The organism is Stenotrophomonas sp. AN71 (genome assembly GCF_050435725.1).
GTDB lineage: Bacteria > Pseudomonadota > Gammaproteobacteria > Xanthomonadales > Xanthomonadaceae > Stenotrophomonas.
Window position 1 is genome coordinate 56622 of record NZ_JBNDKU010000014.1, and the last position, 56806, is coordinate 113427.

The following is a 56806-nucleotide window of genomic DNA, read 5'->3' on the forward strand; positions in this document are numbered from 1 at the left end:
CAATGCGGGGGATACCCTGCGCCAGCCGCCACAACTCGGCATTGCGCTGGTCGTACCAGGCCAGGCCGCCATGCAGGGCCAGCGCCTGCGCCGCGCCCTCGCCCACCTCGACCACCACGAAGTTTTCGGCCTGGTTGCTCAGGTCATCGAGTGTGCCCTTGTCGTACACATGTTCGATGAAGCCGGGCACGCCCGCGAACGCCTGCCGCCCCATCGCCGACGTTCGCACCGCCTTGCCGTCGGCAAAGAAGTCACCTGCGTGTGCGCCGAGCAGCACGCTGTCGGTCTCGTGCAGGGTGAGGAAGGTGCCGATGGACACCTCGCCCGCCGAGAATTCGGTGTCGAAGGCGATGTCGCCGTACAGCTCGCGTTGCGTGGCCAGCTGCGCGACCTGTCGGCCGACGCCACACTCGGCACGCACGGCACCGCTGTAGAACGCCTGCAGTGCATGGCTGTTGCCGGCGCTGGGCACAAAGCTGCGACCGAAACTGCGCGTGCGCTGCCAGCCTTGTGCCCGCGCGCCCTGCAGGCCGAAACCGATCCAGCCCAGCTGAGGGCCGGAAAAGCGGAACGTCGGGTTGCCCTGCAATGCGGTGGCGGCACGCTGGGTGGCTGCTCCCAGTTCAAAGGCAAACGCGCAGACCGTGGCCGGATCGTCCAGCAGCTGCTGCAACAGCACTTGCCGTGATCCATCGGGCAAGGCCGCTGGCCAGCGCACGCGCAGATCACCCGCTGTTTGCGCTTCGGCCAGCGATGCCCGCGTGCATACCGGGCCACCGTGCACCTGCGGGGCAGCAACGGCCGCCTGCTCAAAGCGCCAACCCAGCCGTTGCAGCAGGCCCTGTGTGCAATCCACCGAGGGCGCGGCCGTGACCAACGATGGCGCCACCAGCAGCAGGGCGATACTCCTCCACCTGCCGCGCACGTTCAGCCCTGGTGGTCCACGGCCGCCGGCGCGGGTTCGGGCACCACTGCCGGCGTTGGCGTTGGCGTTGGCGTTGGCGTTGGCACAGGCTTGCCGGTATCGGCCGGCAGATACTGCTGCAGGCGCTGGAAGAAGCGACGATAGAACTCGGCATCGGTGACTGTGCTGCTGGCCACTTTCACCAGTGAGTCGTCATTGCTGCCGAAGGGCAGCGACACCGAGCCCAGCGCACCCACGCCGACACTGGCCGAGGTCGGGCTCTTCTTCAGGGCATAGCGATCCTGCACCGCGCTGATGAACACCAGCGTCTGGCTGCCGCGTGGCGCGCAGGAAATGCGCAGCACCAGCTGCTCATGGTCGTCCTCGCGCGGCTGGAAGTTCTTGTTGCCCTCCACCTGCGCATCATCGGCGCGGGCGATGGCATAGCCCTGGCTGAGCAACGTACGGCGCGCCGCCTCACAGGCATCGCCCGGGCGGCCCTCAACGGTGCGCGAGAAGGTATCGCCGGAATCGAACGACTCGCGCAGCACGGTACTGTCGGCGGCACGGCCACCACAGGCCGACAGGATCAGGGCGCTGGTGAGGGCCACGGCAGCACTGGAAAGACGGGAGGCCCGCATGGGTACTCCTGCGAGGACGGTACCGCCAAGCGTAGTCCCGCCACTGTGTGCGGCAGGTCGACATGGCAGCCCACGTTGTTCCCGGTTCATGCGCCGGTAGCGCCGGGAATCAGGTCCTCAAACGAAAAGGGGCCGGCAATGCCGGCCCCTCGGGTGCACGCACGTCTTACCGGCTCAGTCAGCCCAGCGACCGGCGCCGGTCGACTGCGGCAGCACCTGTGCCGACAGCGGGCGGTCGTTGGCCAGCAGGTTCACCGCATCGGCCAGGATCGACGCCGACTCGCGCAGCAGCGGGTCCGGACGCTTTTCGGCGGCCTTCTCACGCGCGGCATCCTTGACGATGTCGCGCTCGTTGCCGGTCAGGCCGTCGTCGCTGCTGTCATCGGCCAGCGGATCCAGGGCCAGACCCAGTTCCTTGCGCTGCACCTGGCGCTCCTTGCGCTGGGTGTCCTGGCGCTCACGCTCGGCACGGCGGGTCGCCTCGTTCAACGAGATGTACTTCTTCGCGGCTTCAGTGCGGAACTGCTGCACGTCCTCGTTCCACCACTGGAATTCCTTGTCAGTGGCGATACGCGCATCGTGGCGGGTTTCCAGCTTCGGCAGCAGCGGCGCGAAGTTGCCGTACTGGGTGTGCGGGACGGCCGCGATGCGGGTCCACGGCAACGCGTTGTCGTAGGTGCTCTCGCCGAATTCGGTGGCATCGACGCTGGCCGGGAAGGCCAGGTCCGGCACCACACCCTTGTGCTGGGTGCTGCTGCCGCTGATGCGGAAGAACTGGGCGATGGTCAGCTTGACCTGGCCGAAGCGCTGGGTCTCGCCGCTCGGCCAACGGTCGAGGTCGACGATGTTCTGCACGGTGCCCTTGCCGAAGCTGGTTTCACCGATCACCAGGCCACGGCCGTAATCCTGGATGGCGCCAGCGAAAATTTCGGACGCCGAGGCCGAACCACGGTTGATCAGCACCGCCAGCGGGCCATCCCACGCCACGCCCTGGTTGCGGTCGCTGTTGACGGTGACGCGGCCACCAGATTCGCGCACCTGCACCACCGGGCCCTGCTCGATGAACAGGCCGGTCAGTTCAATTGCCTCATCCAGCGAACCGCCGCCGTTGTTGCGCAGGTCCAGCACTACGCCGTCCAGCTTGTCGTTCTTGAAGCCGGCCAGCAGCTTGGCCACGTCGCGGGTAGCCGAGGCGTAATCGGCAGCATTGCGGCGACGGCCTTCGAAGTCCTGGTAGAAGGTCGGCAGCTTGATCACACCGACCTTGCGTGCCGGTTCGCCGTTGGCGGCCGGAATGGTCAGGGTCTCGCCCTTGGCGGCCTGTTCGGCCAGGCGCACCTTCTGGCGGGTCAGCACCAGGGTATGGTGCTTGCCGTCGGCGCCCTCGGCCGCCGGGATGAATTCCAGCTTGACCTGGGTGTCCTTGGCGCCGCGGATCTTGGACACGACGTCATCGATACGCCAGCCGATCACATCCTCGACCAGCCCGGACTTGCCCTGGCCGACGCCGACGATGCGGTCCCCCGGCTTCAGCGTGCCGTCCACAGCCGCCGGACCGCCGGCGATGATCTCGCGGATCACCACCACGTCGTCCTGGCGCTGCAGCTGCGCACCGATACCTTCCAGCGACAGCGACATCGCCTGGTTGAAGTTCTCGGCCGTGCGCGGGGTGAAGTAATCGGTGTGCGGATCGACGGCGCTGGTGTAGGCGTTCATGAAGAACTGGAAGACGTCCTCGCCCTTCAGCTCATTGACCGACTTCTCCAGCGTCGCGTAGCGCTTGTCCAGCGTCTTGCGGATGTCATCCGGCTTCTTGCCGGCCAGCTTCAGGCGCAGCCAGTCATTCTTGACCGACTTGCGCCACAGCTCGTCCAGCTCGGCGCTGCTGGCCGCCCACGGCACCTTCTTGCGGTCGTACTCGAAGCGCTCGTCGGTGGTGAAGTCCGGCTCCTGCTTGAGCAGCTTGCGCGCGTACGCCACACGTTCGCCGACACGCTGCTTGTAGACGGCGAACACCTGGAACGCCGGCTCCAGCTCGCCGCCACGAATGGCCGAGGAGATGTTGGCTTCGAACGGTGCGAAGCGCGCCACGTCGGCCTGCGTGAAGTACTGCTTGCCGCCGTCCAGGGTATCCAGGTAACGCTTGAACACGTCCTTGGAGGTGGCCTCGTCCAGCGCGCGTGGGCGGTAGGCATAGCGGCTGTCGGACAACAGGCCGTAGACCAGCTTGGAGGTGGTCACCTGATCGGCGGTGGCCGCAGCGGGCAACGCCGGCGAGTCGGCCTTGGCCGCCAGCGCCAGCGGCGCGACCAGCGCCAGGGCCATCAGGAATGCGGGGGCTTTGAATTTCATTGACGTGCTCGAAGGCGCCTTGCCAAGGGGGAGACTGCAGGGTGTTCAGACACCACGACAGTGCCGAAAGTTGCCGGGTTTGTCACCCGCCCACATCCGGTGGAAAACCAGCCTAGCGGGGCCGGTGTAGCAAATTGTGAATGGCTGAAGAGCGGAACAGCCGGCGGTGCCGTCTGTCCGGTTGCGGAGGGTATCGGGTTGCAAGCCCCCTGAGTCAGGGGGCGGCCGCGAAGCGGCGGGGGTGTGGGTGGTGGTAAGCCGGGGCCCACGGTGTGCGCAGCGCATCGTGGGAAGCGGTAGCGCGCATCGCGCAACCGCTTACCGGACGCCGGCGCCCTTGGCCTGCACGTCGGCGTGGTACGACGAGCGCACCATCGGGCCGGAGGCCACGTGGCTGAAGCCCAGCTCGTAGCCATAGACTTCCAGCGCCTTGTAGTCCTCGGGTGTCCAGTACTTCAGCACCGGGTGGTGGTGCGCGGTCGGCTGCAGGTACTGCCCGATGGTGATCATGTCCACGTCATGCGCGCGCAGGTCGCGCATGGTGGCCTTGATCTGTTCGAACTCCTCGCCCAGGCCCAGCATGATGCCGCTCTTGGTCGGCACCTCCGGGTGCTGCGCCTTGAAGTTCTTCAGCAGGTTCAGCGACCACTGGTAGTCCGCACCCGGACGCACGTTGCGGTACAGGTCCGGCACGGTCTCGATGTTGTGGTTGAACACATCCGGCGGGTTCTGCGCCAGGATCTCCAGCGCGCGCTCCATGCGGCCCTTGCCACGGAAGTCCGGGGTCAGCACTTCGATGCGGGTACCCGGCGACTTCTCGCGGATGGCCGTGATGCAGTCGACAAAATGCTGGGCACCGCCGTCGCGCAGGTCATCGCGGTCGACGCTGGTCACCACCACGTACTTCAGGCCCATGTCGGCCACGGTCTGGCCAAGGCTGGCCGGCTCGTTGGCATCCGGCGGCTTCGGGCGGCCGTGGGCCACGTCGCAGAACGAGCAACGGCGGGTGCAGACCTCACCGAGGATCATGAAGGTCGCGGTGCCATGGCCGAAGCACTCGTGGATGTTCGGGCAGCTGGCTTCCTCGCACACGGTCACCAGGCGGTTCTCGCGCAGCTTGGCCTTCAGGTTCTGCACGGCATTGCCCGAAGGAATGCGCACGCGGATCCAGGACGGCTTGCGCAACACCGGCGCATCGGCGAACTGCACCGGCGAACGGTTGATCTTGTCACCGCCCAGCTGCTTGACCCCGGCCTGCAACGGCGCGGCGGACGGAGAGTCGCCCTGCACGATCTGCAGGGGAATGGAACGGGCGGTGGTTTCAGTCATGGCAGTTCCGGGGGGCGGTCAGGCGGCCGCAGAAAGATCGGGCAGTTCGGGCGTGTGCTGCAGCAGCAGGCCGAACTGGCGGGCCAGGTGGTCCAGCAGCACCGGCTTGACGGCATCCACCCCGGAGGGACCGCCCAAGTCTACCACCGAGGTCACCTGCAACCCCTGATAGCCACAGGGGTTGATGCGGTGGAAGGGTTCCAGGTCCATGGCCACGTTGAACGCCAGGCCATGGAAGGTGCATCCGCGGCGCACGCGGATGCCGAGGGCGGCAATCTTGGCACCACCGACGTAGACGCCCGGGGCGCCGTCGCGGCGTTCGGCACCGATGTTCCACTCGGCCAGGGTATCGATGAGGGCCTGCTCGATGCGGCACACATAGTCGCGCACACCGATACCCAGCCGCGGCAGGCGCAGCAGCGGGTAGACCACGATCTGGCCAGGGCCGTGATAGGTCACCTGGCCGCCGCGATCCACGTGCAGCACCGGGATCTCGCCCGGCGCCAGCACGTGCTCGTCCTTGCCCGCCTGGCCCAGGGTGAACACCGGATCGTGCTCGACCACCCACAGCTCGTCGGCATCGGCCTCGCTGCGCTGGTCGGTGAAGCGCTGCATGGCGCGCCAGACCGGCTCGTAGGGCTGGCGCCCCAGGTCGCGGACCACCGCCGGACGCGGCGCGCGGTTTTCCGGTGCGGCTTCGGCCGGGCAACTGTCGGCTACAGCGTCCACTTCACTTCCGGGTGGTCGCGCAGCGCCTGGTGGGCCAGGTCGTACTGTTCGCGGCTCTCGGCCTTGATCACCAGGCGCACAGACACGTACTTGCCATTGGACGAATGCTTCCAGCTGATGCGTTCATTCACCACATCGATGCCGGCAGCAATCAGCAGGTTGGGAAGCTCATGTTCCAAACCACGGTTGGCCGGGCCCATGGCGCTGAGCTCGAACTGGCCGGGGAACTGGAAGCCGTGTTCGGGGTTGTCGGACTTGATTTCCATGGCCCCATTATCGGGCCGCAGGGCAACAAACCCAAGAGTATTCATCAAAGTCAAAGGCGGCACCGGCGGGCTGCTGCGTTGCAGCCGGCGCGGCCACGGGCGCCGGAAAGCCAAACAGCAGCTGACTGGAATCCCGCGTTCGGGGCCGATCGCGTCAGCGCCTGGGCTGCCACCGGTGGCTACGCGCGACAGCACCGGCCGTGTACGCGAGTAACAAATTGTGCCCGCCGGACAATGTTGTTTTCGGAACAGACAAGTGACTGCGGTGTGGTCGTTCCCTCCGGCACCTTGGGCGTACCGTGTCGCGGCAGAAAACGACAGAACAGAAGAAGTCCGCCCCCATGAGTCTCTCCCCCAAGCGCAGTGTCGCCGCCCTCGGGCTGTCCGGCCTGCTGGCCGCCGCCCTCCCCCTTGCCGCGCAGGCGGCAGACCACTGTGGCCCGGACGCGATGCGCGACCACCCGCCGCAGATCAATTTCCGCGTCGACAACGACCTGTTCGGTGGCCGCCACCAGGACCAGGGGTACACCAATGGCGCGCAGCTGACCCTGGTCTCGCCGAACCTGGTCGACTACACCGACGACCCGTGCCTGCCGCGCATGGCACGCTGGGTGAACCAGTACCTGGAAGGCCTGCATCCCGGGCGGTTCGAACAGCAGAACATGATCTTCAGCATCGGCCAGGCCATCTTCACCCCCACCGACCCGACCCGCCGCGACCTGATCGAGGACGACCGCCCGTATGCCGGCGTACTGCTGGCCAGCTTCGGCTTCAACGCGCGCAGTGGTGACCGCCTGCAGACCACCCAGCTGGCGCTGGGCGTGGTCGGCCCCTGGGCGCAGGGCAAGCAGGTTCAGGACATGGTGCACAAGGTCCTCAGCGACAAGAAGTTCGAGGGCTGGGACAACCAGCTGCACAACGAGCCGGTGTTCATGCTGACCCACGAGCGCATGCGCCGCTGGCCGGCCGATGCCAGCATCAATGCCGGTGGCTGGGGCTGGGATGCGATCAGCCACTACGGTGGAGCGATCGGCAACCTGGAAACCAAGGCCAATGCCGGCGGCGAAGTGCGCTTCGGCTGGAAGCTGCCTGACGACTTCGGCAGCACGCCGCTGCGCCCGGCCGGCGAGAACACCGCGCCCACGCGCGGCGGCCGTCCCAGTGGCTGGTCATGGCACATGTTCGTCACCACCGACGCGGCGTGGGTGATCCGCGACATCACCCTGGACGGCAACACCTTCCGCAGCAGCCACAGCGTGGACAAGCGTCACGTGGTGGCCCAGGGCGGCTACGGCATCGCGGTGATGCGCGGGCGGTGGAAGTTCGCGGTGGCGCGCTACCACAGCACCCGCGAGTTCGACGGCCAGCGCCAGTCGCCGGTGTTCGGCAGCTTCACCATCAGCCGCTCGCTGTAGGTGCCGACCGTTGGTCGGCACACCGGTTTGCATCGATCGCAGCAAGCAAGCGGCCGGCACTACCCACATCCGGAACTGGCATTCCGAAACCGAAAAGGCCGGCATTCGCCGGCCTTTTCGTTCACCACGCCGGGGCGTGGATCATTCCGATTCCCACCACATCCAGAAGCTGTCCCACAGACGCTTGAAGAAGCCGGCCTGCTCGACGGCCGCCACGGCCACCAGGGGGGCTTCGGCGATGACCTTGCCATCCAGGGTGACCTTCACGGTACCGATCTGCTGACCGGCGGTGAACGGTGCCTCCAGCGTCTTGGGCACGTCGATGCTCGGCTTCAGGTCGTTGTAGCGGCCGCGCGGCACGCTGACCAGCATCGGCTGGGCCACGCCCAGCTGCACCTTGTCGGTGGTGCCCTTCCAGACCTTGTGCTCAGCCACGGCCTTGCCCGGCTCGTACAGCCGGTGGGTCTCGAAGAAGCGGAAGCCCCAGTTCAGCAGGGCCAGGCTGTCATCGGCGCGCTGCTTTTCCGACGAACCACCCAGCACCACGGCAATCAGGCGCTGGTCGCCACGCTGGGCCGAGCTCATCAGGCAGTAACCGGCCTCGGAGGTGTGGCCGGTCTTGATGCCATCGACGCTGCCATCGCGCCACAGCAGCAGGTTGCGGTTCGGCTGCTTGATGTTGCCGACCTGGAATTCCTTGATCTTGTTGTACGCGTAGGTTTCCGGGTAATCACGCACCATCGCGCGGCCCAGCAGCGCCAGGTCGTAGGCGGTGCTGTGGTGGCCTTCGGCGGTGAGGCCGTGGGCGTTGACGAAGTGCGAGTCCTTCATGCCGATCTTGGCAGCGTAGCTGTTCATCAGCGAAGCAAAGGCTTCTTCGCTGCCGGCCACGTGTTCGGCCAGGGCGATCGCGGCGTCATTGCCGGACTGGATCGCCATGCCCTTCTCCATGTCTTCCAGGCGTGCAGTCTGGTTGACCGGGAAGCCGCTGTAGCTGCCATCGGTGCCGGCGCCGCCTTCGCGCCAGGCGCGCTCGCTCATCATCACCTGGTCATCCGCACGGACCTTGCCGTTCTTGACCTCGGCGGCGATCACGTAGGACGTCATCACCTTGGTGATGCTGGCCGGCGCCAGCTGCTCGTGGACGTTCTCGCCGGCCAGCACCTGGCCGGTGGCGTAATCCATTAGGACCCAGGCCTTGGACACGCTCGGTGCAGGGGCCGGCGGGGTGGCGACGGTAGCCGGGGCGGCAGCGGCAGCGGCAGGCGCCGGCGCGGCCGGGGTCGGCAGCGGCGTCTGGGCGGAAGCCAGGCCCACCACCAGGGTGGCGGCCAGGGCGGTGGCGGCGGAACGGAAATTCATTGGACAGCAGGCTCCAGGGGACGGCCGGGAATGGAGGGTGGAACGTAGCGGCCATTGTAAGGCCGGGGGAGCACGGGCCGGCAGCACCGGCCCGGGTGGATCAATCCTTGACGATCTGCGGCGAACCCAGGCCCAGACCGGCGATGCGGCCGACAAGTTCCGCGGCACTGGCATGGTCGCTGGCGGGTACCCGCAGGCGGAACAGCGTGCGGCCACCGGCGGCGATATCGCTGATGGTCGCGCCGACGATGCCGGCGGCATTGAGCTGGCCCATCGCGCGGTTGGCGTTGTCGCGGTTGGAGAAGCTGGCGACCTGCACCATCACCGCACCCACCACCTGCTGGGACAGGCTGGGCGTGGCCGGTGCGGCCCGCACCGGTGCCGGTGCCACCGTGCGCGGGGCAGCGCTGGCCACGACGGCCGGCGCAGGCGCCGTGCTGCGCACCGGCGGCGCGCTCGGCGGCAGGCTGCTGACCGCCACGTCCGGCACGGTGCTGGCCACGCCCTGGGTGGTGGCCGGCTGGCCACGCGACGGAGCAGCGTCGGCCGGCAGGCGGTTGACCAGGCGATCGATATCGCTGTCGGCAGCGGCACGTGCGGCCGGCGTCGGGCGCGCGCTGGCCACGACGGTGGCGGCCGCCGCCTCAGCAGCACGGCGTTCACGCCGCGACGGCTTCTGCGCCAGCAGGTTGTTTTCGCCCGGCTGCAACGCGCGCACCTCGACATTGCCGGTACCGCGCTGGGTGATGCCCAGGCGCACGGCGGCGGCGTAGCTGAGATCGACCACGCGGCCATCATGGAACGGGCCACGATCATTGACCCGCACGATCACCGATTCGCCGTTGTCCAGGTTGGTCACGCGGGCAAAACTGGGCAGCGGCAGCGTCTTGTGCGCGGCGGTGAACTGGTACATGTCATAGACCTCGCGGTTGGAGGTCAGGCGCCCATGGAACTTGGCGCCGTAGTACGAGGCGGTACCGCGCTCGACGTAGTTGCGGGTGTCGTCAAGCACGTTGTACGACTTGCCCAGCACCACGTACGGCGTCTTGTTGCCGATCGCCGAGCGTTCCTGCGCGGTCACTTCCGGCTCGGGAATGCAGGCCACGTTGGGAATGTAGGTCGGCGTGCTGTCCTTCACCCCGGGCTTGTACAGGCCACCGGCGGTGTAGTTGCCGCGGGTACTCAGGTCTTCCTGCGCCGCCGCATAGGGCGAACCGTCCGGGCAATGCGCCGGACGCGAACCGCGGCCCTGCACCAGCGTACCGCTGGACTTGCCACCATGGCCGGCGGTGGCCGGCTTCTTCGGCGCGCTGCTGCAGGCCGCCAGCGCGAGGACGATCAAGCTCGGGACCAGCCATCTGATGTTCATGCCGGGGGCAGCTCCTGTCCGGCGATGGCCTGGGACAACTGGAACACGGCCATCGCGTACATCTTCGAGAGGTTGTAGCGGGTGATCGCGTAATAGTTCTGGAAGCCCAGCCAGTACTGCTTGCCGGCGCTGCCTTCCAGGGTGATCGGCGTGGCGGTAGCACCCGGCTGCACCGCGGCGCTGGGCTGGTAGCCACGCTGTGCCAGTTCGGCCAGCGACCAGGTCGGCATCCACTCGGTCGGGTTGAACTCCTCGCGCCCCGGGGCCAGCGTGGCCGGCACGGCGACCTGGCCGCCACGCACCCAGCCGCCCTTCTTCACGAAGTAGTTGGCGATGGACGAGAACACGTCGTCGTAGCTGTTGAACAGATCACGGCGACCATCGCCGTTTCCGTCGACAGCGTAATCGAGATAGCTGGAGGGCATGAACTGGCCCATGCCCATCGCACCGGCGTAGCTGCCCTTGAGCGTGGTGATGTCCAGTTTCTCTTCGCGGCCCAGCTCGAACAGCTTGGCCAGCTCGTCGCGGAAGAACAGCTCGCGGCGCACTTCGCGTTCCAGCTTGGCCGGATCGCCACTGCGCGGGTAATAGAAGGCCAGCGTGTACAGCGCGTCCAACACACGATGGCTGCCGGCATTCTTCCCGTAACTGGTTTCCACGCCGATGATCGCCACGATCACTTCGGCCGGCACGCCGGTGCGCTGCTGCACGCGATCCAGTTCGGCACGGTGTTCGGCCAGGAACGCGCGGCCGCCATCGATGCGCGCCTTGCTGATGAACATCGGCCGGTATTCGTTCCAGGGCTTGACCCGTTCGGCCGGGCGCGACATTGCGGCGATGATCGGCTGGCGCACCTGCGCCTGGTCAAGCACGCTGCTGATCTGCTCCGGCTTCAGGCCGTAGCGCTTGGCGGTATCGGCAATGAAGCGGGCCCGCGCGACCTCGAACGGCACCGGGGTGAGATCGACCGGCGGCGCCGTGGCCGCGGTGGCTTCGGGCGCGGCCTCGGCCGGGCCGTGGGCCTTGGCGGCGGGCTGGCGCGGCGTACTGCTGGCCTGGGGCGAAGACGGTGGGGACTTCGGCTGGGTCGCGCAGGCGACCAGGCCGAGGGTGAGCATGCAGGCCAGAGTGCGTCGAATCATCGTCGCAGGTTAGCAGGTCATGGATGAATTAAAACCCCTAACACCATGAATCACAACGATTTGCCTGCGACCAGCGGGAAATGTGAAGACGTCGTGATCACACTTCCCCATTCAGATAGAGGTTGCCGGTTGCGCCCCCATCCCCGCAGGCGCAACCGGCGACCGGATCCGGTCGGTACCTGCGCGGCTGCCGCTCCCCAGTGGCAGTACCCCGCGCTCCCTGTACCCGTTGGATCAGTACTGCTTCCCGCCCGACGCCCCCTCGCGCTGCAACGATTGACGGCGCGCCGTGCCGAACGGGCCGCCATTGTGCAGGCCGATTACGACAAGTCCATTGATCAAGATCAACGCACTGTAAAAGTGTGAACCAGCTAACAAATTTTCCGGACTTTGGTCAGCGGGCATGCCGCCGTGCGGTGTTGTGGGAACGCTTCCACAACAAGTGTTGCGCAGAGTCAGGAAGGTCCCAGCCAACGGCGCAGCCCCTCGTGGGTGGGGTTGTTGCTGAAAGCAAAAGCCGTGAGTGGGTCGGTCGGGTTGGGTTCACGGCGTCCCCGCACTACCCACCCACCTGGCCAACCCCCAGCAATCCAGCTTTCCGCGAACAACCCAACCCCACCCACGAGGGGCTGCGCCGTTGGCTGGAAACCTATCCCCCGTGCACGGGCCGATGTCCCCGCACCGCCATCACCAGGCCGATACCGGCCAGCAGCGACACCGCCGAGGTGCCGCCGTAGCTGATCAACGGCATCGGAATGCCCACCACAGGCAGTAGACCGGAAATCATGCCGCCGTTCACCAGTACATAGACGAAGAACGCCAGCCCCAGGCTGCCAGCCAGCAGCCGCGAGTGCGTGTCGCGTGCGTGCACAGCAATCCACAGGCAACGCCCGACCACGAACAGGTACAGCGCGAACACTGTGGCCACGCCGATCCAGCCGAACTCCTCGGCCAGTACCGAGAACGCGAAATCGGTGGTGTATTCGGGCAGGAAATCCAGCGTGGCCTGCGTGCCGTGCCCCCAGCCACGTCCGTCCCACCCGCCGGAACCGATCGCGATGCGCGACTGCAGGATGTTCCAGCCGGTGCCGAGCGGGTCTGCCGCCGGATCAAGGAAGGTCAGCACTCTATCCTTCTGATACTGCCGCAGCAGACCAAACCACGCCGCCGGCGCGGCCACCGCCAGTCCTGCCGCCCCCGTCGCCACCCAGCCCCAGTGCAGACCGGCCAACAGCAGCGCGAACACGCCGCTGGCGGTGACCAGCGTGGCGGTGCCGAGGTTGGGCTGCATCAGGATCAGCACGGCGGGTACGCCGATCAGCACGGCGGCGGTCAGCACCGTGCGTGGCGACGGTGGTAGCGGCTGCCGATGCAGGTACCAGGCCATCATCAGCGGCAGGCTGAGCTTGAGCAGCTCGGACGGCTGCAGGTAGAACACGCCCAGATTGAGCCAGCGTTGTCCGTACTTGCCGGTGCCGATCACATACACCGCCATCAGCGGCAGCATCGACAGCGCATAGATCGCTGGCGTCCACGCGCGAAGGCGCAGCAGCGGGACGCGGGAGAGCAGCCACATCGCGAGCAGACCACCGGCGAAGCGCGCCGCCTGCCCGGCCACCGGGCCGGACACGCTGTGCAGCACCGCCAGGCCCGCGCCCATCAGCATCAGCAGCGCAACCAGCAACGGCAGATCGATCGTGCGCACCACCTCACGGCAGCCGCCCAGCAGTCGTTTCCATTCCACGCGGGCACGGTAGCAACCGGCGCTTGCGTGAAGCTGTCATGGCGCCTATGCACTTGTGGAGCCGAGCCATGCTCGGCTCGGCTCGGGGCCCGCGTGCACTGTACGAAGGGCAGCCGAGCGTGGCTCGGCTCTACAAAACGCAGGAGCAGTCGCGCCGGCTCTACAGGCGAGCGCAGCCGGCGCTAGCCGTAGCCGCCATGCACCGGGTTATGGCTGCGCACCGCCATCACCAACCCGAAGCCGGCCAGAAGCGACACAGCCGAGGTACCGCCGTAGCTGATCAGCGGCATCGGCACACCCACCACCGGCAGCAGGCCGGAAATCATCCCGCCGTTCACCAGCACGTAGACGAAGAACGCCAGGCCGGTGGCGCCGGCCAGCAGGCGCGAGTAGGAATCGCGCGACTGGCTGGCGATCCACAGGCAGCGCCCGATCACCACCAGGTACAGCGCCAGCACGGTGGCCACGCCGATCCAGCCGAACTCCTCGCTCAGCACCGAGAACGCAAAGTCGGTGGTCTGCTCGGGAATGAAGTTCAGGTGCGACTGCGAGCCCTCGCCCCAGCCCTTGCCATCGAAACCGCCGGAACCGATCGCGATCTTCGACTGGATGATGTTCCAGCCGGCGCCCAGGGCATCCATCTCCGGGTCCAGGAACATCATGATGCGGTCCTTCTGGTACGGCCGCAGCAGCCAGAACCAGGCCACCGGCGCGACCGCCGCCACGCCGCCCACGCCCAGCCCGACCCACCACCACGGCAGGCCCGCCAGCAGCAGCACGAACACGCCGCTGGCAGCGATCAGCACGCCGGTGCCGAAGTCCGGCTGCAGCATCACCAGCCCGGTCGGCACGCCGATGATGACCAGCGCGGTCAGCACGGTGCTGAAGCGCGGCGGCAGCGGCATCTTGTGCAGGTACCAGGCCACCATCATCGGCAGGCTGACCTTCAGCAGTTCGGCCGGCTGCAGGTAGAAGAACTTCAGGTCCAGCCACTGCCGGCCGTACTTGCCGGTGCCGAGCACGAACACCGCCAGCAGCGGGATCATCGAGATCGCATAGATCATCGGGGTGGCCGAGCGGATGCGCAGGATCGGCACCCGCGAGATGCCCCACATCGCCGCCATGCCCACAGCAAAACGCACGCCCTGCGCCATCACCAGGCCGTCACCGCCGGCACTCTTCAAGGTGGCCAGGCCGATCACCATCAGGGTGCCCAAGGCCAGGCACAGCACCCAGTCCAGCGTGCTGAAAAAGCGGCGCAGCATGTCGCCGGCCCAGCGCAGGAAGACCTTCATCGTGCAGGCTCCGTGGCGGTCGGGCGCGAGGTGGCCGGCAGCGCTGCGGCGGCCGGTGTACCCGGCTGCGGTGCAGGCGCCGGAGTGGGCACGGGCACGCCCACCAGCACCGGGTGTTCGCCGACCTGCGCGGCAGCCAGATCACCGGCCTGGCGCGCGCCGGCATCTTCGTTGTCGAACGCGGTGGCGCCGATGGCGGTGGTGCCCCGCTCGCTGTCCAGCGGCTGCATGCCCTCGGGCATCTTGCCCAGCAGATAGGCGTCGAACACCTTGCGCGCAATCGGCGCGGCCGCCGAACCACCGTAGCCGCCGCCTTCCACGGCCACCGCGATCGCGATCACCGGGTTTTCGACCGGCGCAAAGCCGACGAACAGCGCGCGGTGGCGCAGGTGCATCGGCAAGCTCTTCGGGTTCACTGCGGCGGTGCCCTTGCGGCTGATGACCTGCGCGGTACCAGTCTTGCCGGCCATCACGTACGGCGCACCGACCGCCACGCGCCAGCCACTGCCGCCGGGCCGCATGGTCGCCATCATGCCCTCACGCACGGCCTGCAGGTTGTTGGGGTTGGGGCTGACCGGCTTGGTCTCGCCGGGCGACATCGCCGCCCAGTCGCTGTCGAAACCCTCGCGCTGCTGGATCACCAGGTGCGGGGTGCGCAGCTGGCCATCGGCCAATGCACTGACGCCGCGCGCCAGCTGCAGCGGGGTGACCTTCCAGTCGCCCTGGCCGATGCTGATGTTGACCGTATCGCCGGGGTACCAGGCTTCCTTGCGGCTCTTCCGCTTGTAGGCCGGCGACGGCAGGATGCCGCCGATCTCGCCGGTGAGGTCGATGCCGGTCGGCTGGCCGAACCCGTAGTACTCCATGTAATGATCGAAGCGCTCGATGCCCAGGTCCAGCGCCAGCTTGTAGTAGTAGGTGTTGACCGATTCGGCGATGGACTTGCGCAGGTCGGTCCAGCCGTGGCCGCCACGGTGGGCGTCACCCCAGCCACGGCTGGTGCCCGGCAGGTAGAACATGCCGGTGGACAATATCTTGTCTTCCGGACGGCGCACGCCCGAGTCCAGGCCGGCCAGGCCGATCAGCGGCTTCAGCGTGGAACCGGGGGCGACGCCACCGAGCACCAGGCGGTTGAACTGCGGCCGCGACGGGTTTTCGTTCAACGCCTTGAAGTCGGCATGGGAAATACCGTTGACGAACAGGTTCGGGTCGTAGGACGGCAGGCTGACCATCGCCAGCACTTCGCCGGTGCGCGGGTCCATCGCCACCGCCGAGCCTTCCTGGTCGCCGAAGGCGGCCACCATGGCGCGCTGCAGGTCGGCATCGATCGACAACCGCAGGTCAGCGCCGGACTGCGCGGCGACACGGCCGATGGTGCGGATCGCACGGCCCTGCACGTTGGTCTCGACCTGCTCGTAGCCGACCTTGCCGCGCAGCTGCTGCTCGTAATAGCGCTCCAGGCCGGACTTGCCGATGTGGGTCAGCGCGGCATTGCCTTCGCCGAGGATCTCCAGGTCCTTTTCATCGACACGGCCGACGTAGCCGATGATGTGCGCGAACAGGTCGCCGTACGGGTAGCGCCGGGTCAGGTAGGGCTCCAGCTCGACGCCGGGAAAGCGCCAGCGGTCGACGGCGAATCGCGCCATCTCCTCGTCGTTCATGCGCAGCTTCAGCGTGACCGGCAGGAACTTGCGGCGTGCCTTGCGCGACTTGTTGAACGCTTCCAGCTCTTCCGGACTGATGCTGATGATCTTCGCCAACCCTTCCAGGGTGGCGTCCATGTCCTTGACCTTGTCCGGGGTCACGTCCAGTCGGAACGCAGGCACGTTTTCGGCCAGCAGGCGGCCATTGCGGTCGTAGATCATGCCGCGCCCGGGCACCACCGGCCGCGGCTTGATGCGGTTGGCCTCCGAACGCGTGGCGTAGACGTCGTGGTCCAGCACCTGCAGCTTGAAATACCAGCCACCCAAGCCCAGCAGGCAGACCAGCACGCCCAGGAAACCCAGCGCCGCGCGGCGGCGGAACTGTTCGGCTTCGGCGTGCGGATTCTTGACCTGGCGGCGCGGGATCATGGCTCAGCGCCCGCGCTTGCCGAAGCGCACCGCGTCCAGCAGCACGAACACCAGCGGCCACAGGCCCATGCCCAGCAGCGGGGCCCACCAGTACGACCACGGCAGGGTCGGCTCACCCACCAGGATGTGGACCAGTGCACTGACGATGCGGTCATTGAACAGCAGGCCACCAATGGCCAGCATCTGCTGCGACATCGGGAAGAAGCGGATGCGGGCACGGAAGCGCTGCAGGATGAAGGCCAGCATCACCAGCCGCAGCGCCTGTTCGCCCAGGACCCCGCCGTACAGCAGGTCAGCGACCACGCCGCTGGCAAAGGCGATACCCAGGCCGACACGCTCGGGCGCTTCGATCACCCAGTAGGCCAGCACCAGCGCCAGCCAGTACGGGCGCAGCGGCTGCAGCAGCGCCGGCAACGGCAGCAGGCCCAGCAGCAGCGCCACCACCACGCTGGCCGGCAGCACCCACGGATTGTCGCGCAGGCGGCTCATCGCTGGGCCTCCGGAACCACCGGGTTCGGCTCGACCGGTTGCGGCGCGTGCGGCTCCGCCGACGGTTCCGGGGCCGGTGACGTTGCAGCCGGTGCGGGCGTCGTCTGCCGCCGAGGGGGCCCCCCTACCGGCGTTGCCGGTGCGGGTGCCGGAGTCGATGCCGCCGGTGCGGTGGCATTCTGCGCCGGCGCCGTCGTTCCACTGGCGGGACCACCCGGAGCCGAGGCTTCCAACTGCAGGCGCAACTCCGGCGGAATCCGGATCGCAGCGCCAGGGCGCAGCAACAGCACGTCGCGGCCACGGTCGAGCTGGGCGGCCGGCTTCAGTTCGCCGACCAGGAAGGCATGGGTATCGTCCGGACGCAGGCCGGTGATGGTGCCGACCGGGAAGCCGGCCGGGAAGCGACCACCGAGGCCGGAGGTCACGATCTCATCGCCCACTTCCACGCCGGCGCTGAGCGGGATGTCGCGCAGTTCCAGCGTGTCGCCGCGGCCATAGACGATCAGGCGCACGCCGTTGCGGGCCACGGTTACCGGCACCGCGTGGTCAGGGTCGGTCAGCAGCAGCACGGTGGAGGTGCCGCCAGTGACGCTGATCACCTGGCCCATCAGGCCACCGGCATCGATCACCGCCTGGCCGACATGCACGCCTTCGCGGCTGCCGGCGTCGAGCACCAGGCGCTGCTTCACCGGGTCCAGGTCGATGTCCAGGATCGGTGCCAGCTGCACGTCCAGGCCACTGCGCTCGGCCACGTTCAGCAGTTCGCGCAACTGGGCGTTGTCCAGCGCGGCGGTCTGCAGGCGGGTCAGGCGCGCGTTGGCCAGCAGCAGCTGGTTGCGCAACTCGCGGTTTTCGGTGACCAGCTGGCCATGGCTGGCGGCGGAATCTTTGACCTGGTTGCCAAGCTTGCCGGGCAGGCCGGCAAGCGCCCACACGGGCTGCACCAGGCTGTTGGCCTGCTCGCGCAGGCGCGCAAGCCAGCCCGCCTGGTCATCAAGGACGATCAGGGTGATGGCCAACGCAAGGTAGGCCAGCAACCGCAGGGGGCTGGCGGCATCACCGGATCGGGAGGCGACGGGAGGACCGGCGTAGGGCGGCACGGCAACGATTCAACTGGCAGAAGGCGGAAGGGAAACACGCAGGCGCCCCGCCGGTGCCGGCCCGCCATGGTGGCGGGCCGCACCCCGGAGGGGCGCAGCGGGCAGGAACGACCGGGACGGCTTATTCCGGCGCAAAGAACTCGTTGCCGTGCATGTCCACCAGCTCCAGCGCACGACCGCCACCGCGGGCCACGCAGGTCAGCGGATCGTCGGCCACCTGCACGTGCAGGCCGGTTTCCTCGGAGATCAGGCGATCCAGGTCACGCAGCAGGGCGCCACCACCGGTCAGCACGATGCCGCGCTCGGCGACGTCGGCGCACAGTTCCGGCGGGGTCTGTTCCAGCGCCAGCTTGACCGCGCTGACGATGCCCGACAGCGGTTCGTGCAGGGCTTCGAGCACTTCGTTGGAGCTGATCTTGATCATCTTCGGCACGCCCTCGGCGAGGTTGCGGCCGGAGATCTCCATCTCGATCACTTCCGCCTGCGGATAGGCGCAGCCCAGCTCGACCTTGATGCGCTCGGCGGTGGCTTCACCGATCAGCATGCCGTGGTTGCGGCGCACGTAGTTGGTGATCGACTCGTCGAAGCGGTCGCCACCAATGCGCACCGAAGCGGAATAAACGATGCCGTTGAGCGAGATCACCGCCACTTCGGTGGTGCCGCCGCCGATATCGATGACCATCGAACCGCGCGCCTCGGTGACCGGCATGCCGGCGCCGATCGCGGCCGCCATCGGCTCTTCGATCAGGAACACGTCGCGGGCACCGGCTTCCTCGGCCGACTCCTTGATGGCGCGGCGCTCGACCTGGGTCGAGCCGGCCGGCACGCAGACCAGCACGCGCGGGCTCGGGCGCAGCACGCGCGACTTGTGCACCTTCTTGATGAAGTGCTTGAGCATCGCCTCGGTGTAGGTGAAGTCGGCGATGACGCCGTCCTTCATCGGGCGGATGGTGGTGATGTGGCCCGGGGTACGGCCAAGCATCTGCTTGGCCTCGGCGCCAACGGCTGCCACCGAACGGGTGCCACCGATGGCACGGTCCTGACGCACGGCAACGACCGACGGCTCGTTCAGCACGATCCCCTGCCCGCGCACGTAGATGAGGGTGTTGGCCGTGCCCAGGTCGATGGACAGGTCGTTGGAGAACATGCCGCGGAGTTTCTTGAACATCTGAGGAAGGAGTCCTGAGGGGTGTCGCGCCCAACGCGGGATGGCGAAAAAATGGGCAGAAATCGAGGTCGACAAGCCTAGCAACCCGCCTGCCGCCGAGCAAGGAAAAAACTAGCTGAACCCGCGCCTTCACAGGCTTTCGGCCCGATCGGGTCTCACCCGGTTCTGGCCCTGAGCGGCACCAGCGGGTAACCTTTGCGCCGTCGGGCGCCCAAGGGCGCCGTTTGCTTGCCTGCTGAACCGGGCCGGCCCACCCCAAAATTCACCGCATAGGCTTACATCGATGTCCGCTCTGATCTGTGGTTCTCTTGCCTTCGACACCATCATGGTGTTTCCGGACCAGTTCAAGAATCACATCCTGCCGGACAAGGTGCACATCCTGAACGTGTCGTTCCTGGTCCCGCGCATGCGCCGCGAGTTCGGCGGCTGCGCCGGCAACATCGCCTACAACCTGCACCTGTTGGGCGGCCAGCCGATCCCGATGGGCACCGTGGGTTCGGACTTCGGCCCGTACCGCGAGTACTTCGAAGGCCTCGGCATCGACCTGGCGCGCGTGCGCGTGATCGATGAGCTGTTCACCCCGCAGGCGTTCATCACCACCGACCACGACAACAACCAGATCACCGCCTTCCACCCGGGCGCGATGATGCGCTCCTACGAGAACCACGTGCGTGGCGTGCCGGGCGTGACCCTGGGTCTGGTCGGCCCCGACGGCCGCGAAGGCATGATCCAGAATGCGCTGGAGTTCCATGAGGACGGCATCCCGTTCATCTTCGACCCGGGCCAGGCCATGCCGTTGTTCAACGGCCCGGAGCTGCGTGCCTTCATCGAGCAGGCCGACTACGTGGTGGTCAACGACTACGAGTCGAACCTACTGCAGGAACGCACCGGCTGGGACGAGAAAGAGATCGTCAGCCGGGTGAAGGCCTACATCACCACCCGCGGCCCGAAGGGCGCGGTGATCCACACCCCGGAAAAGAGCTACGACATCCCGCCGGCGCACGAGCGCCGCGTGGTCGACCCGACCGGCTGTGGCGACGCTTTCCGCGCCGGCCTGATCTACGGCATCCAGAAGGGCTACGACTGGCTGACCATCGGCCGCATGGGCAACCTGATGGGCGCGCTGAAGGTCGAGCACCCCGGTACCCAGAACCAGCGTTTCACCTTCGAAGAGTTCAACGAGCAGTTCAAGCAGCAGTTCGGTTACGCGCTTAGCGCGTAACCGAACTGCCCGCGCATTCCACCTTATCCCCGCGCCTTCGGCGCGCCCCCTTGAACAACAAGGGGGCTTTCCACCCGATGCGCTGCTGGGAATGCCGTTGGTAGGTGTCGACCTTGGTCGACACTGCCGGCCAACGGCCGGCACTACCCCTTCTGCTGCCACGCCGCCAGCAGCGCGCGGCAATCGGCGAAGTGCCAATCGGCACGGCCCGGCCACGGGTTCTCCGGCAGGTTGACCAGCACGGTGTGGGTGCCCGCCGCACGGCCGCATTCCAGGTCATAGGCGTGGTCGCCGACCATCACCGCCTCCCCGGCGGCGATGCCCCAGCGCCGCAGGTGCTGCTGCAGTCCATCCGGTGACGGCTTGGGCACCGCTTCATCGCGGCCGACGATGTCGGCATCGTCGAACAGCCCGCCCACGCCGATCGCCTCCAGCGTCAGCTTGGCCAGCGCATGATCGTTGCGGGTCAGGATGCCGAGCCGGCAACCATCGGCCGCCAATGCGTGCAGCAGCTTCACCGCACCCGGTGCTGGCAGTGCGTCCTCGGCCAGCGCCCGTTCGTGATCCAGCAGCCACGCGCGCTTGGCCTGCGCCGGCGCGTCCGGCAAGGCCGCGATGTGGCCGAGGATGTCTTCCTCGGCCGCGATCTGCAGCGCATGGCGGATCGCAGCGAAATCATGCACGGCCACGGTCAGCGTGCCATCCATGTCGAACACCCAATGGCGGACTGCGGACAGCGTCGGCGCCGCAGTCTCCGCCCCGTGCATCAATTCCACCACTGCGGCATGCGGCTGGCATCGACGCCGCCGGTTTCGAACACCGCGGTGCGGGTGCCGCCGGCCTTGACCGGGAACTCGATGCTGATCGACTTGCCCTTGCGCGCCAGCTTCCACAGCGCCTTCTGGTCGGTGATGAACATCGCAATGGCTTCATCGGTCTTCGGGCGCCAGGCGGCCATCGACACCGGCTTGCCATCGTCCACGGTCACCTTCACCGTGCACTGCGGGCAGCGGAAGTCACCGGCCTGCAGCACCAGGTAAGCGTGCCGTTTCCACTCTGGATGATCGCGGAACACCAGCTGCACCGGCTTGGTGCCGCTGCCATCCACGTCCACCCGTTCCTTGCTGTAGATCGACGCGGAGACCTGGTTGCCCTTGTTGCCGACCGGAATCTGGTTGTACTGCCACAGCCCCTGCATGCGGCGCAGATCACGCGCGGCATCGCCCTTGGCCTTGACCTCGTCGAAGCCGGCAGCGATGCGCTCGGCCGCGGCGGTGTCCTTGTACTGGTCCAGCAGCGAAGCGCCATGCAGGCGCGCGCGCTCCCAGTCCTGCGCGGCCACGGCCATGTCGTACTGCTTGGCGACATCCTCGGCCTTGGCTTCCTTCTGCGCCTGCGCGGCCGCCGTGGCGGCTTCCTGCGCCTTGCGCTCTTCCTCGGGGTTGCTGCAGGCAGCCAGGGCCAGAGTACAGGCGGTGAGCAGGATCAGTCGTTTCATGGCGGATGTCCTTCGTGTTTGCGCACATTTGTAGAGTCGAGCTTTCTCGGCTGGCTTTTCAACAGCAGTCGAGCACGCTCGACTCTACAAAAAAGCGCCGGGCAGTGCCCGGCGCTTTTTCTTACTTGGCTTCAGCCTTGGCCAGCATGTCCTGCACCGAGGCGGTGGTGATCGGGTGATAGCCCGGCTTGGCCTTCTCGAAGGCCTGCTTGGCCAGCTCCAGCCCCTTCGGGGTCTTCACCAGTTCGGCGTAGATCGGCAGGATCAGCTTGCGACGACCAACGCGCTCGATGAACGCCGCAGCGCCGTCATTGGCCTGCTCGTAGCCGCTGCGGATCGCCAGCGGATACCAGCGCATGGCGATCTCGCCATTCGGGGTGCCGGTGAAGTGGAACGCCTTGTCCAGCGTGGCCAGCTTGTCCAGCGGCTGGGTGGCACCCAGGCCGTCGATGAAGCGCACCCATTCCTGCGTGCTCCAATCGGCGATGACCTGGCCGCTCGGCACGGTACCGGCACTGGCAAAGGCGATGCGCGCGGTATCGACGCTGCTGAAGTTGCGGGACTGTGCCTTGGTGGCGAACGCCGGAATGCCCGGCTCGTCCAGCCAGGCCTTCAGTTCGGCCTCGGTCACCGCCGACGGGTTCTTCGGCAGCAGGTTCTTCTTCAAGTAGTCGACGAACTGGTCGGTGTTCGCGCTCTGGAAGGCATGGTCATCGAACCAGCCGCGCAGGAACGGATCGAAGGTCTCGCGACCGAAGCGCTGTTCCAGGAATTCCAGGAACCACGAACCCTTCACGTAGGCGACCTGGCTCAAGGCTTCGTCGGGGTCACGCTCGTTCAGCGGCGGCAGCGCCAGCGCCTGGTCGGCCGGGCTCATGTCCTTCACTTCGGCCAGCAGGTCGGTCTGGTCGATCTGCTTCTCCATCTCGGCCATCTCCTTGCCGTACAGGGCTTCGGTGATGCGGCCCTGGACGTAGGTGGTGAAGCCTTCATTGAGCCAGATGTCCTTCCAGCTGGCGTTGGTCACCAGGTTGCCCGACCAGCTGTGCGCCAGTTCGTGGGCGACCAGCGAGACCAGCGACTTGTCGCCGACGATCACGGTCGGGGTGGCGAAGGTCAGGCGCGGATTCTCCATGCCGCCGAACGGGAACGACGGCGGCAGCACCAGCATGTCGTAGCGGCCCCAGCGGTATTGGCCGTACAACTTCTCGGCGGCACCGATCATCTTCTCGGTGTCTTCGAATTCCTTGGCGGCCTTGTTGACCATGGTCGGCTCGGCCCACACGCCTGAGCGGCCGGAGATCGGCTCGAATACCAGGTCGCCGGCGGCGATGGCCAGCAGGTAGGACGGAATCGGCTGCGGCATCTTGAAGGTGTAGTCACCGTCACGCGCGGCCTTCGGATCGTTGTCGGCGCTCATCAGCACCATCACGTCCGGGCGCGAGACCACATGCGCGCTGTAGGTGAAGCGCACGCTCGGAGTGTCCTGCAGCGGCACCCACGAACGGGCGTGGATGGCCTGCGACTGGCTGAACATGAAGGGCAGCTTCTTGCCCTCGGTCATCGACGGCGCCAGCCACTGCAGGCCCGAGGCGGTCGGTGCGGTGTGGTAGGTCACTTCCACCTTGGCCGGCTGTTCCGGGGCATCGATGGTCAGCTTGCTGCCAAACACCTTGTCGACCGGGGCCAGCTCGAATTTCAGCGCGCTGCGCGCGCCGTCGGCGGCGACAGCCTCGACCTTGGACACGCTCAGCTCACGGGTGTCGAGCACCAGCTGCTTTGCGTCCTTCTGCTTCCACTCCAGGGTGTAAGTGGCGGTGCCGCCGATCTGCTTCTGGTCGAAGTCCAGCTTCAGATCCAGCGCGATGTCCTTGATGACGACCTTGTCCGGCTCGGCGTACGAGCTTTCGTCGTGGCTGCGGTTCTCGGCGTTCACGGGGGCGGCGGGGGCCTTTGCAGCAGTCGGGGCGGCGGCGGGCGCGGCCGCCTCCTGGGAGCAGCCAGCGGCCAGGGCCACGGCCAGCGGAAGGAGCATCAGCGGATTGCGCATGAATCGGGACCGTTACGGGGATCAAACCCCAATGGTACCTCCCTCCGGCCCCGCAGGCGTTGCGCGGTGCGGGGTAATGCGGCGGAAGCGAAGGCGCCGCGCCTTGGTGGGTGCCAACCTTGGTTGGCACGGATCCTTCATTGCTCGCGGCAGGCCGGTGCCGACCAAGGTCGGCACCCACCACGGCAAATACCGGTCAAGGTGGGCCAACCATAGTCGGCTTCTACCGGTAGGTGCCAACCTTGGTTGGCACGGATCTTTCATCGCTCGCGGCCTGCGCTGTGCCAACCAAGGTTGGCACCCACCAGGGCAGATACCGGGGTTTCCCCCGTCCAGCGCTTACAGCTTGTAACCGGAGTGGATCGAGACGATCCCGCCGGTCAGGTTCTTGTAGTGGCAGCGCTCGAACCCGGCCTGCCCCATCATCGCCTTCAGTTCTTCCTGCGGCGGGTGCTTCCGGATGCTCTCGGCCAGGTACTGGTAGCTGTCCGAATCGTTGGCGAACAACTTGCCCAGCTTGGGCAGGATCCTGAACGAGTGGAAGTCGTAGATCGGCTTGAACCAGTCCGCAGTGACTTCGGAGAACTCCAGCACGCGGGCCTGACCGCCCACCTTCAGCACGCGGTACATCTCGCGCAGGCCGGCGTCCTTGTCGGTCACGTTGCGCAGGCCGAAGGCGATCGTGACCAGGTCGAAGCTGTTGTCCGGGAACGGCAGGGCTTCGGCGTTGCACTGCACGTAGTCCAGGCCGAGCACCAGGCCGCGGTTGGTCAGGCGGTCACGGCCGACCGACAGCATGCCGGCGTTGATGTCGCCCAGCACCACCGAACCTTCGGCGCCGACGCGTTCCTTCAGCAGGGCGGCGATATCGCCGGTACCACCGGCCAGGTCGAGCACGCGGTCGCCCGGCTTCACCTGCGCGGTGGCCACGTAGTAGCGCTTCCATACCCGGTGCACGCCCATGCTCATCAGGTCGTTCATCAGGTCGTAGTTGCGCGCGACCGACGTGAACACCTGGCCGACCAGCTTCTGCTTGTCCTTGGTGTCAACGTCGCGGAACCCGAAATGGGTGGTACCGGATTTGTAGGGGGATTCGCTCATGGGCCCGATTATCGCACCGCCGGGGCCGCGGCGGGGGAACGGCGCATTATCATGGCGGCCCATGACTTACCGGAGCCCCGCATGATCACCACGCCCGACTACCAGGCCCTGCTGCAGACCGCCATCGCCGAAGCCCGCCAGGGCCTGGCCGAGGGCGGCGTGCCGATCGGCGCGGCGCTGTACCACAACGATGGCCGCCTGCTGGGCTGTGGCCACAACCGCCGCGTGCAGGAAGGCGACCCGTCCGTGCACGGCGAAACCGATGCCTTCCGCAAGGCCGGCCGCCAGCGCCGCTACCAGGACACCATCATGGTCACCACTCTGGCCCCGTGCTGGTACTGCTCGGGCCTGGTGCGCCAGTTCAACATCGGCACCGTGGTGGTCGGCGAATCGCGCACCTTCCAGGGTGGCATCGACTGGCTGCGCGGAAACGGCGTCAATGTGATCGATCTGGACAGCCAGGAATGCGTCGACCTGCTGGGTGGCTTCATTGCGCAGCATCCGGAGATCTGGAACGAAGACATCGGTGAATGAGCACCGCGCAGTCTCCTGTTGAACCCGCTTAATGAATGCTTCAGTGCCGGCACACCCTTATGCCGGCGGCGTTTGCGGTACTCGCCGTGAACCCGTGCACAGTCAGAGACCCGGCGTGCATACATCGCGGTAACACCCCACCCGGCCGGCGCGCCTAGGGTGGGGTTACCGGGCCCCCCCTTTCCCGGCGGAGCCAACCATGTGCGCGCACGCCCTATGTCCCGCGCCCGACCCGATCCTCGATGCCATCCGTGAGCGCCTGCAACAGCAGTACGCGCTGCATCGGCGCGGTGTGCTGTTCTGGGCCGCCTACCAGGGCCTGCAGCTGGAACTGGCCAATAACCACGCCTTTGACCACGTGCACCTGTGCAACGCGATGGCCGACATGGCCGAAGCGCTGGGTGCCGTCGAGCATGCGCAGTTGATAGGCAATCGCAACACCGGCTGCACACCGCGCTGACACGGCATGCACCGGCGCATACGCCACACTGCGATGAACCCCCACTCCCTCCTCTTCAACCGATTGGATCGACATGCACGCTGAAGTCCCCACCATTCCCCCGGTCATCAATGTCGACGCCGAGCTTGACCACTGGCGCCGTCAGCATGCCGACGGTGCGCTGCCCCACAACTCGTTCGGCTCCTATGTGCCGTGGATCAAGTTCGCCTGCGATTCGCTGATCACCCAGCCGCGCGCCAGCAATGCGCAGCGCGATGAGATGTTCCAGACCCAGTACGCCCTGCAGATCATGCCGCGGCTGAGTGAAGCCCAGGCCCGCGAATTCGTCGACCGCTGCTGGCAACACGTCTACCAGACCAGCCCGGTGCGCCTGCAGGACGCCCCGCGTCTGCGCGCCTGAACCACCCTGGCGGCTGCACGGCTCCTGCACACGCGGCTGCGGATCATCCTCGTCAACGGAGTGGAACGACGACGATGAAAGCACGGACTCTGTTCAACACGATCGCCAAGAAGTCGGCCACGGCCACGGGTTCGCCATGGACGTTCCTGGCCGCGGTGGCGATCGTCGTGGTCTGGGGCGTGACCGGCCCACTGTTCAATTTCAACGATACCTGGCAGCTGGTGATCAATACCGGCACCACCATCATCACCTTCCTGATGGTGTTCCTGATCCAGCACACGCAGAACGCGGACACTGCCGCGATGCAGATCAAACTGGACGAGTTGATCCGCGCCACCGCCGAGGCCAACAACGAACTGCTGGACCTGGAAGAGATAGACGAACAGCGGCTGGAGGAGATCCGCGCCGAATACGAGCAGATGGCACGCGAAGCGGGAGACGCGCTGGCACGTGTCCGCGCCTGCCACACCACGCGTCGCGACGATGAAGCGGTCTGACGGCAGCGCCAATCCGGCCAGCTCCACGACATTCCTGACCTGCCCCTGGTAGGTGCCAACCTTGGTTGGCACAGGGCCAGCCGGCGGCGCTGGCGCATCCGTGCCAACCAAGGTTGGCACCTACCAGAAGTGCCGCTCAGCTGCGCTCGTGCCAGCCGCCGCCCAGCACCTTGTACAGGCTGATGCGGTTGGCCTGCTGGGCCAGCTGCGCCTGCAGCTGCGTCTGCTGCGCGCTGTAGGCGGTACGCCGTGCATCAAGCAGGGTGACGAAACTGTCCAGGCCGGCGTCATAGCGGGCCTGCGACAGACGGTTGGCCTGCTCGGCCGCGTCCACCAGGCGCCCTTGTGCGCTCACCTGCTCATCCAGGCTGACATTCAGCGCCAACGCATCGGCGGTCTCGCGGAAGCCCACCTGGATCGCCTTCTCGTACTGCGCCAACGCGATATCACGATCAGCATTGGCGATGGCCAGGTTGGCGCGCAGCTTGCCGCCCTGGAAGATCGGCAGGGTGATCTTCGGCAGGAAGCTCCACACGCGGGTACCGCTGTCGAACAGGTTGGACAGCTCGGTTGAGCCGCTGCCGATGCTGCCGGTCAGCGAGATGCTCGGGAAGAATGCCGCGCGTGCTGCACCGATGTTGGCGTTGGCCGCCAGCAGCTGGTGTTCGGCGGCCATGATGTCCGGGCGCTGCAGCAGCACGTCACTGGGCAGGCCCGCCGGCGGCGGTGCCAGCGCGAGCAGCTGCGGCTCGATGCTGTCCGGCAGCAGCGCCGGATCGAGCTGGCCACCGGCGAGCAACGCCAACGCATTGCGGTCCTTGGCCAGTTGGCCGCGCAGGCGTGCGGCATCGCTGCGCGCGGTTTCAACCAGGGCGCGGGTCTGGGTCAACTCCAGCGCCGAACTGCCGCCGCGCTCGTGGCGGGCTTCGGCCAGGCGCAACGAATCCTCGTAGGTCTTCAGCGTCGCTTCGGCAATCTTCAGCTGCTGTGCGTCGGCACCATAGGTCAGCCAGGCGGTGGCGGTCTCGGCCACCAGACTCAGCTGCGCATTGCGCCGGTTCGCGGCCACGGCGAAATACTGCTGCAACGCAGCCTCGCTGAGGTTGCGCACGCGACCAAACAGGTCCAGCTCGAACTCGGCCACGCCGACACCGGCGCTGAACTGTTCGGTGACGCCCGCATCGGTGCCCTGGCGCTGCATCTGCCCGGTGACGCCGACGCCGGGTACGCGGTCGGCGCGCTGCACGCGGTACTGGCCCCGCGCGCGTTCCACGTTGAGCACGGCCACGCGCAGGTCACGATTGTTCTGCAGCGACTGCTCGATCACCTGCTGCAGGCGCGCATCGGTGAAGAAATCGCGCCAGCCGACGGCGGCGACATCGGCCACCTGGCCCTGCGCGGCCTCGGCCGGCCACTGCGCCGGAATCGCGGGGGCGACCGCGGTGTTCTTCGGCGCCAGGGTGGAGCAGCCGGCCAGCGCGAGCGCGGTGGCAATGGAAAGGAACAGGGATGTACTTTTCATGGGGATGACTTCCATCGGTACTGCCAGATGGCAGGAGGTAATGCCGGCCAGCGGCCGGCACTACCGATTCGCTTACGTCGAGGACTTGCGCTTGAACAGGCGCTGCACCACCACGAAGAACAGCGGCACGAAGAACACGCCGAGCACGGTGCCGACGATCATGCCGCCGAGCACGCCGGTGCCGATCGCCTGCTTGGCGCCGGAACCGGCACCGGTGGAGATCGCCAGCGGTACCACGCCCATGCCAAAGGCCAGCGAGGTCATCACGATCGGGCGCAAGCGGTCGCGCACGGCGTGCATGATCGACTCGATCAGGCTGGCGCCCTTCTCCAGGTTCTCCTTGGCGAACTCGACGATCAGGATCGCGTTCTTGCTGGTCAGGCCCACCGTGGTCAGCATCGCCACCTGGAAGTAGATGTCACGTTCCAGGCCCTTGAAGGTGTTGGCCAGCACCGCGCCGAGGATGCCCAGCGGAGCTGCCAGCAGCACTGCGGTCGGCACGCTCCAGCTTTCGTACATCGCGGCCAGGCACAGGAACACGATCATCAGCGACAGCGTGTACAGCAGCGGCGTCTGCGAACCGGCCTGGCGTTCCTGGTAGGACATCGCCGTCCATTCGATACCGAAGCCCGCCGGCAGCTGCTTGGCCAGCTGCTCGATCTCGGCCATGGCATCACCAGAGGCAATACCCGGGGCCGGTTCACCCTGGATTTCCATCGCCGACACACCGTTGTAGCGTTCCAGGCGCGGCGAACCGTAATCCCAGCGCTTGCTGGCGAACGCGCTGAACGGCACCATCTCGCCCTTGTCGTTCTTCACCGACCAGAGATCGAAGTCCTCCGGCACCATGCGGAACGGCTGGTCGGCCTGCACGAACACACGCTTGACGCGGCCGCGATCGACGAAGTCATCGATGTACGAGCTGCCCCACGCGGCAGCCAGCGTGCCGTTGATCTGGTCGATCGACAGCCCCAGCGAGGTCGCCTTGGCCGCATCGATATCGATACGGAACTGCGGCGTGTCCTCCTGGCCGTTCGGGCGCACGTTGGCCAGCTTCTTGCTGCCGGCGGCGAGGCCGAGCAGCTGGTTGCGCGCGGCCACCAGGGCCTCGTGACCCTGGCCACTGTTGTCCTTCAGGAAGAAGGTATAGCCCGAGGCGGTACCCAGTTCCGGAATGGCCGGCGGCGGGAAGGCGAAGATGAAGGCGTCCTTGATCTGTCCCAGTGCCGCCATCGCGCGCCCGGTGATCGGCATCACGCCATTGTTGGCGTCACGCTCGCTCCAGTCCTTCAGCTTGACGAAGGCCATGCCCGCGTTCTGGCCCATGCCGGCGAAGCTGAAGCCCTGCACCGAGAACACCGAGTCCACCGCGTCCTTTTCGTTCTGCAGGAAGTGGTTTTCCAGTGCCTGGATCGATTCCAGCGTGCGTTCCTGGGTGGCACCGACCGGTGCCTGCACCAGCGCCATCAACACGCCCTGGTCTTCATTGGGCAGGAACGAGCTGGGCAGGCGCACGAACAGCACGCCCATCAGCACGAACAGCGCCGCCACGATGCCCATGAAACGCCACGGGCGGTGGATGATGCCGCGCACGCCACGCTGGTAGCTGTCGCTGGTGCGGTCGAAGCCGCGGTTGAAACCATTGAAGAAGCGACCGGCCAGACCGCGATGGGCAACATGGTGCTCACCCTTCTTCAGCGGCTTGAGCATGGTCGCGCACAGTGCCGGGGTCAGCACGATGGCCACCAGCACCGACAACGCCATCGCCGATACGATCGTCGCCGAGAACTGCCGGTAGATCACGCCAGTGGAGCCGCTCATGAAGGCCATCGGCACGAACACCGCCGACAGCACCAGGCCGATGCCCACCAGCGCACCGGTGATCTGGCCCATGGACTTGCGGGTCGCTTCCAGCGGCGACAGTCCTTCCTCGGACATGATGCGCTCGACGTTCTCCACCACCACGATGGCATCGTCCACCAGCAGACCGATCGCCAGCACCATCGCGAACATGGTCAGCATGTTCACCGAGAAGCCCAGCACCGACAGCACGCCGAAGGTACCCAGCAGCACCACCGGCACGGCGATGGTCGGGATCAGGGTGGCGCGGAAGTTCTGCAGGAACAGGTACATCACCACGAACACCAGCACGATCGCTTCGATCAGGGTCTGCACCACGCCCTTGATCGACACGCGCACGAACGGAGTGGTGTCGTACGGGATTTCCGCCTTCAACCCGGCCGGGAAGAAGCTCTTCATGTCCTCCAGCGCGGCGTCCACGCCGGCGGCGGTATCCAGCGCGTTGGCGCCGGTGGCCAGGGTGACGGCCAGGCCGCTGGCCGGCTGGCCGTTGTAGCGGGTGACGAAGTCGTAGGACTCAGCACCCAGTTCAACGCGGGCGACGTCGCCCAGGCGAAGTTCGGCACCGTCCTGCGCGCCGCGCACGATGATGTTGCGGAACTGTTCCGGGGTCTGCAGGCGCGACTGCGCATTGATGGTGGCGTTGAGCTGCTGGCCCTTCACCGACGGCGCACCGCCGAGCTGGCCGATCGCCACCTGCGCGTTCTGTGCCTTGACTGCCGCAGTCACTTCGGCAACGGACAGGCCATAGGTATGCAGCTTGTTCGGGTCCAGCCAGATGCGCATGGCGTACTTGCCACCGAACACCTGGATGTTGCCCACGCCCGGCACGCGGCTCAGACGGTCAACGACATTGGAGCCGACGTAGTCGGCGATGTCGTTGGCGTCCATGCTGCCATTCTCGGACACGAACGCGATCACGTTCAGGAAGCCCGAGCTGGACTTGGCCACGTTGATGCCCTGCCGCTGCACTTCCTGCGGCAGCAGCGGCATCGCCAGCTGCAGCTTGTTCTGCACCTGCACCTGGGCAATGTCCGGGTTGGTGCCGCTCTCGAAGGTCAGGGTGATGGTGGCCTGGCCATTGGACGAGCTGTTGGAGGAGAAGTAGATCAGGCCATCAAGGCCCTTCATGTTCTGCTCGATGATCTGCGTCACCGAGTCCTCGACCACCTTGGCCGATGCACCCGGGTAGGTGGCGCTGATTTCCACCGCCGGCGGTGCAACGTTGGGGTACATCGAGACCGGCAGCTTGAACAGGGCCAGGCCGCCAGCGAGCATGATGATGATGGCGATGACCCACGCGAAGATGGGTCGATCGATGAAAAAGCGTGCCATGGGGTTCTCCGCTTACTTCGCGTCGCCGGCCGGAGCGGCAGGCTGGGCGGCGGCGTCCGGCTTGGCCGGAGCGGCGCCCTTCTCGGTGGCCTTGACCGGCATGCCGGGGCCGATCTTCTGCAGGCCTTCGACGATGACCTTGTCGCCGGCCTTCAGGCCGTCCTCGACCAGCCACTTGTCACCGACCGTGCGGCTGACCTTGACCGGTCGCACTTCGACCTTGCTGTCCTTGCCGACCACCATCGCCGTGGTGTCGCCCTTCGGGTCGCGGGCGATGCCCTGCATCGGCACCAGCACCGCGTCGCTGCGCACGCCGCCGCCGATCACCGCGCGCACGTACATGCCCGGCATCAGCAGACCGTCCGGGTTGTCGACCTTCACGCGCAGGGCGAAGCTGCCGGTGGCCGGATCGACGCTGACTTCGGAGAACTCCAGCGAGCCCTTGTGCTCGAAGGTGCTGCCGTCTTCCATCAGGATGCTGACCGGCAGCGTCTGGTTGTCCTGCAGGCGGCCGGCGGCCAGCTCACGGCGCAGCTGCAGCAGCTCGGCCGAGGACTGGGTCAGGTCGACGTAGATCGGGTCCAGCTGCTGCACGGTGGCCAGCGCCGTGGCCTGGCCGGCGCTGACCAGCGCACCCTGGGTGACGCTGGACTTGCCGATGCGGCCGCTGATCGGGGCGGTGATGCGGGCGTAGCCGAGGGTCACGTTGGCTGCGTCCAGCGAGGCCTTGGCGGCGCCGACGTCGGCCTCGGCCTGCTTCTGCGCGGCCACGGCGTTTTCCAGATCCTGCTGGCTGACCGCGTCGACCTTGGCCAGCTCGGTGATGCGCTTGGCGCTCAGGCGCGCGGCATTGGCGGTGGCTTCGGCACGGGCCAGCTGGGCACGGGCGCTGTTGGCCTGGGCGCGGTAGCTGGCATCCTCGATCTGATACAGCGGCTCGCCGGCCTTGACCATGCCGCCTTCAGTGAACAGGCGCTTGGCGACGATGCCGTTGACCTGGGGGCGCACTTCGGCGACCAGGAAGGCATTGGTGCGGCCGGGCAGCTCGCGGGTCAAGCCCACGGTCTCGGATGTCAGCGTGACCACGGTGACGTCACCCGGGCCCTGCTCGGGGGCCTGGGGTTGGCCGCCGCAGGCAGCCACGGTCGCGGCGATCGCCAGCGACAGCGCAATGGGTCGGATTCGGCTCAGCAACATGACGGAAAGGCTCTTAGGGGAAGGAATCTCAAAAAGCGCTGATACGAGGCGAAAGCACGCGCAGGCAACGCTCACCGGCGGGGAGTGGCAGCCAGAAAGGGCCTGCCACACGCACGACGGGAATGATGGGAACGAAATATACATACATGCGTGTTTGTTTGTAAACCGGTACAATTCAGCCACGTTTCACCCGCACTCGTACCCACCCATGGCCCGCAAGACCAAAGAGGACACCCAGGCAACCCGGGAAGGCATCCTTGACGCCGCCGAAGCCTGCTTCCATGAACACGGCGTGGCACGCACCACGCTGGAAATGATTGGTGCCCGCGCCGGCTATACCCGTGGCGCGGTGTACTGGCATTTCAAGAACAAGAGCGAGGTGCTGACCGCGATCGTCGAGCGCGTGCACCTGCCCTTCATGCAGGAACTGGAGCGCACCTCCAGCGACCAGCGCGACACCCCGGTGCATGACCTGCGCGCGGTGATGATCCACTCGTTCATCGAGCTGTCCGAGGACGAGCGTCTGCGCAAAACCATGGAGATCATGCTGCGCAGCGATGCCTCGGCCGACACCAAGGTGCTGACCGAGCTGCAGCAGGCAGGCTTCCGCGATGCGCTGGAACGGATGGAGCGCGCTCTGCGCCGCGCCAGGGACCTGGGCCAGCTGCGCGACGGCGCCGACCCGAAGATCGCCGCGCGCATGCTGCACGCGACCATCCTCGGCGTGCTGCACGGCGCGATGGTCGAACCGGACCTGATGGATCTCAAGCGCGACGGTATGCTCGCGCTGGACATGACCCTGGCCGCCTACGTGAAGGATGGCGTGTTCGTGCCGGGCACGGTGCCCGAGCCGTTGCCGGAGGCGTGAGGGTCGCCGGGCATGGCCCGGCGCTGCCGTGGTAGATCCACGCCATGCGTGGATGCGAAGGGACAAACAGAAAAGGCCGCCTTTCGGCGGCCTTCTGCATTACAGGATGTAGCGGCTCAGGTCCGGGTCCTGTACCAGCTCCCCCAGATGCGAATCGACGTAGGCGCTGTCGATGGCCAGGGTTTCACCATCACGGTCCGGTGCCTCGTAGCTGAGCGAATCCAGCAGGCGCTCCAGCACGGTGTGCAGGCGACGGGCACCGATGTTCTCCTGGCGCTCGTTCACCTGGAAGGCGATCTCGGCCAGGCGGTCGATGGCGTCGGCGGTGAAGCTGACCTTGACGCCTTCGGTAGCCAGCAGCGCTTCGTACTGCTTGGTCAGCGCGGCCTTCGGCTCGGTCAGGATGCGCACGAAATCGTTCTTGCTCAGCGCACCCAGCTCCACTCGGATCGGGAAACGACCCTGCAGCTCCGGAATCAGATCGCTGGGCTTGGCCAGGTGGAACGCGCCCGAAGCGATGAACAGGATGTGGTCAGTCTTGATCGTGCCGTACTTGGTGGACACGTTGGAGCCTTCCACCAGCGGCAGCAGGTCGCGCTGCACGCCTTCGCGGGAGACATCGCCGCCGCCCACGTTATCGCCACGCTTGGCGACCTTGTCGATCTCGTCGATGAAGACGATGCCGTGCTGCTCGCAGGCCTCGATCGCCGCAGTGCGGATATCGTCCTCGTTGACCAGCTTGCCGGCTTCTTCCTCGATCAGCAGCGGACGCGCGGCCTTGATGGTCAATGTGCGCTTGTGCGCCTTGGCGCCACCGCCGAGGTTGGCGAACATCGACTTCAGCTGCTGGCCCATTTCCTCCATGCCCGGCGGGGTCATGATGTCCATGCTCACATTCGCAGCCAGGTCCAGCTCGATCTCGCGCTCGTCCAGTTCACCGTTGCGCAGCATCTTGCGGAACTTGATGCGGGTCTCGTTGTCCTGCGCGGACGGCTCGTTGCGCGCCACTTCCGGATCGAAACCGATACCGCCGCTGCGACGCGGCAGCAGCGCATCGAGGATGCGGTCTTCGGCGCGCTCTTCGGCCTGGGTACGCACGCGCACCTTGGCCTGTTCGCGATAGAGCTTCACTGCGGTATCGGCCAGGTCGCGGATGATCTGCTCGACGTCCTTGCCAACGTAGCCGACTTCGGTGAAGCGGGTGGCTTCGACCTTCACGAACGGCGCGTTGGCCAGCGTGGCCAGTCGACGCGCGATCTCGGTCTTGCCGACGCCGGTCGGGCCGATCATCAGGATGTTCTTCGGCATCACTTCATTGCGCAGCTCAGGCACCAGTTGCATGCGGCGCCAGCGGTTGCGCAGGGCGATGGCCACCGCGCGCTTGGCGTCGTGCTGGCCCACGATGTGCCGGTCCAGTTCCTGCACGATCTCGCGCGGGGTCATGGTGGCGGAGGAAACTTCGATCTTCGACATGGATGTGCTCACGAATTCGTTGTCGGTAGTGCCGGCCGCTGGCCGGCAACCAGGCATGCGTGTGGGGGCTCATGAGGTTGCCGGCCAGCGGCCGGCACTACCCTCACAGCTCCTCGACCACCACGTTGCGGTTGGTATAGATGCAGATGTCGCCGGCGATGCCGATCGCTTCGCTGGCGATGGTGCGTGCATCCAGCTCGGTGTGGGCCATCAGCGCGCGGGCGGCGGACAGGGCATACGAACCACCAGAACCGATGGCGATGATGCCGTCCTCCGGCTCGATCACATCGCCGGTGCCACTGATGATCAGCGAGGTCTCCTTGTCGGCGACCGCCAGCAGGGCTTCAAGCTTGCCCAGGCGGCGCTCGGTGCGCCAATCCTTGGCCAGTTCGACTGCAGCGCGCTGCAACTGGCCGTGCTTTTCCAGCTTGGCCTCGAACAGCTCGAACAGGGTGAAGGCATCGGCGGCGGCACCGGCGAAGCCGGCCAGCACCTGGCCATCACGACCGAGGCGGCGCACCTTGCGCGCATTGCCCTTCATCACGGTGTGGCCCAGCGTGACCTGGCCGTCGCCGGCGATGGCCACGTGCTCGCCGCGGCGGACGCAGACGATGGTGGTGGCGTGGAAAACGTTGGGGTTCTGACTGGGGTCCATGCGGCCTCCGATAGCTGTTCCCGGGACATGGGGACAGCGCCGGGTGCGATCAAGCCTGCGCGGATGGCTTCCGTTCAGCGGCGCCGCTGTGCTCGGCGGGCATGGCCCGGCGGATGCCGGAAGCGCGGCGCCCTTACCGGCGGCGTTTGGCGCGCGGATGTGCGGCGTCGTAGACCTTGGCCAGGTGCTGGAAGTCCAGGTGGGTGTAGATCTGCGTGGTGGCGATGTCGGCATGCCCCAGCAGTTCCTGCACGCCGCGCAGGTCGCCGGAGGATTCCAGGATGTGGCTGGCGAAACTGTGCCGCAGCATGTGCGGATGCACGTGCTTGAACAGGCCCTGGCGCTGTGCCAGCTGGCGGATACGGATCTGCACCGCACGCTGGCTGATCGGCCCGTTGCGGCCGGGGAATACCGGCGTGGCAGGGCCGCCGCCGCTTTCCGCACGCCATGCCTGCAACGCTTCACGCGCCGGCCGCCCGAACGGCACCCGGCGTTCGCGGTTGCCCTTGCCCATCACGTTGACCAGGCCGCTGGCAAAATCGAGGTCGCGCCAGGTCAACGCACACACCTCGCTCAGGCGCAGCCCGGAGGAATAGAACAGCTCCAGCAGCGCGCGGTCGCGACGCCCAAGCTCGCCCTCCGGTTCCAGTTCGACCAGCTGCACGGCTTCATCGGCATCGAGCACCTGCGGCAACCGTCGCGGCGCGCGCGGCGCCTTCAGCGTCGCTGCCGGGCTGGCCTCGATGCGCCCGTGCTTGAGCAACCAGGCATAGAAGCTACGGCACGCCGACAGCCGGCGCTGCAGGCTCTTGGCCGACAGGCCACGGCGATGCTCATCGGCGACAAACTGGCGCACGGCGTCGGCATCGAGTGCCTCCACCGCCACGCCACGCGGCTCTGCCCACAGCGACAGCGCATCCAGGTCGCGGCGGTAGGCATCGAGCGTATGCGCCGACATCCGCCGCTCCACCTGCAGGTGCTGCAGAAAGGCCTGTACCGCGCTCATCGCCAGCGTGTCCTGCTCAGTCCGCGAAGCGCTTCAGGGCCGTGGCCAACGCCTCGCCCATCATGCGCAGGAACAGCGTGCCCATGCCCGGGTAGAAGCGATTCGGATCGTGGCTGCCGACCGCGATCAGGCCCACACCCGGCTGCGGCAGCAATGCGGTGGTCTGCACTTCCTCGCTGCGCACGCCATACAGCACGGCGTTCTTTTCCGGTTGCAGGCGGCCGCAGATCGGCTCGCCGTCCTTCAGGCAATCGCGGAACGGGCCCAACTGCGGATCATCGGCAGCGATCACCTGCAGCCAGTCGGCCTGCTCCAGACCGGCCACCGGCGCGTGCACCACCAGCCGCACCAGGTCGCCGGCAAAGTCTTCCTGCAATGATGCGGCCATCGCACGCAGGGTGTCGGCGGCGTTGTCCTGCTTCATCAGCGCCAGGGTCAGCTGGTGCGTGCGCACCGCCAGGCGTTCATTGACCTGGGCCGTGGCACCCAGATCGGCCAACCGTCGTGCCAGCTCGCGGTTCTTCTCGCGCAGCACTTCCAGCTGGTAGCTGGCCAGCGACGCCGTCGGGCCATCGTCGCGTGGCACCACCAGGGTCAGCGCCAGGTCCGGGAACTGCTTGAGGAAGCCCGGATGGCGCCGCAACCAGGCAGCGACTTCGTGGGCCCCGAGCTTGTCGACGGTTTCGGTCATGCGATCCACTCCCCTTCGAAGACGAATGCGGTCGGGCCGGCCATCACCACCGGCTGGCCATCACCGGGCCATTGGATGCGCAGGTCGCCCCCCGGCAGGCTGATGCATGCATCGTGCTGCAGGCGGCCGCGCTGCATCAGGGTGACTGCGGCGGCGCAGGCGCCACTGCCGCAGGCCAGGGTTTCGCCGACGCCACGCTCGAACACGCGCAGGCGCGCATGCTCCGGGCTCATCACCTGGGCAAAACCCACGTTCACCGAGCGCGGGAACGAGGCATGCTGCTGCAGCAGTGAACCGACCCGCTCGACCGGTGCGGCATCGATCAGGCCCACTTCGATCACCGCATGCGGATTGCCCATCGACACGGCAGCGAAACGCACGCTCTCGCCCTGCAACGGCAGCAGATACTCCTCGCGCGCGTGAGCGAAGCCCATCAGCGGTACATTGGTCGGCTCGAACGCGGGCACGCCCATGGTTACCGCGAACTGGCCATCGCCCAGTACCTTCACTTCGTGGCTGGCCAGCGGGCTGTCAATGACGAACGCGTCGCCCTGCGCACTCCCATCGCGCACCAGCCAGGCCGCGATGCAGCGTGCGCCATTGCCACACTGCTCCGAATTGGAGCCGTCGGCGTTCCAGATACGGTACGAGGCCACCGAGCCTTCCGCGCGCGGCGCTTCGATGGTCAGGATCTGATCGCAGCCGACGCCGGTATGGCGGTCGGCCAGGCGCGCGGCCAGTTCGGGTGTCGGTGGCGCGGTGCCGTCTCGCAGGTCGATCACTACGAAATCGTTGCCTGCACCATGCATCTTGCTGAAGCGCAGCGCCTTGGAACCGGCCTTACTCATTCCCGCCGTCCACCTTCTTCGCCGGCGCAGGCGCTGGCTGGGTCGTCGCTGCGGCCGGGTCCACGGTGGTGGCCGGGGTGCCAGTGCCCTGGGTCTGCGCCGGGGTCGCCTCGGTCGCGGGCTCGGCAGCCGGTTCAACCGTCTCTTCCACCGGCACCGGCTTCTGCGGCAGTACCAACGGGCCCTTGTTGCCGCAGGCGGCGAGGAACAGCAGCGAGGCCGCTGCCAGCGGAATCAGGATGACGTTTCGATGGGGGATCTTCATGCCCCGAGTATAGCCATTGGCGCCTGAGCGTTTGGTGCAGGGCGGCGCGCCACGCATCCGGCGGGCGATCATTGCCTTGGCGGCAGCGGCCGGGTCCACAACCAGATCGCCACCACGGTCATGCTGCCGATCGAGAACCACTTGACCCAGGCGATCGGCACACACCACAGCATGATGCCGGCGCACACCGCCATGGTGATCGTGGCCATCCACTTGCCGTAGCGGCTGACCGCCCCGTGTGCCTGCCAGTTGGCGATGGCCGGGCCGAAGCGGGGATGCTGCAGCAACCAGGTGTGCAGCCGCTCTGAACCCCGCGAGGCGGCCCAGGCCGAGATCAGGATGAATACGGTGGTCGGCAGGCCCGGCACGAAGATGCCAACGATGCCGGTGCCCAGGCTGACATAAGCCAGCAGCCACCAGGCCCAACGGAATCGCACCACGCGCGGCGGCGTGGCGGGATCGCGGGGAGCGGGTGGTCCGGGTGGGCTCATGGCCGCAAGGATAACGGTTCGGGGTGCCAGGCAACGCCCGGCACCCCCTCGACATCAGGGTTGGGCGATGCCCAGCTGCTGCAGCACGAACGCGTACGACTCGGACAGTTCGCGGTAGCGCTGGAAGCGCCCCGACTTGCCGCCGTGACCGGCTTCCATGTTGGTACGGAACAGGATCGGGTAATGGCCGGTGTTGTCGTCACGCAGCTTGGCCACCCACTTGGCCGGTTCCCAGTACTGCACCTGCGAATCCCACAGGCCGGTACCCACGAACAGCGCCGGATAGGCCTGCTGCTGCACGTTGTCGTAGGGCGAGTAGGACAGCATGTAGTCGTAGTACGGCTTCTGCTCCGGATTGCCCCATTCGTCGTATTCGTTGGTGGTCAGCGGGATGGTCGGATCGAGCATGGTGGTGACCACGTCCACGAACGGTACCTGCGCCACCATCACCCGGTAGTCCTGCGGCGCCTGGTTGGCCACCGCACCCATCAGCAGGCCACCGGCGCTGCCGCCGGACGCGGCCACTCGGTCTTTCGCCGCCCAGCCCTGTGCCACCAGCGCGCGGGTGACGTCGATGAAGTCGTTGAAGGTGTTCTGCTTGTGCAGCAGCTTGCCGGTCTCGTACCAGTCGCGCCCCATTTCCTGGCCACCGCGGATGTGGGCGATGGCATACACCACGCCACGATCCAGCAGGCTCACCGCCGTCTGGTTGAAATACGGGTCCATCGACATGCCATAGCTGCCGTAGGCGTACTGGAACAGCGCGCCCTTGCCGTCCTTCTGGTAACCCTTGCGGTAGACCAGCGACACCGGCACCTTCACGCCATCGCGCGCGGTCACCCACACCCGGTCGGTTTCGTACTTCGATGCGTCATAGCCGATCACTGGCTGCACCTTCAGCTGGCGACGCTCGCCGGTGGCGGTGTTCAGCTCAAACACCGTGGTCGGGGTGGTCATCGAGGTGTAGACGTAACGCAGCCACGGCGTGTCGGCCTCGGTGTTGTCGCCCAGGCCCATCGAATAGGCCGGCTCGTCGGCCTTCACGTAGTCGCTGCGGCCGTCCTTGAACAGCAGGCGGATGCGCTCCAGCCCCTCGGAACGCTCGGCGATGGCGGTGTAGCTGTCGAACAGCTCGAAGCCTTCGATGAACACCGTATCGTCGTGGGCGATCCAATCTTTCCACTGCGCGCGCGAGCTGGCATCGGTCGGTGCAGTGACCAGTTTGAAATTCTTCGCGCCATCGTTGGTGCGGATCACCCAGCGGCCGTCGTAGTGGTCGGCATCGTATTCGACGTCGCGCTGGCGCGGCGCCAGCACGGTGAACGTGGTCGGATCGCTGGCCGGCGCATAGCGCTCTTCCGAGGACACGGTGCTGTGCACGCCGATGGTGATGAAGCGATCGTCGCGGGTGCGGCCGATGCCCATGTAGAAGCTGTCGTCCTTCTCTTCGTAGACGACGGTGTCGGCGCTGGCCGGGGTGCCCAGCACGTGCTTCTTGACGCGCACGGTCAGCAGCGTTTCCGGGTCGTTCTCGACGTACAGCACGGTGCGGTTGTCGTCGGCCCAGACCAGGTCGCCCGAACTGCCGGTGATCACATCCGGCAGCACCTGGCCGGTGCGCAGGTCCTTGAAACGGATCGTGTACTGGCGGCGGCCCACGTCATCATCGGCCCACGCCAGCAGCTGGTTGTCCTGGCTGACATCCATCGCGCCGACACTGAAGTAGCCCTTGCCCGCGGCCATCGTGTTGACGTCCAGCAGGATTTCCTCGGCCGCCTCCATGCTGCCCTTGCGGCGCGCGTGGATCGGATAGTCCTGGCCGGTCTCGTAGCGGCTGTAGTACCAGTAACCGCGCTCGCGCGCCGGCACGCTGGCATCGTCCTGCTTGATGCGGCCGACGATCTCCTTGTACAGCGTGTCTTCCAGCGGCTTCAACGGTGCCAGCAGCTGGTCGGCGTAGGCATTCTCGGCCTGCAGATAGGCCAGCATGGCCTTGTCCTCGCGCTTGTCATCGCGCAGCCAGTAATAGTCGTCGTTGCGGGTCGCGCCGAACGGCGCCTTGACCACGTGCGGACGCTTCTCGGCATCCGGCGGAACGGGCGGGGTGGCGGCGGTAGCGGTGCTGGTCATCAGGCTCGCAAGCAACAGGCAGAGGGTGGAGTTCATGAAATAGGGTTCCTGGTGCGGTTACGCAATGGCGTCCGTGGCGTAGGTAGAGTCGAGCTTGCTCGACTGACCGCAACAGCAGTCGAGCAAGCTCGACTCTACCACCGCTCGGCGGGCCCATTCCGGGCGTACCATGGGTGCATGAGTACCGTGCCCCCCACGCCGGGCTACAGCCGGCGCAGCCATGAAATCGCCCCGTTCCACGTGATGTCGCTGCTGGCCCGCGCTCAGGCGCTGGAACAGGCAGGCCACGACGTGATCCATCTGGAGATCGGCGAACCGGACTTCACCACCGCCGAACCGGTCGTGCGCGCCGGCCAGGCCGCGCTCGCCGCCGGCCACACCCGCTACACCGCCGCGCGCGGCCTGCCCGCCCTGCGCCAGGCAATCAGCGGTTTCTATCGCAGCCACTATGGGCTGGACATCGACCCCGAACGCATCCTGGTCACCCCCGGCGGCTCCGGTGCGCTGCTGCTGGCCAGCAGCCTGCTGGTCGATCCCGGCCGCCACTGGCTGCTGGCCGACCCCGGCTATCCGTGCAACCGTCACTTCCTGCGCCTGGTGGAAGGGGGCGCGCAACTGGTACCTGTCGGGCCGGACACCGCTTACCAGCTCACGCCACCGCTGGTGCAACAGCACTGGAATGCGGACAGCGTCGGTGCGCTGGTCGCCTCGCCCGCCAATCCCACCGGCACGGTGCTGTCGGCCGATGAACTGGCGGCGCTGTCGAAGACCCTGCACGCGCGGGGCGGCCACCTGGTGGTCGATGAGATCTATCACGGCCTGACCTATGGCCTGGAAGCCCCCAGCGTTCTGCAGGTCGATGACAGCGCGTTCGTACTGAACAGCTTCTCCAAATACTTCGGCATGACCGGCTGGCGCCTGGGCTGGCTGGTGGCGCCGCCAGCCGCAGTGCCCGACCTGGAGAAGCTGGCGCAGAATCTGTACATCAGCGCCTCCAGCATCGCCCAGCACGCGGCCCTTGCCTGCTTCAGCGAGGAATCGATGGCGATCTTCGAACAGCGCCGCGAAGCCTTCCGCCAGCGCCGCGACTTCCTGCTGCCCGCGCTGCGCGAACTGGGCTTCCGTATCGAGGTCGAACCGCAGGGCGCGTTCTACCTGTATGCCGATGTCAGCGCGTTCACCGACGACGCACAGGCGTTCTGCGCGCACTTCCTGGAAACCGAGCACGTGGCGTTCACCCCCGGCCTGGATTTCGGCTTCCACCGCGCCAATCAGCATGTGCGCCTGGCCTATACGCAGGAAGTACCGCGGTTGCAGGAGGCGGTGGCGCGGATCGCGCGCGGGCTGCGGAGCTGGGGCGCCTGATCGCCCGGCGCGAACGGCATCCACGCATGGCGTGGATCTACTGCCAGCATGCACGCCCTGCGTGGAGGGCATCACCGCGCACCGGTAGATCCACGCCATGCGCGGATGCACGGACGCAACGAAAAAAGCCGCCCGGGGGCGGCGTTTTTCATTCCATCACTTACCGCCGAGGCGTTCCCACAGGAAGCTGTAGGCCAGCGCCGACATGTGTGCGGCCTGCGCGTTGTTGGCTGCACCGCCGTGGCCGCCTTCGATGTTCTCGTAGTAGGTCACGTCCTTGCCGGCGTCGATCATCTTCGCCGCCATCTTGCGGGCATGGCCCGGATGCACGCGGTCATCGCGGGTGGAGGTGGTGAACAGCACCGGCGGGTAGCTCTTCTTCGCGTTGAACAGGTGGTACGGCGAGAAGGTCTTGATGAATTCCCAGTCACTGGTATCCGGGTTGCCGTACTCGGCCATCCACGAGGCACCGGCCAGCAGATGGCTGTAGCGCTTCATGTCCAGCAGCGGCACCTGCACCACCACCGCACCGAACAGCTCCGGGTACTGGGTCAGCATGTTGCCGGTCAACAGGCCACCATTGCTGCCACCCTGCACACCCAGGTGCTTGGCGGTGGTGATCTTGCGCTTGACCAGATCGCGTGCCACGGCGGCCATGTCTTCATAGGCCTTGTGACGGTTCTGCTTCAGCGCTGCCTGATGCCAGCGCGGGCCATACTCGCCACCGCCACGGATGTTGGCGACCACGTACACGCCGCCCTTCTCCAGCCACGCGCGGCCCATGCCACCGGAGTAGCTCGGGGTCAGCGAGATCTCGAAGCCACCATAGCCGTACAGCAGGGTCGGGTTGGAGCCATCGAGCTTCATCGCCCTGTCGTGCACCACGAAGTACGGCACGCGGGTGCCATCCTTGCTGGTGGCGAAATGCTGCTCGATCACCTTGCCCTTGGCATCGAAGAAGGCCGGCATGGTCTTCAGCGTTTCCGGCGCCTGGCCGATCTCGGCCAGCGCCAGCGTGGTCGGGGTCAGGTAGTCGGTGGCGGTCAGCCACACCGCATCGCTGTCATTGCCGTCCACCGCCGCCACGCCCAGCGTGCCGAACGCCGGCGCGCCGACGAAACGGCTGGTCTGCCAGCCATTGGCGCCCGGGGTCAACACCGACAGGCGGTTCTTGACGTCGTCCAGGACATTCAGCACCAGATGGCTCTTGGTCCAGGTGGCACTGGCCAGCGAGGTGGTCGCGGTCGGGGTGAACAGCACCTCGAAGTCGCGCTTGCCGGCCAGGAAGTCGTCCAGCTTCGTCGCCAGCAGCGACCCGGACGCGTAGGTCTTGCCGCCTACGGTCCACGGATCACGCAGCTCCAGCGTCAGCCACTGCTTGTGCAGGCCCTTCTCGGCCGAGTTCGGCGCGTCGATCTTGGTCAGCGTGCCATCGTCGCCGCGCAGGTAGATCTCGTTGTTGTAGAACGCCAGCGTGCGGCTGACCAGGTTGCGTTCGAAGCCCGGGGTGTCATCGTGCATCGCCGCGATGTACATGTCTTCCGGCTTGCCTTCATAGACCACGCTGGCCGAGGCCATCGGCGTGCCGCGCTTCCACAGCTTGGCCACGCGCGGATAGCCGGAGGTGGTCATCGTACCGGTGCCGAAATCGGTGTAGACGAACACCGTGTCGCGGTCGATCCAGTTCAGGCCTCCCTTCGATTCCGGACGGAAGAAGCCATCCTTGATCCAGGTCTTGTTGGCCAGGTCGAACTCGCGGGTGACGTCGGCGTCGGCGCCGCCGCGCGACAGCGCGATCAGGCAGCGACTGTAATCCGGGCGCAGGCAGTCGGCGCCGTGCCAGACCCAGTTCTCACCCTCGGCCTTGTTCAGTGCGTCCAGGTCGAGCACGGTTTCCCACTGCGGCGATGCCTTGCGGTACTCGGCCAGGGTGGTGCGGCGCCACAGGCCGCGCTCGTGCTGCTGGTCCTTCCAGAAGTTGTAGTAGTAATCGCCGATCTTCTGCACGCCAGGAATCTTGGCATCGGAGTCGAGCACTTCGCGGATGCTGGTCTCCATCTGCTTGAAGGCCGGGGTCTGCGCCAGGCGCGCCTCGGACTTGGCGTTCTGCTCCTTGACCCAGGACAGCGGCTTGTCGCCGGTGACGTCCTCCAGCCAGGCGTAGCGATCGGTGTCTTCAGCGGCCACGGCGGTCCCCACCGAGGCAGCGGTCATCATGCCGGCCAGCAGGCAGGCGGAAGCGAGTCGTGACATTGCAGCTCCAGGCAGTCATAAGCCGTGGAACGCTAGCACGGAACGTCGCAACCGCCCCCGTGTCGAAGGTCAGGCCGCCGCAGCCCGGCTGCGCCGACCGCGTACGGACGTGGCCGTCCGGCGCCGCGCCTGTCCACCGGTACGCCGCACCAGCCGCAGCCACGACAGGCGCGGCAGCGGAAAACGCAGCAGCGCCCACCAGGCCGACAGCGGCATGCCCACCAGCCACATCGGCAGCCAGCCCAGCCATGCGTTGCTGCCACGTGCGGCCGGCCAGACCAGCACCAGCGCCAGCCCTGCCAGAGCCAGCTGCCGCACACAGCGCAGCAGACGCGGATCGGCGCACTCGCTGACGCGTTCAGTTGCGGGGCGACGGACGGAACGTGCGTTCATGGGCCTTCTCCGGTAGACAATGCAACACAGCTTGGGTCAGCCCCTTCTCACAGGATGCGACACCATTGACGGATCGCGTGCACACAGTCGACCATGCGCGTGCAAGCCCACTGGAGCCCGCTCCCGCATGACTTCGATCCGCCCGTTCTGCGCCGTGCTGCTGGCCCTGTCCCTGGCGGCTCCCGCCATGGCTGCCAGTGAGCCGCCGTCGCCCCGCGCCAGCGCCACCGACGCGGCCGACCCCGGTGCGCCGATCGACCTGAAGCGTTTCATGGGCACCTGGTACGTGATCGGCCGCGTACCGAACTTCATCGAACGCGGGCACGTCGCCAGCGTCAACGAGTACGAGCTGCGCGACGCGCACAAGGTCGGCATCACCTACCGCTACCGCGACGGCTTCGGCGAACCGCTGCAGGAAGTTCGCGCTCGCGCCAGCGTCGATCCGGACAGCGGCAACCACGGCTGGCGCACGTGGTTCTACCGCGTGGTGCCGACCCATTCGCGGGTGCTGGAAGTCGCCCCGGACTATTCGTGGGCGCTGATCGGCTACCCGGGCCGCGAGATGGCCTGGATCTTCTCGCGCACGCCGGACATGGACAAAGCCCTGTACAAGGAGCTGGCCGAGCGCCTGCGCGACGAGTACGGCGTGAACACCGACAAGCTCAAACGCGTGCCGCAGCACCCGGAGCAGGTCGGGAAGCTGGGCTACGAAGTGCCGAACGTGCGCTGATAAGGTGCCGCCGGGCCATGCCCGGCGGATTCATTGCACGCAGATCCCGGTAGAGCCGGCCGTTGGCCGGCTGCCGCGATGCTCCGGGCGACGCCGGGGCAGCGCCCGGCACCTCGTCATTTGCGGCTGTAATGCGCGACCAGGCGGTCGCCAAGCATCTGCAGCAGCTGCACCAGCACCAGCAGCAGGACCACGGTGACCAGGGCCACGTCGGTATGCGAACGCTGGTAGCCATCGCGGAAGGCCAGATCGCCGAGGCCACCGGAACCGATCGCACCGCCCATCGCGGTGAAACCAATCAGCGCCACGGTGGTGACCGTCGCACCGGCAATCAAGCCCGGCCGCGCTTCCGGCAGCAATACACGGGTGACCAGCTGCCAGGTGGTGGCACCCATCGCCTGGGTTGCCTCGATCACGCCACGGTCCACTTCACGCAACGCGGTCTCGACCAGGCGCGCATAGAACGGTGCGGCGCCGATCACCAGTGGCACGACCGCACCTCGCACGCCCAGCGACGTTCCCATCAGGAACAGCGTGACCGGGATCAGTACGATCATCAGGATGATGAAGGGCACCGAGCGCAGCAGGTTCACCACCAGCGCCAGCACGCCATAGGCGAACGGGCGGCGCTTCATCTGCGGCGCGCCGAACAGGTACAGCAGCACGCCCAGCGGCAGGCCGATGGCCAGGGTCAACGGCAGCGAGCCGAGCAGCATCAGCAGGGTATCGATGGTGGCCTGGCCGATGTCGGCCCACTTGCCCGCATCCAGGTGGCGGAAGAAGCCGCCGGCGGTGGCGATGATCATCGACGCAGTTCCTCAACGTGCACGCCGGCAGCCACGAACGCGGCCTGCGCGGCGGACTGGTCGCCGCCCACCAGGGCGACCACCAGCTGGCCATACGGGGTGTCCTTGATCCGGTCGATACGGCCGGACAGGATGTTGTAGTCGACCCCGGTCTGCCGTGCGACGCTGCCGAGCAGGGGTTCGTAGGTGTCGGCGCCGAGGAAGGTCAGGCGCACGATGCGACCACCTACCACATTGAAATCATGGTGCAGCGCGCCTTCGTCCACATGCTCCGATTCGCTGACGAAGCGGCGCGTGGTCGGGTGCTGCGGGTGCAGGAACACCTGAGTGACCGGCCCGGTCTCGACCATCTGGCCAGCGTCGAGCACCGCCACGCGATCGCAGACGCGGCGGATCACATCCATCTCGTGGGTGATCAGCACGATGGTCAGGCCCAGTTCGCGGTTGATCTTCGCCAGCAGCGACAGCACCGAGGCGGTGGTCTGCGGGTCCAGGGCGCTGGTGGCCTCGTCGCACAACAGGATCTGCGGGCGGGTCGCCAGTGCGCGGGCGATACCGACGCGCTGCTTCTGGCCACCCGACAACTGCGCCGGGTACTTCTGCGCGTGCGCTTCCAGGCCGACGGTCTGCAGCAGCTCGGCCACCCGCGCGTCGATCTCCGCCTTCGGCATGCCAGCCAGTTCCAGCGGGAAAGCGACGTTGGCGGCCACCGTGCGCGAGGACAGCAGATTGAAATGCTGGAAAATCATGCCGATGCGCCGGCGCAGCGCGCGCAGGCCGTCCGCGTCCAGTGCGGTGACATCCTCGCCGCCGATCAGCAATCGACCACCGCTGGGTTCCTCCAGGCGGTTGATCATGCGGATCAGGGTCGATTTGCCGGCGCCGGAATGGCCGATGATGCCGAACACCTCGCCGGCCTCGATGGTCAGGTCCAGCGGTTGCAGCGCGCTGACTTCGCGGCCGGCAACGGCATAGGATTTGTGCAGGCGCTGGAACTCGATCACGGGCGTGGCTCACCGGCGGGGTGATGGAAGGGGCGTGCAGCCTACCAGCGCTGGCGGTCGCGCGCCCGCGCCATGGGCCAGAATGTTATTCCTTTTGGTTCTAAGTCGCCTCCGCCGGTGACCCTACCCCGGCCAAACCGGCTCAGGGATGATCCAGCGGCTTCGGCGGTTCATGCCGGTTCACCCGCTCCCGGTGCAGCAGGTACAGGCCGGAGGCGACGATGATCGCCGCGCCCACCCACGTATAGCCATCCGGCAGCTGGCCCCAGAAGGCCAGGTCCCAGCCGATCACCCAGACCAGGCCGCTGTACTCCAGCGGCGCGATCATCGAGGCCTCGCCCAGCTGGAAGGCCTTGGTCAGGGCGATCTGGCCCAGCGCCCCGGCCAGGCCCATGCCGGCGATCAACGGCGCATGCGCCAGCTGCAGCGGCACCCAGCCGGGAAGGGCCAGCAGGCCGGCACCGATGGCCATGATCACCAGGAACCACACCACCATCGACTGCGAGGTATCGGTGCGGGTCAGCAGGCTGACCGTGATCGCCGCCACGGCATAGGCGGTGGCGGCCGCCAGCACCATCAGGCCCGGCACCGAGATGAAGCCGTCCACGCCCGGCCGCAGCACCACCAGCACACCGACCAGGCCGATACCAATGGCCACCCAGCGCCGTGGCCCGACCCGCTCACCCAGCAGCGGCACCGACAGCGCGGCAATCAGCAGCGGGGCGACGAAATAGATGGTGTAGGCGGTGGACAGCGGCAGATCGCGCAAGGCGAACACGAAGCAACCGATCATCGCCATGCCCAGCACGCCGCGCAGCAGGTGCAGGCCCCAACGGCGTGGTATCAGCGAGCGCGGGCCGGCGCTGGCCAGTACCCAGACCAGCACGAACGGCAGCGACGCCGCACCGCGCAGGAAGGTCACCTGCAAGGTGGGGTAGCTGGCCGACAGCTGCTTCATGCCCGCGTCCATCAGCGAGAAGCAGGCGACTGCAGCAACCATCCAGGCCACCGCGCGCGAAGGGGAGCGTTGCACGTTCATGGCCCATTATCGCCGACCGCGCCGGATTGTAGAGCCGAGCCCATGCGCGGCTTTACAGAAGGCGGGTACACCGGCCCACGCGATAGAATGGCCACCACTGAATCCTGCGGAGCCCCGCCCATGCCTTCCTTCGACGTCGTGTCCGAAGTCGACACCCACGAGCTGACCAACGCCATCGACCAGGCCAACCGTGAACTGAGCACCCGCTTCGACTTCAAGGGCGTGGACGCCAAGTTCGAGCGCGATGGCGATGTCATCAACCAGTTCGCGCCCACCGAATTCCAGGTCAAGCAGATGAACGACATCCTGCGTGCGCGCCTGGCCGCGCGCGGCATCGACGTGCTCAGCCTGGAATTCGGCGACATCGAGACCAACCTGGCCCAGGCCCGGCAGAAGATCACCGTCAAGCAGGGCATCGAGCAGAAGATCGCCAAGAAGATCGCGGCTGCGCTGAAGGATGCCAAGCTGAAGGTGGAGAGCCAGATCAACGGCGACAAGCTGCGCGTGCAGGGCAAGAAGCGGGATGATCTGCAGGATGCCATCGCCGTGCTCAAGGCCGGCAAGTTCGAGCTGCCGCTGCAGTTCAACAATTTCCGCGATTGATGGAACCGCCGGGCGTGGCCCGGCGGGCTTCAGTCACGCAGCAGCTTGTACAGCGTGGTACGCGAGATGCCCAGCTGGCGCGCGGCCAGGCTGAGATTGCCGTCGGCGGCCTGCGCCGCGCGACGCGCCGCCTCGCGCTGCTGGTCGCGCAGCCCGGGCGCGCCGCCAGGGTTTGCCGCGGCGGCCGACGGCCTGGACCGGCCGGATACACCGCGCGGTGCCCGCAGATGCTGCAGGTAGACCGCACTGCCCTCCCCCAGCCGCACCCGGTGCGGCACTCCCGGCTGCAAAAGGCGTCGCCGCTGTGCGGCACTGGCGCCGGCAAACACCACCTCCAGACTCAACAGCGGCAGCGGCCCACGTCGTGGCAGGCCGAGCAGTCGCCGGGCAACGCGATTGGCCGCACGCAGCTGGCCATCCTCCTGCACCGCCAGCAGCCCCTGCATCGGAGACGCCAGCCAGCGCGGATCGTGCTGCATGGCCAGCAGGTGCACGTCGGTGAGAGAGTGGAACAGGCGGTTCTCGCTGGCCAACGCGGCCTGCCGGAAGTAACCCTGCAGCAATGACGGATCGCGCTCGCCCAGCCCGGTGATGTCGATCACCCCGCACACCAGGCCGTCAAGATCGTGCAACGGCTCGCTCAGGCAGAACACCGGGGCGAAACGCTGCAGGTAGTGTTCATTGCCGCGCACCAGCGCGGGCAGGTCGTCGGCCAGGCTGACCGCCGGTGCCGTCGTGCCGATCTCGGTCTCGCCCAGCCGTCGTCCGACCTGGATCGGCCGCAGCAGAGGTGCATCTTCCAGGCCATGCGCCTGCTGCGCGATCACCATGCCATCACGGTTGGCACAGAACATCGTCCAGCCACGACCACCGAAGGCCGCCCACAGCTGCTCAAGCTCCGGTTGCACGCAACGCGCCAGGCGCCGGTCATCGGGATGGAACAGATGCCGGCCATCACCCTGCAGCGGCCGGTAGACCGGCTCCTGCCCCGGTTGCAGGCCCGCCGCGCGCGAGCGCAGCCACGATTGCTGCAGTGGCAGCGGCAGCACGCCCAATGAATGCGCATCGCCCTCGGCGAAAGCTGCACGCGCCGCCATCAGCTGCTGTTGCCCGACCACTGCCGCCATCATCGCCCTCGCCCTCCGCGTTGATGACCGGCCTGGCCACCTGCATCGAGGGTACACCTGCGTTGTCGCGGCAGCCTGAGCGCCGCGACAACGCATCGTTTCACGCGGCAATACGCAGGATCGGCTTCAGCGTGATGCCACGGGTGCTGTCCTCGGCCGCCTGGTTGATCTGCTCCAGGGGGTAGAACTTCACCAGCTTGTCGAACGGGAAGCGGCCCTGCTGGAACAGGGTCACCAGCTGCGGAATGAACACCTGCGGCACGCTGTCACCTTCCACGATGCCGCGGATGCTGCGGCCACCGAGCAGCAGGTTGTTCACATCGAAGCTGGCGGTCGTGCCCAGCTTCGGTGCGCCGACCACGCCCATCATGCCCAACCCGCCCAGCGCTTCGATGCCCGCAGAAAGGACCTCCGGGCGACCGGTCGATTCCAGCGCGAAGTCGGCACCACCGCCGGTGATCGCGCGCACCGCCTCGACCACATCGGTCTGGCGGCTGTTGACCACGTGGGTGGCGCCCAGCTCCAGCGCCAGTTCCAGCCGCGACGGCACCACATCGATGGCGATGATGGTGGTGGCACCGGCCACCTTGGCCGCCATCACCGCACTCAGACCGACGGCACCGGCACCGTAGCTGGCAAAGCTGCTGCCCGAGCGCACCTGCAGCGAATTGAGCACCGCGCCCGCACCGGTCTGGATGCCACAGCCCAGCGGGCCGAGCAGTTCCAGCGGCGCATCATCGGGCACCTTGATCGCGTTGATCTCGCGGGCCAGCGCATAGGTGGCAAACGAAGACTGCGCGAAGAAATGGTCGTGCAGCGGCTGACCGTGCGCATCGGTGATCGCCGTGTGGCCGTGGCCATCATCGCCACCGAAATTCAGCGCGAAGAAGTCCTTGCAGTAGGCGCCATGGCCGCCGCGACACGGGTTGCAGTGACCGCAGGCGCCGTAGGTCAGCACCACGTGGTCGCCCACCTTGAGGTCGCGCACGTTGGGGCCGATTGCTTCGACGATGCCGGCACCTTCGTGACCGAGCACCGCTGGCAACGGCACCGGGTAGTACTGGTCACGCACGATCAGATCGGTGTGGCACAGGCCGGTGGCCACCACCTTCACCAGCACCTCGTCGTCCTGCGGGCCGCGCAGCTGCGCCTGCTCGATGACGAAGGGCTGTTCCTTGCCGCGGACCACTGCCGCAGTGATCTCACGCGTTGTCGTGTTGCTGCTCATCGCAATGCTCCTGATGGATCAGATCGGGTAAGCGGGCGCCTCGCCCTTGACGGTCAACCATTGCCATTGGGTGAACTCCTCGCCGTTGGCCGGGCCACCGATGCTGGTACCATTGCCGGACGCGCCGACGCCGCCGAAGGGGTTGATCACCTCATCGTTCACGGTCTGGTCGTTGATGTGCAGCAGGCCAGTACGCAGGCGCTCACCCAGCTTCAACGCACGGCCGACGTTGCTGGAGATGACCGCCATGGACAGCCCGTACTCGCTGTCGTTGGCCAGGCGCACGGCTTCGTCGTCATCGTCGAACGGCACCACCACCGCCACCGGTGCGAAGATTTCTTCGTTGAAGGCCGGGTTGTCGGCGCTCACATTGCCGAGCACGGTCGGTGCGAAGAACAGGTCGCGGTGCGTGCCTCCCGCCTCCAGCGTGGCCCCGGCCTGCACTGCCTGCTCGACCACGCGTGCGGCATGGTCACGTTGACCGGCGTTGATCAGCGGACCGATCGCCACGTCCTCGCGCGCCGGATCGCCCACCTTCAGCGAATTCGCCTTGGCCACCAGCTTCTGCAGGAACGTGGCGTGGATCTTCCGGTGCACCAGCACGCGGCCGGTCGCCATGCAGATCTGGCCCTGATGCAGGTAGACGCCCCACGCGGTGTTCGCCACCGCCAGGTCGAGGTCGGCATCGTCGAGGATGATCAGCGAATTCTTGCCACCCAGTTCCAGCGACACCTTCTTCAGGTGCTTTCCAGCGGCTTCGCCGACCTTGCGGCCGGCCGCGGTGGAGCCGGTGAACTGGATCATCGCCACATGCGGATCGCTGGTCAGCGCGGCACCCGCTGCGCCATCACCCGGCAGCACGTGCAGCACACCTGCCGGCAGGCCGGCCTGCTCGAACAGCCGTGCGATCACCGCGCCACCGCACACTGCCGTACGCGGGTCCGGCTTGAGCACCACGGCATTGCCCAGCGCGATCGCCGGCGCCACCGCACGCATGGCCAGATACAGCGGGAAGTTGAAGGGCGAGATGATCCCGATTACCCCCAGCGGCCGGCGCCGCGCCAGATTCAGCCGGCCCGGTTCAGACGGCAGGATCTCGCCGGTGCTGCGCGAGGGCAGCGCCGCAGCTTCATGCAGTGCCTTGAGGGTGACCTTGGCTTCGAAGCCGGCCTTAAGGCGGGTGGAGCCGCTTTCGCGCACCAGCCACTCGACCAGGGTGTCGAAGTTGTCTTCGGCCAGCCGTGCGGCCTTGCGCAGTACTTCCGCGCGCTGCTCGTAGGGTGCTGCGGCCCACGTCTGTTGGGCCTGCGCTGCGGCCGCCGCCGAGCGCGCCACCTGCACCGGGTCGGCCAGGCCGACCTCACCGAGCGTCTGGCCGGTGGCCGGCTCGATCACGGGCTGCCGTTGCGCGGCGGCCTGCCAGTGGCCATCGAAGAAGGCGCCGGCCCAAAGGGCGTCCGGCAGCCACGGGGAAGATGCAGTCATGAGTGTCCTCCTGTGTCGTACGTCCATTCCACGCCTGCCGGCCACCGCAGGCAATCGGCCATCCGCCGATGGCTCGCAAGGGCTTGAATCGGCGGGAATTTCCAGCATGGCGACTGTCCAGTTCCTGCACAGTGAACAGCGCAGCGGCAGCACACTGCCTACAATGTCCGCCCCGCCAGCCGACGTGCCCGCCATGACCGATTCCCGCCTGCCCACCGATGACCCGATCGCCGCCACCCGCCTGTGGCTGGAGCGCATCGTCATCGGCCTGAACCTGTGCCCGTTCGCCAAGGCGGTGTATGTGAAGGACCAGGTGCGCATCGTGCTCAGCGACGCAACCACGCCGGAAGCGCTGGTCGAACAGCTGGCCGAGGAACTGGTGCTGCTGCGCGATACGCCGGCCGAGCAGATCGACACCACCCTGATCGTGCACCCGCAGGTGCTGACCGATTTCCTGGACTACAACGACTTCCTCGACAATGCCGACGCAGCCATCGAGGCGCTGGACCTGCAGGGCATCCTGCAGGTGGCCAGCTTCCATCCGGACTACCAGTTCGAGGGGGTCGCCGCCGACGACGCCAGCAACTACACCAATCGCGCGCCCTTCCCCACCCTGCACCTGCTGCGCGAAGACAGTGTGGCGCGCGCAGTGGATGTCTACCCGGACCCGGACGTGATCGTCGAGCGCAACATCCAGACCCTGGACCGCATCGGCGTGGACGGCTGGCACCGCCGCCTGCGTGGCGACGACCTGACGTGAGCACGGTGCCACCGATCGCCGTATGGCCGGTCGCGCCGCTGGCGGACAAGGTGGTGCTGGTCACCGGCGGCGCCAACGGCATCGGCCGCGGCATTGCCCAGGCGGTGCTCGGTGCCGGTGGCCGCGTGCTGATCGGCGATCTTGACGACGAAGCCGGGCAGGCCTGTCTGGCCGAATGGCAGCGCGGTGACGACACCGCGTTCCAGCGCCTGGACATCACCGACGAAAGCAGCGTGCGCGCGTTCATCGCGGAGGCCCTGCTTCGCTTCGGGCGCATCGATGGCCTGGTCAACAACGCCGGTATTGCCGGAGCGCACGGCACGCGGCTGCAGGACATGGACTGGGACGAATGGCAGCGCCGCTTGTCCTCGCTGCACGGCGCGTTCCTGTGCAGCAAGCATGCGTTGCCGGTGCTGTCGGAAAGCACTGCGGGGGCGATCATCAACATCGCTTCCACCCGCGCCTGGCAATCGGAGGCGCACAGCGAAGCCTATGCCGCCGCCAAGGGCGGACTGGTCGCGTTCACCCATGCGCTGGCGATCAGCGCCGGCCCGGCGGTACGGGTGAACAGCATCAGCCCCGGCTGGATCGGCACCAGCGCCTGGCAGGCCCCCTCGCGACGGCACGAACCGGCGTATTCGGCCATCGACCACACCCAGCATCCAGCGGGACGCGTTGGCCAACCCGAAGATATCGGCGCACTCGCGGTGTACCTGCTGTCACCGCTGTCCGGCTTCATTACGGGCCAGGACTTCATCGTCGACGGCGGCATGACCCGGAAGATGATCTACGCCGAGTAAGCACCGCTTTTCGGTGGGTGCGGACCGTGGTCCGCACCATTGCCAGAAAGTGCCAACCAAGGTTGGCACCCACCACAGCGGTCGCACCATTGCCAGAAAGTGCCAGCCAAGGTTGGCACCCACCCCAGCGGTTACGCCATGCCCGAATGACGCAGCAGCGCGTCGATCTGCGGTGCGCGGCCGCGGAAGGCCTTGAAGTTCTCCGCCGCCGGGCGGCTGCCACCGCGTGACAGGATCTCATCGCGGAAGCGCGCTCCGGTCACGGCCAGTGCCTGCGGTGCTTCTTCGAAGGCCGCGTAGGCATCGGCGCTGAGCACCTCGGCCCACTTGTAGCTGTAGTACCCGGCGGCGTAGCCACCGGAGAAGATATGACTGAACTGGTGCGGGAAGCGGTTCCAGACCGGCGGGTGGTTCACGGCCACTTCCGTCCGCACGCGCTCGAGCAGTGACAGCACGTTGTCCTGCGCCGGCTCGAACTGGCTGTGCAGCAGCATGTCGAACAGGCCGAATTCCAGCTGGCGCACGGTGGCCATGCCGCTGTGGAAATTGCGCGCGGCCAGCATGCGCTCGTACAGCGCGCGCGGCAGCGGTTCGCCACTGTCCACGTGCGCGGTCATGCCCTGCAGGTGATCCCATTCCCAGCAGAAGTTCTCCATGAACTGGCTGGGCAGCTCCACCGCATCCCACTCCACGCCGTTGATGCCGGCCACGCCCAGCTCGCCGATGCGGGTCAGCAACTGGTGCAGGCCATGGCCCATTTCATGGAACAGCGTGGTCACTTCGTTGTGACTGAAGGTGGCCGGCCTGCCGTTGGCGCCGCGACCGAAGTTGCACACCAGATACACCAGCGGTGTCTGCACGCGGCCATCAACGTGCACGCGGCGGTTGCGGCAATCGTCCATCCAGGCACCGCCGCGCTTGCCTTCGCGCGCGTACAGGTCCAGGTAGAACTGGCCGACAAGCACGCCCTGCGCATCGACCAGGCGGAAGAAGCGCACGTCCTGGTGCCACACCGGAGCGCTGTCCTCCTGCACGCGCAGGCCGTACAGCTGCTCGATCACCGAGAACAGCCCGCCCAGCACCTTGGGCTCGGTGAAATACTGCTTCACGTCCTGCTCGGAATAGCTGTAGCGCGCCTGCTTCAGGCGGTCGGCAGCGAACGCCAGGTCCCAGGCCTGCAGGCTGTCGATGCCCAGCTGCTCGCGCGCGAACTGCTCCAGCTCGGCGCGGTCCTTGGCCGCGAACGGCTTGGCACGCGTCGCGAGGTCACGCAGAAAACCAAGCACTTCGGCCGGGTCCTGCGCCATCTTGGTCGCCACCGAGTAATCGCCGTACGAACCAAAGCCGAGCAGCCCGGCCAGTTCCGCACGCAGGGCCAGGATCCGGTCGATGTTGCCGCTGTTGTCCAGCGCGTCATCACCAAACTCGGACGCGCGCTGCGCGCTGGCGCGGTACAGGATCTCGCGCAGGTCGCGGTCTTCAGCCCAGGTCTGCACCGGCAGGTAGCACGGCATCTGAAGGGTCAGCTTCCAGCCGGTGTTGCCGTCCTTTTCCGCTGCCGCATGCGCGGTCGCCTTCACGTCGTCGGGCAGGCCGGCCAGGCGCGCTTCATCCTCGATGATCAACGACCAGGCGTCGGTGGCATCGAGCACGTTCTGCGAGAACTTCGCCGACAGCGCCGACAGTTCTTCCTTGATCGCGGCGAAGCGCTGTTGCGCCTCGGGTGCCAGTTC

52 protein-coding genes (2 of these 52 only partly in view) are annotated in these 56806 nt (G+C 66.9%); 13 read left to right on the top strand and 39 right to left on the bottom strand.

The genetic code is table 11. The features are described from left to right. The 6 genes from ABH900_RS18350 to ABH900_RS18375 all read right to left on the bottom strand — a co-directional run. Positions 1-925, bottom strand: partial view of a hypothetical protein gene (locus ABH900_RS18350; RefSeq protein ID WP_429624552.1) — the 5' portion only. Its footprint begins 332 nt before the window's first position; only the first 925 of its 1257 coding nucleotides appear in the window; its start codon is at positions 923-925; its stop codon lies off the left edge, out of view. A gap of 2 nt (positions 926-927) precedes the next feature. Continuing rightward, positions 928-1545, bottom strand: coding sequence for a DUF2242 domain-containing protein (locus ABH900_RS18355; RefSeq protein ID WP_429624553.1), 618 nt, complete (start codon positions 1543-1545; stop codon positions 928-930). A 174-nt stretch (positions 1546-1719) separates the two neighbouring features. Further along, on the bottom strand, positions 1720-3897 hold the full coding sequence (locus ABH900_RS18360) for a carboxy terminal-processing peptidase (protein WP_429624554.1): 2178 nt from the start codon (positions 3895-3897) through the stop codon (positions 1720-1722). 318 nt (positions 3898-4215) lie between these two features. After that, positions 4216-5226, bottom strand: a complete 1011-nt coding sequence (gene lipA / locus ABH900_RS18365; RefSeq protein ID WP_429624555.1) for a lipoyl synthase — start codon at positions 5224-5226, stop codon at positions 4216-4218. A gap of 18 nt (positions 5227-5244) precedes the next feature. After that, positions 5245-5955 carry a lipoyl(octanoyl) transferase LipB gene (lipB, locus tag ABH900_RS18370; RefSeq protein WP_429624556.1) on the bottom strand — a complete coding sequence of 237 codons (711 nt, stop codon included), beginning with the start codon at positions 5953-5955 and terminating at the stop codon, positions 5245-5247. Next, on the bottom strand, positions 5943-6221 hold the full coding sequence (locus ABH900_RS18375; RefSeq protein WP_429624557.1) for a YbeD family protein: 279 nt from the start codon (positions 6219-6221) through the stop codon (positions 5943-5945). The genes lipB and ABH900_RS18375 overlap by 13 nt, the downstream gene beginning before the upstream one ends. 341 nt (positions 6222-6562) lie before the next feature. Between ABH900_RS18375 and ABH900_RS18380 the strand changes: the two genes are divergently transcribed. Continuing rightward, complete coding sequence (locus ABH900_RS18380; RefSeq protein ID WP_429624558.1) at positions 6563-7636, top strand: lipid A deacylase LpxR family protein; 1074 nt, start codon at positions 6563-6565, stop codon at positions 7634-7636. 141 nt (positions 7637-7777) lie between these two features. Here the strand turns inward: ABH900_RS18380 and ABH900_RS18385 are convergent, their stop codons facing one another. From ABH900_RS18385 to mltB, 3 genes are all read right to left on the bottom strand, one after another. Next, complete coding sequence (locus ABH900_RS18385) at positions 7778-8998, bottom strand: D-alanyl-D-alanine carboxypeptidase family protein (protein ID WP_429624559.1); 1221 nt, start codon at positions 8996-8998, stop codon at positions 7778-7780. A 100-nt stretch (positions 8999-9098) separates the two neighbouring features. Beyond that, positions 9099-10367, bottom strand: a complete 1269-nt coding sequence (locus ABH900_RS18390) for a septal ring lytic transglycosylase RlpA family protein (protein WP_429624560.1) — start codon at positions 10365-10367, stop codon at positions 9099-9101. Next, complete coding sequence (gene mltB / locus ABH900_RS18395; RefSeq protein ID WP_429624561.1) at positions 10364-11509, bottom strand: lytic murein transglycosylase B; 1146 nt, start codon at positions 11507-11509, stop codon at positions 10364-10366. The genes ABH900_RS18390 and mltB overlap by 4 nt, the downstream gene beginning before the upstream one ends. A 45-nt stretch (positions 11510-11554) precedes the next feature. Here mltB and ABH900_RS18400 point away from each other — a divergent pair, with 45 nt between their 5' ends. Next, a complete protein-coding gene (locus tag ABH900_RS18400; protein ID WP_429624562.1) occupies positions 11555-11875 on the top strand; it encodes a hypothetical protein in 321 nt (106 codons plus the stop codon). Between the two features lie 283 nt (positions 11876-12158). Here the strand turns inward: ABH900_RS18400 and rodA (ABH900_RS18405) are convergent, their stop codons facing one another. From rodA (ABH900_RS18405) to ABH900_RS18430, 6 genes are all read right to left on the bottom strand, one after another. Further along, positions 12159-13253, bottom strand: a complete 1095-nt coding sequence (rodA, locus tag ABH900_RS18405; protein ID WP_429624563.1) for a rod shape-determining protein RodA — start codon at positions 13251-13253, stop codon at positions 12159-12161. A gap of 182 nt (positions 13254-13435) precedes the next feature. After that, positions 13436-14548 (bottom strand): rod shape-determining protein RodA, encoded by a 1113-nt coding sequence (rodA, locus tag ABH900_RS18410; RefSeq protein WP_429624564.1) that lies wholly within the window; start codon positions 14546-14548, stop codon positions 13436-13438. Beyond that, positions 14545-16620 carry a penicillin-binding protein 2 gene (mrdA, locus tag ABH900_RS18415; RefSeq protein ID WP_429624565.1) on the bottom strand — a complete coding sequence of 692 codons (2076 nt, stop codon included), beginning with the start codon at positions 16618-16620 and terminating at the stop codon, positions 14545-14547. Before mrdA ends, rodA (ABH900_RS18410) begins: the two co-directional genes overlap by 4 nt. Before the next feature lie 3 nt (positions 16621-16623). Further along, positions 16624-17109, bottom strand: a complete 486-nt coding sequence (gene mreD / locus ABH900_RS18420) for a rod shape-determining protein MreD (protein ID WP_429624566.1) — start codon at positions 17107-17109, stop codon at positions 16624-16626. Beyond that, positions 17106-18209 carry a rod shape-determining protein MreC gene (gene mreC, locus ABH900_RS18425; protein WP_429624567.1) on the bottom strand — a complete coding sequence of 368 codons (1104 nt, stop codon included), beginning with the start codon at positions 18207-18209 and terminating at the stop codon, positions 17106-17108. Before mreC ends, mreD begins: the two co-directional genes overlap by 4 nt. Positions 18210-18330: 121 nt before the next feature. Continuing rightward, positions 18331-19377, bottom strand: a complete 1047-nt coding sequence (locus ABH900_RS18430; protein ID WP_005419402.1) for a rod shape-determining protein — start codon at positions 19375-19377, stop codon at positions 18331-18333. Between the two features lie 283 nt (positions 19378-19660). Here ABH900_RS18430 and ABH900_RS18435 point away from each other — a divergent pair, with 283 nt between their 5' ends. After that, entirely contained in the window at positions 19661-20599 is a 939-nt protein-coding gene (locus ABH900_RS18435) for a carbohydrate kinase family protein (RefSeq protein ID WP_429624568.1), read from the top strand. A 143-nt stretch (positions 20600-20742) separates the two neighbouring features. Here ABH900_RS18435 and ABH900_RS18440 read toward each other — a convergent pair whose 3' ends face one another. The 4 genes from ABH900_RS18440 to ubiE all read right to left on the bottom strand — a co-directional run bounded on the left by ABH900_RS18440 (position 20743) and on the right by ubiE (position 25248). Further along, entirely contained in the window at positions 20743-21366 is a 624-nt protein-coding gene (locus ABH900_RS18440; RefSeq protein ID WP_429624569.1) for an HAD family hydrolase, read from the bottom strand. Further along, positions 21366-22097, bottom strand: coding sequence for a hypothetical protein (locus ABH900_RS18445; RefSeq protein WP_429624570.1), 732 nt, complete (start codon positions 22095-22097; stop codon positions 21366-21368). Before ABH900_RS18445 ends, ABH900_RS18440 begins: the two co-directional genes overlap by 1 nt. 121 nt (positions 22098-22218) lie before the next feature. Continuing rightward, positions 22219-24147, bottom strand: a complete 1929-nt coding sequence (locus ABH900_RS18450) for a M1 family metallopeptidase (RefSeq protein WP_429624571.1) — start codon at positions 24145-24147, stop codon at positions 22219-22221. Between the two features lie 339 nt (positions 24148-24486). Further along, positions 24487-25248, bottom strand: a complete 762-nt coding sequence (gene ubiE / locus ABH900_RS18455) for a bifunctional demethylmenaquinone methyltransferase/2-methoxy-6-polyprenyl-1,4-benzoquinol methylase UbiE (protein ID WP_429624572.1) — start codon at positions 25246-25248, stop codon at positions 24487-24489. A gap of 81 nt (positions 25249-25329) precedes the next feature. On the opposite strand from ubiE, the gene ABH900_RS18460 reads away from it, so the two are divergent. The 4 genes from ABH900_RS18460 (at position 25330) to ABH900_RS18475 (ending at position 27139) form a co-directional block, all read left to right on the top strand. Continuing rightward, a complete protein-coding gene (locus ABH900_RS18460; RefSeq protein WP_107231974.1) occupies positions 25330-25782 on the top strand; it encodes a nucleoside deaminase in 453 nt (150 codons plus the stop codon). A 199-nt stretch (positions 25783-25981) separates the two neighbouring features. After that, positions 25982-26242: a hypothetical protein gene (locus ABH900_RS18465; RefSeq protein ID WP_429624573.1), complete on the top strand. Its 261-nt coding sequence runs from the start codon at positions 25982-25984 to the stop codon at positions 26240-26242. A 73-nt stretch (positions 26243-26315) separates the two neighbouring features. Further along, positions 26316-26642, top strand: coding sequence for a hypothetical protein (locus ABH900_RS18470; protein ID WP_014038526.1), 327 nt, complete (start codon positions 26316-26318; stop codon positions 26640-26642). A gap of 74 nt (positions 26643-26716) precedes the next feature. Next, on the top strand, positions 26717-27139 hold the full coding sequence (locus ABH900_RS18475; protein ID WP_429624574.1) for a low affinity iron permease family protein: 423 nt from the start codon (positions 26717-26719) through the stop codon (positions 27137-27139). Between the two features lie 136 nt (positions 27140-27275). Here ABH900_RS18475 and smeF read toward each other — a convergent pair whose 3' ends face one another. The 3 genes from smeF to smeD are packed head-to-tail and all read right to left on the bottom strand — an operon-like array spanning position 27276 to position 33053. Further along, complete coding sequence (smeF, locus tag ABH900_RS18480) at positions 27276-28676, bottom strand: multidrug efflux RND transporter outer membrane subunit SmeF (RefSeq protein WP_429624575.1); 1401 nt, start codon at positions 28674-28676, stop codon at positions 27276-27278. A 57-nt stretch (positions 28677-28733) separates the two neighbouring features. Continuing rightward, entirely contained in the window at positions 28734-31856 is a 3123-nt protein-coding gene (gene smeE / locus ABH900_RS18485) for a multidrug efflux RND transporter permease subunit SmeE (RefSeq protein ID WP_429624576.1), read from the bottom strand. Positions 31857-31868: 12 nt separating this feature from the next. Then, complete coding sequence (smeD, locus tag ABH900_RS18490; RefSeq protein ID WP_429624577.1) at positions 31869-33053, bottom strand: multidrug efflux RND transporter periplasmic adaptor subunit SmeD; 1185 nt, start codon at positions 33051-33053, stop codon at positions 31869-31871. 208 nt (positions 33054-33261) lie between these two features. Here smeD and smeT point away from each other — a divergent pair, with 208 nt between their 5' ends. Continuing rightward, a complete protein-coding gene (gene smeT / locus ABH900_RS18495) occupies positions 33262-33921 on the top strand; it encodes an efflux transporter SmeDEF transcriptional repressor SmeT (RefSeq protein ID WP_429624578.1) in 660 nt (219 codons plus the stop codon). A 99-nt stretch (positions 33922-34020) separates the two neighbouring features. Here the strand turns inward: smeT and hslU are convergent, their stop codons facing one another. The 8 genes from hslU to ABH900_RS18535 form a co-directional block, all read right to left on the bottom strand. Further along, complete coding sequence (gene hslU, locus ABH900_RS18500) at positions 34021-35394, bottom strand: ATP-dependent protease ATPase subunit HslU (protein WP_429624579.1); 1374 nt, start codon at positions 35392-35394, stop codon at positions 34021-34023. A 103-nt stretch (positions 35395-35497) separates the two neighbouring features. Continuing rightward, entirely contained in the window at positions 35498-36049 is a 552-nt protein-coding gene (gene hslV, locus ABH900_RS18505) for an ATP-dependent protease subunit HslV (RefSeq protein WP_005411093.1), read from the bottom strand. Positions 36050-36182: 133 nt separating this feature from the next. Then, positions 36183-37055 (bottom strand): tyrosine recombinase XerC, encoded by an 873-nt coding sequence (gene xerC, locus ABH900_RS18510; RefSeq protein ID WP_429624580.1) that lies wholly within the window; start codon positions 37053-37055, stop codon positions 36183-36185. 16 nt (positions 37056-37071) lie between these two features. Further along, positions 37072-37746: a DUF484 family protein gene (locus ABH900_RS18515; protein WP_429624581.1), complete on the bottom strand. Its 675-nt coding sequence runs from the start codon at positions 37744-37746 to the stop codon at positions 37072-37074. Next, the gene (dapF, locus tag ABH900_RS18520; RefSeq protein ID WP_429624582.1) at positions 37743-38594 is read right to left on the bottom strand and encodes a diaminopimelate epimerase; all 852 of its coding nucleotides are present in this window, start codon (positions 38592-38594) and stop codon (positions 37743-37745) included. The genes ABH900_RS18515 and dapF overlap by 4 nt, the downstream gene beginning before the upstream one ends. Further along, positions 38587-38859: an LPS translocon maturation chaperone LptM gene (lptM, locus tag ABH900_RS18525; RefSeq protein ID WP_429624583.1), complete on the bottom strand. Its 273-nt coding sequence runs from the start codon at positions 38857-38859 to the stop codon at positions 38587-38589. Before lptM ends, dapF begins: the two co-directional genes overlap by 8 nt. A gap of 68 nt (positions 38860-38927) precedes the next feature. After that, positions 38928-39350: a YbaN family protein gene (locus tag ABH900_RS18530; RefSeq protein ID WP_429624584.1), complete on the bottom strand. Its 423-nt coding sequence runs from the start codon at positions 39348-39350 to the stop codon at positions 38928-38930. Positions 39351-39404: 54 nt separating this feature from the next. After that, positions 39405-41516 carry a S9 family peptidase gene (locus tag ABH900_RS18535; RefSeq protein WP_429624585.1) on the bottom strand — a complete coding sequence of 704 codons (2112 nt, stop codon included), beginning with the start codon at positions 41514-41516 and terminating at the stop codon, positions 39405-39407. A 141-nt stretch (positions 41517-41657) separates the two neighbouring features. On the opposite strand from ABH900_RS18535, the gene ABH900_RS18540 reads away from it, so the two are divergent. After that, complete coding sequence (locus ABH900_RS18540; RefSeq protein WP_429624586.1) at positions 41658-42845, top strand: pyridoxal phosphate-dependent aminotransferase; 1188 nt, start codon at positions 41658-41660, stop codon at positions 42843-42845. A 156-nt stretch (positions 42846-43001) separates the two neighbouring features. Here the strand turns inward: ABH900_RS18540 and ABH900_RS18545 are convergent, their stop codons facing one another. After that, entirely contained in the window at positions 43002-45098 is a 2097-nt protein-coding gene (locus ABH900_RS18545) for a prolyl oligopeptidase family serine peptidase (RefSeq protein WP_429624587.1), read from the bottom strand. Between the two features lie 69 nt (positions 45099-45167). Next, positions 45168-45491, bottom strand: coding sequence for a hypothetical protein (locus tag ABH900_RS18550; RefSeq protein ID WP_429624588.1), 324 nt, complete (start codon positions 45489-45491; stop codon positions 45168-45170). A gap of 127 nt (positions 45492-45618) precedes the next feature. On the opposite strand from ABH900_RS18550, the gene ABH900_RS18555 reads away from it, so the two are divergent. Next, entirely contained in the window at positions 45619-46221 is a 603-nt protein-coding gene (locus ABH900_RS18555; protein WP_429624589.1) for a lipocalin family protein, read from the top strand. A 116-nt stretch (positions 46222-46337) separates the two neighbouring features. Here the strand turns inward: ABH900_RS18555 and ABH900_RS18560 are convergent, their stop codons facing one another. The 3 genes from ABH900_RS18560 to ABH900_RS18570 form a co-directional block, all read right to left on the bottom strand. Next, the gene (locus tag ABH900_RS18560) at positions 46338-47027 is read right to left on the bottom strand and encodes a methionine ABC transporter permease (protein ID WP_429624590.1); all 690 of its coding nucleotides are present in this window, start codon (positions 47025-47027) and stop codon (positions 46338-46340) included. Further along, positions 47024-48031: a methionine ABC transporter ATP-binding protein gene (locus tag ABH900_RS18565; RefSeq protein ID WP_429624591.1), complete on the bottom strand. Its 1008-nt coding sequence runs from the start codon at positions 48029-48031 to the stop codon at positions 47024-47026. The genes ABH900_RS18560 and ABH900_RS18565 overlap by 4 nt, the downstream gene beginning before the upstream one ends. Before the next feature lie 142 nt (positions 48032-48173). Further along, complete coding sequence (locus tag ABH900_RS18570) at positions 48174-49070, bottom strand: DMT family transporter (protein ID WP_429624592.1); 897 nt, start codon at positions 49068-49070, stop codon at positions 48174-48176. A gap of 120 nt (positions 49071-49190) precedes the next feature. Between ABH900_RS18570 and ABH900_RS18575 the strand changes: the two genes are divergently transcribed. Then, positions 49191-49673, top strand: coding sequence for a YajQ family cyclic di-GMP-binding protein (locus ABH900_RS18575; protein WP_429624593.1), 483 nt, complete (start codon positions 49191-49193; stop codon positions 49671-49673). 29 nt (positions 49674-49702) lie between these two features. Here the strand turns inward: ABH900_RS18575 and ABH900_RS18580 are convergent, their stop codons facing one another. The 3 genes from ABH900_RS18580 to ABH900_RS18590 all read right to left on the bottom strand — a co-directional run bounded on the left by ABH900_RS18580 (position 49703) and on the right by ABH900_RS18590 (position 53513). Beyond that, positions 49703-50803 (bottom strand): helix-turn-helix domain-containing protein, encoded by a 1101-nt coding sequence (locus ABH900_RS18580; protein WP_429624594.1) that lies wholly within the window; start codon positions 50801-50803, stop codon positions 49703-49705. 97 nt (positions 50804-50900) lie between these two features. Next, entirely contained in the window at positions 50901-52028 is a 1128-nt protein-coding gene (locus tag ABH900_RS18585) for an NAD(P)-dependent alcohol dehydrogenase (protein WP_429624595.1), read from the bottom strand. An 18-nt stretch (positions 52029-52046) separates the two neighbouring features. After that, complete coding sequence (locus ABH900_RS18590; RefSeq protein WP_429624596.1) at positions 52047-53513, bottom strand: benzaldehyde dehydrogenase; 1467 nt, start codon at positions 53511-53513, stop codon at positions 52047-52049. Positions 53514-53706: 193 nt separating this feature from the next. Between ABH900_RS18590 and ABH900_RS18595 the strand changes: the two genes are divergently transcribed. Next, the gene (locus ABH900_RS18595; protein ID WP_429624597.1) at positions 53707-54273 is read left to right on the top strand and encodes a DUF1415 domain-containing protein; all 567 of its coding nucleotides are present in this window, start codon (positions 53707-53709) and stop codon (positions 54271-54273) included. Further along, positions 54270-55073 carry an SDR family oxidoreductase gene (locus ABH900_RS18600; RefSeq protein ID WP_429624598.1) on the top strand — a complete coding sequence of 268 codons (804 nt, stop codon included), beginning with the start codon at positions 54270-54272 and terminating at the stop codon, positions 55071-55073. The genes ABH900_RS18595 and ABH900_RS18600 overlap by 4 nt, the downstream gene beginning before the upstream one ends. A gap of 131 nt (positions 55074-55204) precedes the next feature. On the opposite strand, the gene ABH900_RS18605 is transcribed toward ABH900_RS18600, so the two are convergent. Continuing rightward, a protein-coding gene (locus tag ABH900_RS18605; RefSeq protein WP_429624599.1) for a M3 family metallopeptidase crosses the window boundary here: on the bottom strand, positions 55205-56806 show its 3' portion. 429 nt of this gene lie beyond the right edge of the window; only the last 1602 of its 2031 coding nucleotides appear in the window; its start codon lies off the right edge, out of view — the gene reads right to left on this strand; it ends in the stop codon at positions 55205-55207.

Excerpts from the sequence above, each read along its gene's own strand:
- ABH900_RS18355 (WP_429624553.1), bottom strand. The coding sequence starts at position 1,545 with ATGCGGGCCTCCCGTCTTTCCAGTGCTGCCGTGGCCCTCACCAGCGCC.
- ABH900_RS18360 (WP_429624554.1), bottom strand. The coding sequence starts at position 3,897 with ATGAAATTCAAAGCCCCCGCATTCCTGATGGCCCTGGCGCTGGTCGCG.
- lipA (WP_429624555.1), bottom strand. The coding sequence starts at position 5,226 with ATGACTGAAACCACCGCCCGTTCCATTCCCCTGCAGATCGTGCAGGGC.
- ABH900_RS18375 (WP_429624557.1), bottom strand. The coding sequence starts at position 6,221 with ATGGAAATCAAGTCCGACAACCCCGAACACGGCTTCCAGTTCCCCGGC.
- ABH900_RS18380 (WP_429624558.1), top strand. The coding sequence starts at position 6,563 with ATGAGTCTCTCCCCCAAGCGCAGTGTCGCCGCCCTCGGGCTGTCCGGC.
- ABH900_RS18385 (WP_429624559.1), bottom strand. The coding sequence starts at position 8,998 with ATGAATTTCCGTTCCGCCGCCACCGCCCTGGCCGCCACCCTGGTGGTG.
- ABH900_RS18390 (WP_429624560.1), bottom strand. The coding sequence starts at position 10,367 with ATGAACATCAGATGGCTGGTCCCGAGCTTGATCGTCCTCGCGCTGGCG.
- mltB (WP_429624561.1), bottom strand. The coding sequence starts at position 11,509 with ATGATTCGACGCACTCTGGCCTGCATGCTCACCCTCGGCCTGGTCGCC.
- ABH900_RS18400 (WP_429624562.1), top strand. The coding sequence starts at position 11,555 with ATGAATCACAACGATTTGCCTGCGACCAGCGGGAAATGTGAAGACGTC.
- rodA (WP_429624564.1), bottom strand. The coding sequence starts at position 14,548 with ATGAAGGTCTTCCTGCGCTGGGCCGGCGACATGCTGCGCCGCTTTTTC.
- mrdA (WP_429624565.1), bottom strand. The coding sequence starts at position 16,620 with ATGATCCCGCGCCGCCAGGTCAAGAATCCGCACGCCGAAGCCGAACAG.
- mreD (WP_429624566.1), bottom strand. The coding sequence starts at position 17,109 with ATGAGCCGCCTGCGCGACAATCCGTGGGTGCTGCCGGCCAGCGTGGTG.
- ABH900_RS18430 (WP_005419402.1), bottom strand. The coding sequence starts at position 19,377 with ATGTTCAAGAAACTCCGCGGCATGTTCTCCAACGACCTGTCCATCGAC.
- ABH900_RS18435 (WP_429624568.1), top strand. The coding sequence starts at position 19,661 with ATGTCCGCTCTGATCTGTGGTTCTCTTGCCTTCGACACCATCATGGTG.
- ABH900_RS18440 (WP_429624569.1), bottom strand. The coding sequence starts at position 21,366 with ATGCACGGGGCGGAGACTGCGGCGCCGACGCTGTCCGCAGTCCGCCAT.
- ABH900_RS18445 (WP_429624570.1), bottom strand. The coding sequence starts at position 22,097 with ATGAAACGACTGATCCTGCTCACCGCCTGTACTCTGGCCCTGGCTGCC.
- ABH900_RS18450 (WP_429624571.1), bottom strand. The coding sequence starts at position 24,147 with ATGCGCAATCCGCTGATGCTCCTTCCGCTGGCCGTGGCCCTGGCCGCT.
- ubiE (WP_429624572.1), bottom strand. The coding sequence starts at position 25,248 with ATGAGCGAATCCCCCTACAAATCCGGTACCACCCATTTCGGGTTCCGC.
- ABH900_RS18460 (WP_107231974.1), top strand. The coding sequence starts at position 25,330 with ATGATCACCACGCCCGACTACCAGGCCCTGCTGCAGACCGCCATCGCC.
- ABH900_RS18465 (WP_429624573.1), top strand. The coding sequence starts at position 25,982 with ATGTGCGCGCACGCCCTATGTCCCGCGCCCGACCCGATCCTCGATGCC.
- ABH900_RS18470 (WP_014038526.1), top strand. The coding sequence starts at position 26,316 with ATGCACGCTGAAGTCCCCACCATTCCCCCGGTCATCAATGTCGACGCC.
- ABH900_RS18475 (WP_429624574.1), top strand. The coding sequence starts at position 26,717 with ATGAAAGCACGGACTCTGTTCAACACGATCGCCAAGAAGTCGGCCACG.
- smeF (WP_429624575.1), bottom strand. The coding sequence starts at position 28,676 with ATGGAAGTCATCCCCATGAAAAGTACATCCCTGTTCCTTTCCATTGCC.
- smeE (WP_429624576.1), bottom strand. The coding sequence starts at position 31,856 with ATGGCACGCTTTTTCATCGATCGACCCATCTTCGCGTGGGTCATCGCC.
- smeD (WP_429624577.1), bottom strand. The coding sequence starts at position 33,053 with ATGTTGCTGAGCCGAATCCGACCCATTGCGCTGTCGCTGGCGATCGCC.
- smeT (WP_429624578.1), top strand. The coding sequence starts at position 33,262 with ATGGCCCGCAAGACCAAAGAGGACACCCAGGCAACCCGGGAAGGCATC.
- hslU (WP_429624579.1), bottom strand. The coding sequence starts at position 35,394 with ATGTCGAAGATCGAAGTTTCCTCCGCCACCATGACCCCGCGCGAGATC.
- hslV (WP_005411093.1), bottom strand. The coding sequence starts at position 36,049 with ATGGACCCCAGTCAGAACCCCAACGTTTTCCACGCCACCACCATCGTC.
- xerC (WP_429624580.1), bottom strand. The coding sequence starts at position 37,055 with ATGAGCGCGGTACAGGCCTTTCTGCAGCACCTGCAGGTGGAGCGGCGG.
- ABH900_RS18515 (WP_429624581.1), bottom strand. The coding sequence starts at position 37,746 with ATGACCGAAACCGTCGACAAGCTCGGGGCCCACGAAGTCGCTGCCTGG.
- dapF (WP_429624582.1), bottom strand. The coding sequence starts at position 38,594 with ATGAGTAAGGCCGGTTCCAAGGCGCTGCGCTTCAGCAAGATGCATGGT.
- lptM (WP_429624583.1), bottom strand. The coding sequence starts at position 38,859 with ATGAAGATCCCCCATCGAAACGTCATCCTGATTCCGCTGGCAGCGGCC.
- ABH900_RS18530 (WP_429624584.1), bottom strand. The coding sequence starts at position 39,350 with ATGAGCCCACCCGGACCACCCGCTCCCCGCGATCCCGCCACGCCGCCG.
- ABH900_RS18535 (WP_429624585.1), bottom strand. The coding sequence starts at position 41,516 with ATGAACTCCACCCTCTGCCTGTTGCTTGCGAGCCTGATGACCAGCACC.
- ABH900_RS18540 (WP_429624586.1), top strand. The coding sequence starts at position 41,658 with ATGAGTACCGTGCCCCCCACGCCGGGCTACAGCCGGCGCAGCCATGAA.
- ABH900_RS18545 (WP_429624587.1), bottom strand. The coding sequence starts at position 45,098 with ATGTCACGACTCGCTTCCGCCTGCCTGCTGGCCGGCATGATGACCGCT.
- ABH900_RS18550 (WP_429624588.1), bottom strand. The coding sequence starts at position 45,491 with ATGAACGCACGTTCCGTCCGTCGCCCCGCAACTGAACGCGTCAGCGAG.
- ABH900_RS18555 (WP_429624589.1), top strand. The coding sequence starts at position 45,619 with ATGACTTCGATCCGCCCGTTCTGCGCCGTGCTGCTGGCCCTGTCCCTG.
- ABH900_RS18560 (WP_429624590.1), bottom strand. The coding sequence starts at position 47,027 with ATGATCATCGCCACCGCCGGCGGCTTCTTCCGCCACCTGGATGCGGGC.
- ABH900_RS18570 (WP_429624592.1), bottom strand. The coding sequence starts at position 49,070 with ATGAACGTGCAACGCTCCCCTTCGCGCGCGGTGGCCTGGATGGTTGCT.
- ABH900_RS18575 (WP_429624593.1), top strand. The coding sequence starts at position 49,191 with ATGCCTTCCTTCGACGTCGTGTCCGAAGTCGACACCCACGAGCTGACC.
- ABH900_RS18580 (WP_429624594.1), bottom strand. The coding sequence starts at position 50,803 with ATGATGGCGGCAGTGGTCGGGCAACAGCAGCTGATGGCGGCGCGTGCA.
- ABH900_RS18585 (WP_429624595.1), bottom strand. The coding sequence starts at position 52,028 with ATGAGCAGCAACACGACAACGCGTGAGATCACTGCGGCAGTGGTCCGC.
- ABH900_RS18590 (WP_429624596.1), bottom strand. The coding sequence starts at position 53,513 with ATGACTGCATCTTCCCCGTGGCTGCCGGACGCCCTTTGGGCCGGCGCC.
- ABH900_RS18595 (WP_429624597.1), top strand. The coding sequence starts at position 53,707 with ATGACCGATTCCCGCCTGCCCACCGATGACCCGATCGCCGCCACCCGC.